Annotated in this window: 38 protein-coding genes, 2 tRNA genes, 3 rRNA genes and 1 riboswitch (1 of these 44 only partly in view); of the genes, 15 read left to right on the top strand and 28 right to left on the bottom strand. The window is 41.2% G+C overall.

Translation table 11 applies throughout. The features are described from left to right. Window positions 1-129: the beginning of a cache domain-containing protein gene (locus FGD67_RS20285; protein ID WP_257172829.1), read on the bottom strand. Its footprint begins 870 nt before the window's first position; only the first 129 of its 999 coding nucleotides appear in the window; it begins with the start codon at window positions 127-129; its stop codon lies off the left edge, out of view. 379 nt (window positions 130-508) lie between these two features. Between FGD67_RS20285 and FGD67_RS20280 the strand changes: the two genes are divergently transcribed. Further along, window positions 509-907: a biopolymer transporter ExbD gene (locus FGD67_RS20280; RefSeq protein ID WP_257172828.1), complete on the top strand. Its 399-nt coding sequence runs from the start codon at window positions 509-511 to the stop codon at window positions 905-907. Between the two features lie 251 nt (window positions 908-1,158). Here the strand turns inward: FGD67_RS20280 and rrf are convergent. From rrf to FGD67_RS20225, 11 genes are all read right to left on the bottom strand, one after another. Continuing rightward, a 5S ribosomal RNA gene (gene rrf, locus FGD67_RS20275) occupies window positions 1,159-1,273 on the bottom strand. A 236-nt stretch (window positions 1,274-1,509) separates the two neighbouring features. Continuing rightward, a 23S ribosomal RNA gene (locus tag FGD67_RS20270) occupies window positions 1,510-4,403 on the bottom strand. A gap of 410 nt (window positions 4,404-4,813) precedes the next feature. Beyond that, a tRNA-Ala gene (locus FGD67_RS20265) sits at window positions 4,814-4,889 on the bottom strand. 119 nt (window positions 4,890-5,008) lie between these two features. Beyond that, window positions 5,009-5,085, bottom strand: a tRNA-Ile gene (locus tag FGD67_RS20260). Window positions 5,086-5,206: 121 nt separating this feature from the next. After that, window positions 5,207-6,752, bottom strand: a 16S ribosomal RNA gene (locus FGD67_RS20255). The 16S, 23S and 5S rRNA genes sit together here with 2 tRNA genes alongside, the layout of an rRNA operon. Window positions 6,753-7,433: 681 nt before the next feature. Next, entirely contained in the window at window positions 7,434-7,982 is a 549-nt protein-coding gene (gmhB, locus tag FGD67_RS20250; protein WP_257172827.1) for a D-glycero-beta-D-manno-heptose 1,7-bisphosphate 7-phosphatase, read from the bottom strand. Between the two features lie 96 nt (window positions 7,983-8,078). Further along, window positions 8,079-8,840 carry an SDR family oxidoreductase gene (locus FGD67_RS20245; RefSeq protein WP_257172826.1) on the bottom strand — a complete coding sequence of 254 codons (762 nt, stop codon included), beginning with the start codon at window positions 8,838-8,840 and terminating at the stop codon, window positions 8,079-8,081. 68 nt (window positions 8,841-8,908) lie between these two features. After that, window positions 8,909-10,036 (bottom strand): enoyl-CoA hydratase/isomerase family protein, encoded by a 1,128-nt coding sequence (locus FGD67_RS20240; RefSeq protein WP_257172825.1) that lies wholly within the window; start codon window positions 10,034-10,036, stop codon window positions 8,909-8,911. Between the two features lie 136 nt (window positions 10,037-10,172). Continuing rightward, on the bottom strand, window positions 10,173-11,186 hold the full coding sequence (locus FGD67_RS20235) for an oxidoreductase (RefSeq protein WP_257172824.1): 1,014 nt from the start codon (window positions 11,184-11,186) through the stop codon (window positions 10,173-10,175). Window positions 11,187-11,405: 219 nt separating this feature from the next. Then, complete coding sequence (locus FGD67_RS20230; protein WP_257172823.1) at window positions 11,406-13,199, bottom strand: acyl-CoA dehydrogenase C-terminal domain-containing protein; 1,794 nt, start codon at window positions 13,197-13,199, stop codon at window positions 11,406-11,408. A gap of 55 nt (window positions 13,200-13,254) precedes the next feature. Then, window positions 13,255-16,650: a methylmalonyl-CoA mutase family protein gene (locus FGD67_RS20225; RefSeq protein WP_257172822.1), complete on the bottom strand. Its 3,396-nt coding sequence runs from the start codon at window positions 16,648-16,650 to the stop codon at window positions 13,255-13,257. Window positions 16,651-16,950: 300 nt separating this feature from the next. On the opposite strand from FGD67_RS20225, the gene FGD67_RS20220 reads away from it, so the two are divergent. The 3 genes from FGD67_RS20220 to recQ all read left to right on the top strand — a co-directional run bounded on the left by FGD67_RS20220 (window position 16,951) and on the right by recQ (window position 20,622). Continuing rightward, entirely contained in the window at window positions 16,951-17,892 is a 942-nt protein-coding gene (locus tag FGD67_RS20220) for an AraC family transcriptional regulator (protein WP_257172821.1), read from the top strand. Window positions 17,893-18,202: 310 nt separating this feature from the next. After that, window positions 18,203-18,499, top strand: coding sequence for a 2OG-Fe(II) oxygenase (locus FGD67_RS20215; protein ID WP_257172820.1), 297 nt, complete (start codon window positions 18,203-18,205; stop codon window positions 18,497-18,499). Window positions 18,500-18,825: 326 nt separating this feature from the next. Next, window positions 18,826-20,622, top strand: a complete 1,797-nt coding sequence (gene recQ, locus FGD67_RS20210) for a DNA helicase RecQ (protein WP_257172819.1) — start codon at window positions 18,826-18,828, stop codon at window positions 20,620-20,622. Between the two features lie 245 nt (window positions 20,623-20,867). On the opposite strand, the gene FGD67_RS20205 is transcribed toward recQ, so the two are convergent. The 4 genes from FGD67_RS20205 to FGD67_RS20190 form a co-directional block, all read right to left on the bottom strand. Beyond that, window positions 20,868-21,701: a sensor histidine kinase gene (locus tag FGD67_RS20205; RefSeq protein WP_257175177.1), complete on the bottom strand. Its 834-nt coding sequence runs from the start codon at window positions 21,699-21,701 to the stop codon at window positions 20,868-20,870. Window positions 21,702-22,039: 338 nt separating this feature from the next. Beyond that, window positions 22,040-22,867: a TIGR04219 family outer membrane beta-barrel protein gene (locus FGD67_RS20200; protein ID WP_257172818.1), complete on the bottom strand. Its 828-nt coding sequence runs from the start codon at window positions 22,865-22,867 to the stop codon at window positions 22,040-22,042. Window positions 22,868-23,148: 281 nt separating this feature from the next. Beyond that, entirely contained in the window at window positions 23,149-23,556 is a 408-nt protein-coding gene (locus FGD67_RS20195; RefSeq protein WP_257172817.1) for a GFA family protein, read from the bottom strand. A 135-nt stretch (window positions 23,557-23,691) separates the two neighbouring features. Next, the gene (locus FGD67_RS20190; RefSeq protein WP_257172816.1) at window positions 23,692-24,876 is read right to left on the bottom strand and encodes an acetyl-CoA C-acyltransferase; all 1,185 of its coding nucleotides are present in this window, start codon (window positions 24,874-24,876) and stop codon (window positions 23,692-23,694) included. A 318-nt stretch (window positions 24,877-25,194) separates the two neighbouring features. On the opposite strand from FGD67_RS20190, the gene FGD67_RS20185 reads away from it, so the two are divergent. The 10 genes from FGD67_RS20185 to FGD67_RS20140 all read left to right on the top strand — a co-directional run bounded on the left by FGD67_RS20185 (window position 25,195) and on the right by FGD67_RS20140 (window position 36,161). After that, window positions 25,195-25,587: a MerR family DNA-binding transcriptional regulator gene (locus FGD67_RS20185; protein ID WP_257172815.1), complete on the top strand. Its 393-nt coding sequence runs from the start codon at window positions 25,195-25,197 to the stop codon at window positions 25,585-25,587. Window positions 25,588-25,664: 77 nt separating this feature from the next. Next, a complete protein-coding gene (locus FGD67_RS20180; protein ID WP_257172813.1) occupies window positions 25,665-26,834 on the top strand; it encodes an isovaleryl-CoA dehydrogenase in 1,170 nt (389 codons plus the stop codon). 270 nt (window positions 26,835-27,104) lie between these two features. Continuing rightward, complete coding sequence (locus FGD67_RS20175; RefSeq protein WP_257172812.1) at window positions 27,105-28,712, top strand: carboxyl transferase domain-containing protein; 1,608 nt, start codon at window positions 27,105-27,107, stop codon at window positions 28,710-28,712. 13 nt (window positions 28,713-28,725) lie between these two features. After that, window positions 28,726-29,592 carry an enoyl-CoA hydratase/isomerase family protein gene (locus FGD67_RS20170; RefSeq protein WP_257172811.1) on the top strand — a complete coding sequence of 289 codons (867 nt, stop codon included), beginning with the start codon at window positions 28,726-28,728 and terminating at the stop codon, window positions 29,590-29,592. Between the two features lie 4 nt (window positions 29,593-29,596). Continuing rightward, window positions 29,597-31,609, top strand: coding sequence for an acetyl/propionyl/methylcrotonyl-CoA carboxylase subunit alpha (locus FGD67_RS20165; RefSeq protein ID WP_257172810.1), 2,013 nt, complete (start codon window positions 29,597-29,599; stop codon window positions 31,607-31,609). Further along, window positions 31,609-32,526 carry a hydroxymethylglutaryl-CoA lyase gene (locus FGD67_RS20160; RefSeq protein WP_257172808.1) on the top strand — a complete coding sequence of 306 codons (918 nt, stop codon included), beginning with the start codon at window positions 31,609-31,611 and terminating at the stop codon, window positions 32,524-32,526. Before FGD67_RS20165 ends, FGD67_RS20160 begins: the two co-directional genes overlap by 1 nt. Window positions 32,527-32,651: 125 nt before the next feature. Next, window positions 32,652-33,356: a CoA transferase subunit A gene (locus FGD67_RS20155; protein ID WP_257172807.1), complete on the top strand. Its 705-nt coding sequence runs from the start codon at window positions 32,652-32,654 to the stop codon at window positions 33,354-33,356. Between the two features lie 16 nt (window positions 33,357-33,372). Beyond that, window positions 33,373-34,029, top strand: coding sequence for a 3-oxoacid CoA-transferase subunit B (locus FGD67_RS20150; protein ID WP_257172806.1), 657 nt, complete (start codon window positions 33,373-33,375; stop codon window positions 34,027-34,029). A 242-nt stretch (window positions 34,030-34,271) separates the two neighbouring features. Beyond that, a riboswitch (cyclic di-GMP riboswitch) is annotated at window positions 34,272-34,370 on the top strand. A gap of 65 nt (window positions 34,371-34,435) precedes the next feature. Beyond that, a complete protein-coding gene (locus tag FGD67_RS20145; protein WP_257172805.1) occupies window positions 34,436-34,795 on the top strand; it encodes a DUF3718 domain-containing protein in 360 nt (119 codons plus the stop codon). A 214-nt stretch (window positions 34,796-35,009) separates the two neighbouring features. Continuing rightward, window positions 35,010-36,161 (top strand): patatin-like phospholipase family protein, encoded by a 1,152-nt coding sequence (locus FGD67_RS20140; RefSeq protein WP_257172804.1) that lies wholly within the window; start codon window positions 35,010-35,012, stop codon window positions 36,159-36,161. 84 nt (window positions 36,162-36,245) lie between these two features. On the opposite strand, the gene FGD67_RS20135 is transcribed toward FGD67_RS20140, so the two are convergent. Beyond that, window positions 36,246-38,213, bottom strand: a complete 1,968-nt coding sequence (locus FGD67_RS20135) for a cation:proton antiporter (protein ID WP_257172803.1) — start codon at window positions 38,211-38,213, stop codon at window positions 36,246-36,248. A 344-nt stretch (window positions 38,214-38,557) separates the two neighbouring features. Between FGD67_RS20135 and FGD67_RS20130 the strand changes: the two genes are divergently transcribed. Then, on the top strand, window positions 38,558-39,460 hold the full coding sequence (locus FGD67_RS20130; protein WP_257172802.1) for a GGDEF domain-containing protein: 903 nt from the start codon (window positions 38,558-38,560) through the stop codon (window positions 39,458-39,460). A 10-nt stretch (window positions 39,461-39,470) separates the two neighbouring features. Here FGD67_RS20130 and FGD67_RS20125 read toward each other — a convergent pair whose 3' ends face one another. The 11 genes from FGD67_RS20125 to FGD67_RS20075 all read right to left on the bottom strand — a co-directional run bounded on the left by FGD67_RS20125 (window position 39,471) and on the right by FGD67_RS20075 (window position 57,472). Continuing rightward, a complete protein-coding gene (locus tag FGD67_RS20125; RefSeq protein ID WP_257172801.1) occupies window positions 39,471-40,109 on the bottom strand; it encodes a hypothetical protein in 639 nt (212 codons plus the stop codon). Between the two features lie 45 nt (window positions 40,110-40,154). Continuing rightward, on the bottom strand, window positions 40,155-41,483 hold the full coding sequence (locus FGD67_RS20120; protein ID WP_257172800.1) for a DEAD/DEAH box helicase: 1,329 nt from the start codon (window positions 41,481-41,483) through the stop codon (window positions 40,155-40,157). 184 nt (window positions 41,484-41,667) lie between these two features. Beyond that, window positions 41,668-43,074: a sodium:alanine symporter family protein gene (locus tag FGD67_RS20115; protein WP_257175176.1), complete on the bottom strand. Its 1,407-nt coding sequence runs from the start codon at window positions 43,072-43,074 to the stop codon at window positions 41,668-41,670. 429 nt (window positions 43,075-43,503) lie between these two features. Then, window positions 43,504-44,907 carry a Re/Si-specific NAD(P)(+) transhydrogenase subunit beta gene (pntB, locus tag FGD67_RS20110; RefSeq protein WP_257172799.1) on the bottom strand — a complete coding sequence of 468 codons (1,404 nt, stop codon included), beginning with the start codon at window positions 44,905-44,907 and terminating at the stop codon, window positions 43,504-43,506. 10 nt (window positions 44,908-44,917) lie between these two features. Further along, complete coding sequence (locus tag FGD67_RS20105; protein WP_257172798.1) at window positions 44,918-46,456, bottom strand: Re/Si-specific NAD(P)(+) transhydrogenase subunit alpha; 1,539 nt, start codon at window positions 46,454-46,456, stop codon at window positions 44,918-44,920. Window positions 46,457-47,297: 841 nt separating this feature from the next. Beyond that, window positions 47,298-49,727, bottom strand: coding sequence for an Ig-like domain-containing protein (locus tag FGD67_RS20100; protein WP_257172797.1), 2,430 nt, complete (start codon window positions 49,725-49,727; stop codon window positions 47,298-47,300). A 516-nt stretch (window positions 49,728-50,243) separates the two neighbouring features. Beyond that, on the bottom strand, window positions 50,244-50,657 hold the full coding sequence (locus FGD67_RS20095) for a response regulator (protein WP_257172796.1): 414 nt from the start codon (window positions 50,655-50,657) through the stop codon (window positions 50,244-50,246). 314 nt (window positions 50,658-50,971) lie between these two features. Next, a complete protein-coding gene (locus FGD67_RS20090; protein ID WP_257172795.1) occupies window positions 50,972-52,429 on the bottom strand; it encodes an ice-binding family protein in 1,458 nt (485 codons plus the stop codon). 280 nt (window positions 52,430-52,709) lie between these two features. Beyond that, entirely contained in the window at window positions 52,710-53,501 is a 792-nt protein-coding gene (locus FGD67_RS20085) for a Crp/Fnr family transcriptional regulator (RefSeq protein WP_257172793.1), read from the bottom strand. Between the two features lie 2 nt (window positions 53,502-53,503). Further along, entirely contained in the window at window positions 53,504-54,415 is a 912-nt protein-coding gene (locus tag FGD67_RS20080; RefSeq protein WP_257172792.1) for a response regulator, read from the bottom strand. A gap of 96 nt (window positions 54,416-54,511) precedes the next feature. Beyond that, on the bottom strand, window positions 54,512-57,472 hold the full coding sequence (locus FGD67_RS20075) for a PAS domain-containing hybrid sensor histidine kinase/response regulator (RefSeq protein ID WP_257172791.1): 2,961 nt from the start codon (window positions 57,470-57,472) through the stop codon (window positions 54,512-54,514). Window positions 57,473-57,671 lie beyond the last annotated feature (199 nt).

Raw genomic sequence — 57,671 nt, 5'->3', positions numbered from 1 at the left:
ATCTTTTACTTGCTCATCACCAAGGGCGCTAAGCTCGAAATGAACTAAAAACATGATTGTTGAGATAGCAAAAACTAACGGCAAAATGCTAAGCAATAAAATTCTATTTTTTATCGTCATTGTTTTCATTGAGTATCCAATTTAATAAAAATAATTCATTAAAAGAGTATTACACGTTATAAAAATACCGCTAAATCAAATACGCTTTTAGTTGTTTTATATCATGTATAGGATAAATTATTTTTAGACTAAATAAGCCAACTGCTACAAAAACCAACAATATACTTGATTAAAAATTAATACAATCGACACTGTTTTGCTCAATAACACTCCTCACCTCATATAGTCACAAAAGCTTAAGCGGCTGATTTAAAGCAACAAAATATAAAGTTTGGGTAGTTAACCCAGCAGAAGTACGAATAAAATCGTAATTAAAACTTGCAACTACGTAGGCCCTCGTACATATTAAATATCAAACAAAAGTTACTTGTCACACTAAGGGAATCGAATGAGCCGAAAAAAGCATATGCATGAAGAACAAGAAGCTGATGTAGATATGACGCCAATGTTAGATATCGTTTTCATCTTATTAATATTTTTCATCGTAACAACATCCTTCATCAAAGAAGAAGGGCTATTAATTAATAGACCAAAAGCGAAAAACAATCCTTCACAGGTAAATAGCCCAACTGTAGTTGTGCAAATAGCTGAGACAGGTCAATTAAAGTTTAATGGTAAATTAGTTGATATCGAGAGGCTATCAGCGCGTATAGAGAGCTTTTTATCGGAAAACCAAACCAACAGTGCAGTGGTCATTGCTGATCCAGAAGCAAGCCATGAAATGGTGGTAAATGTAATTGACCGAATTAAACCATTTCAGCAGCTAACAATATCAATTGGTAAGTAAAATTTAGTACATCACCTTAAAGCAATACAAAATAAGAAAGGCGGCTCAAAATAGCCTTTCTTTAATAAATGTAAAATGTTCATTTGCATAAACGAAATAACTGCTAGTAAAGAATGCCAGATCGAAGCTATCAGGTGTCAGTGGATTATGTCTTAAACTGAAAGCTGAAAGCTTATTACTGATAGCTATCTTTAGTGGATTTCAGACAGCAAAAAGCCCGTTACTTTCGTAACGGGCTCTTCTTAATAGAAGCCTAGCAATGTCCTACTCTCACATGGGAACTCCCACACTACCATCGGCGCTAACACGTTTCACTTCTGAGTTCGGAATGGGATCAGGTGGGGCCATGTCGCTATTGTCGCTAGACAAAAAGGGTACAATCTTGAAAGCTGACGTGCATGGATGCACTAACATCGATAATGTTCATGGATGAACGTTTTTATCGATGCTACAGTAAAACCTAGGCTCTACTTTATATAAATACGTTTCTTTCTCTTATTCACACAATTGTTATGCGTGATGTGTGTATTCCTACACTTATGTCAAACTCACCTACAATTCACTTCATAGTTCACTTCTCAGCAAAACTACTTGGGTGTTGTATGGTTAAGCCTCACGGGTAATTAGTATTGGTTAGCTCAATGCCTCGCAGCACTTCCACACCCAACCTATCAACGTTGTAGTCTCCAACGACCCTTTAGGGAGCTTAAAGCTCCAGTGAGAACTCATCTCAAAGCCTGCTTCCCGCTTAGATGCTTTCAGCGGTTATCAGTTCCGAACGTAGCTACCGGGCAATGCTATTGGCATAACAACCCGAACACCAGCGGTTCGTCCACTCCGGTCCTCTCGTACTAGGAGCAGCCCTCTTCAATTCTCAAACGCCCACGGCAGATAGGGACCGAACTGTCTCACGACGTTCTAAACCCAGCTCGCGTACCACTTTAAATGGCGAACAGCCATACCCTTGGGACCGACTTCAGCCCCAGGATGTGATGAGCCGACATCGAGGTGCCAAACACCGCCGTCGATATGAACTCTTGGGCGGTATCAGCCTGTTATCCCCGGAGTACCTTTTATCCGTTGAGCGATGGCCCTTCCATACAGAACCACCGGATCACTATGACCTACTTTCGTACCTGCTCGACGTGTCTGTCTCGCAGTTAAGCTGGCTTATGCCATTGCACTAACCGTACGATGTCCGACCGTACTTAGCCAACCTTCGTGCTCCTCCGTTACTCTTTGGGAGGAGACCGCCCCAGTCAAACTACCCACCAGACAGTGTCCCCAAGCCCGATAAGGGCCCTAGGTTAGAACATCACGCATACAAGGGTGGTATTTCAAGGTTGGCTCCACCGCATCTAGCGACGCGGTTTCAAAGCCTCCCACCTATCCTACACATGTAGGAGCAATGTTCACTGTCAAGCTATAGTAAAGGTTCACGGGGTCTTTCCGTCTAGCCGCGGGTATACGGCATCTTAACCGCAATTTCAATTTCACTGAGTCTCGGGTGGAGACAGTGTGGCCATGATTACGCCATTCGTGCAGGTCGGAACTTACCCGACAAGGAATTTCGCTACCTTAGGACCGTTATAGTTACGGCCGCCGTTTACCGGGGCTTCGATCATGAGCTTCGCAGAGCTAACCCAATCAATTAACCTTCCGGCACCGGGCAGGCGTCACACCGTATACGTCATCTTTCGATTTTGCACAGTGCTGTGTTTTTAATAAACAGTTCCAGCCACCTGGTTACTTCGACTCTCCGATGCTTACGCCGCAAGGGCTTCACATTAGAGAGCGTACCTTCTCCCGAAGTTACGGTACTATTTTGCCTAGTTCCTTCACCCGAGTTCTCTCAAGCGCCTTAGTATTCTCTACCTAACCACCTGTGTCGGTTTGGGGTACGGTTCCTATATATCTGAAGCTTAGAAGCTTTTCCTGGAAGCATGGCATCAATGACTTCAACTCCGTAGAGTCTCGTCTCGTATCTCAGCGTTTAAATGAAATCCCGGATTTACCTAAGATAACCGCCTACATACTTTCACACGGACTACCAACGCCGTGCTCACCTAGCCTACTCCGTCCCTCCTTCGCAATATATAGAAGTACAGAAATATTAATCTGTTTCCCATCGACTACGCGTTTCCGCCTCGCCTTAGGGGCCGACTTACCCTGCCCTGATTAACATGGGACAGGAAACCTTGGTCTTTCGGCGGGGGAGTTTTTCACTCCCCTTATCGTTACTCATGTCAGCATTCGCACTTCTGATACCTCCAGCAAGCTTTACAACTCACCTTCAACGGCTTACAGAACGCTCCCCTACCACTTGTTCCTAAGAACAAATCCGCAGCTTCGGTGACTAGTTTAGCCCCGTTACATCTTCCGCGCAGACCGACTCGACTAGTGAGCTATTACGCTTTCTTTAAAGGATGGCTGCTTCTAAGCCAACCTCCTAGCTGTCTATGCCTTTCCACATCGTTTCCCACTTAACTAGTACTTTGGGACCTTAGCTGGCGGTCTGGGTTGTTTCCCTCTTCACAACGGACGTTAGCACCCGTAGTGTGTCTCCCGCATATCACTCATTGGTATTCGGAGTTTGCAAAGGGTTGGTAAGTCGGGATGACCCCCTAGCCTTAACAGTGCTCTACCCCCAATGGTGTTCGTGCGAGGCTCTACCTAAATAGATTTCGGGGAGAACCAGCTATCTCCCGGCTTGATTAGCCTTTCACTCCGACCCACAAGTCATCACCGCATTTTTCAACATACGTGTGTTCGGTCCTCCAGTTGATGTTACTCAACCTTCAACCTGCCCATGGGTAGATCGCCGGGTTTCGGGTCTATACCCTGCAACTAAACGCGCAGTTAACACTCGCTTTCGCTACGGCTCCCCTATTCGGTTAACCTTGCTACAGAATATAAGTCGCTGACCCATTATACAAAAGGTACGCAATCACCGGACTAAATCCGGCTCTCACTGCTTGTACGTATGCGGTTTCAGGTTCTATTTCACTCCCCTCACAGGGGGTTCTTTTCGCCTTTCCCTCACGGTACTGGTTCACTATCGGTCAGTTAGGAGTATTTAGCCTTGGAGGATGGTCCCCCCATGTTCAGTCAACGTTTCACGTGTGCCGACCTACTCGATTTCATGATAAGTTTATTTTCGTGTACGGGACTATCACCCTGTATCGTTCTACTTTCCAGTAGATTCCACTAACTTACAAACCACTTAAGGGCTAATTCCCGTTCGCTCGCCGCTACTAAGGAAATCTCGGTTGATTTCTTTTCCTCGGGGTACTTAGATGTTTCAGTTCTCCCGGTTCGCCTCATTAAGCTATGTATTCACTTAATGATACCCGCCTTACGACGGGTGGGTTTCCCCATTCGGATATCTTTGGCTATAACGGTTTTTATCACCTCACCAAAGCTTTTCGCAGATTAACACGTCCTTCATCGCCTCTAACTGCCAAGGCATCCACCACATACGCTTAGTCACTTAACCATACAACCCCAAGTAGTTTCCTATTTGGTACAAGCAGGTGACAAAACCTGCTCAATTGTAAAGTCTGACATTTTCACGCACACAAAGTGTGTCTTGAATAAGAGTGGTAATAAATTTAACTCGTAAAAGTAAACTTACTACCGGGTTGATTAAACACTCGAGGAGAATGCTTAATCACCATAAACCTTCCCGATAAAAGAAGATTTACAGCTTGGTATTTATAATGTTACAAACAACAGCGCGACACCGTGTTCATCATATAAATACCGGTATTTATATCAGCTTTCCAGATTGTTAAAGAACTAAATTCATACACGCATTCGGTATAAATCTTGGTTTAAAAAACCAAACTTAAAAGAGCTTAAAAAAAGCATAACTTAAGTTTGGTCATTCAATTCTTTGTGAAGAAGTGGTGGAGCTAAGCAGGATCGAACTGCTGACCTCCTGCGTGCAAGGCAGGCGCTCTCCCAGCTGAGCTATAGCCCCAAATGGGAAACATCTTTAAGCTAGAACAAAACTCAGATTTACGTTTTTTACAAGGCGGTTTATCGCGAAGTGTAGGTTTTCTACACGAGTGATGAACCAACGCCGTAAAAAGCGTAAATTGGTAGGTCTGGGCAGACTTGAACTGCCGACCTCACCCTTATCAGGGGTGCGCTCTAACCAGCTGAGCTACAGACCTATTTCTTTTTCAAGAATTATGTCCGAAGCTTAGATGTTTGGACTTCTTCTAATTTGTTATCATGTAATTTGTGTGAACACTCGCAGAACCGAGGTTCTCATTAAGCTGTTTTACTTCAAGATAAGGAGGTGATCCAACCCCAGGTTCCCCTAGGGTTACCTTGTTACGACTTCACCCCAGTCATGAATCACAAAGTGGTGACCGTCCTCCCCGAAGGGTTAAACTAGCCACTTCTTTTGCAACCCACTCCCATGGTGTGACGGGCGGTGTGTACAAGGCCCGGGAACGTATTCACCGTAGCATTCTGATCTACGATTACTAGCGATTCCGACTTCATGGAGTCGAGTTGCAGACTCCAATCCGGACTACGACAAGCTTTGTGGGATTCGCTCCACCTCGCGGTATTGCTGCCCTCTGTACTTGCCATTGTAGCACGTGTGTAGCCCATCCCGTAAGGGCCATGATGACTTGACGTCGTCCCCACCTTCCTCCGGTTTATCACCGGCAGTCTCCTTAGAGTTCCCGCCACTACGCGCTGGCAAATAAGGATAGGGGTTGCGCTCGTTGCGGGACTTAACCCAACATTTCACAACACGAGCTGACGACAGCCATGCAGCACCTGTCACAGAGTTCCCGAAGGCACAAGTCTATCTCTAGTCTCTTCTCTGGATGTCAAGGGATGGTAAGGTTCTTCGCGTTGCATCGAATTAAACCACATGCTCCACCGCTTGTGCGGGCCCCCGTCAATTCATTTGAGTTTTAACCTTGCGGCCGTACTCCCCAGGCGGTCAACTTAGCGCGTTAGCTACGCCACCCACGGTTCAAGACCACAGACGGCTAGTTGACATCGTTTACGGCGTGGACTACCAGGGTATCTAATCCTGTTTGCTCCCCCACGCTTTCGTGCCTCAGTGTCAGTCTTTGTCCAGGTAGCCGCCTTCGCCACTGATGTTCCTTCCAATCTCTACGCATTTCACCGCTACACTGGAAATTCCACTACCCTCTACAAAACTCTAGCTTGCCAGTTCAAAATGCAGTTCCCAGGTTGAGCCCAGGGCTTTCACATCTTGCTTAACAAACCACCTACGCACGCTTTACGCCCAGTAATTCCGATTAACGCTTGCACCCCTCGTATTACCGCGGCTGCTGGCACGAAGTTAGCCGGTGCTTCTTCTGCGAGTAACGTCACAGCTAGCAGTTATTAACTACTAACCTTTCCTCCTCGCTGAAAGTGCTTTACAACCCGAAGGCCTTCTTCACACACGCGGCATGGCTGCATCAGGCTTTCGCCCATTGTGCAATATTCCCCACTGCTGCCTCCCGTAGGAGTCTGGGCCGTGTCTCAGTCCCAGTGTGGCTGATCATCCTCTCAAACCAGCTAGAGATCGTCGCCTTGGTAAGCCATTACCTTACCAACTAGCTAATCTCACTTGGGCTAATCAATGAGCGAGAGGTGCCGAAGCGTCCCCCCCTTTGGTCCGTAGACGTTATGCGGTATTAGCAGTCGTTTCCAACTGTTGTCCCCCACTCAAAGGCATATTCCCAAGCATTACTCACCCGTCCGCCGCTCGTCAGCAGATAGCAAGCTATCTCTGTTACCGCTCGACTTGCATGTGTTAAGCCTGCCGCCAGCGTTCAATCTGAGCCATGATCAAACTCTTCAATTAAAAATCGTTTGTGATGCTCATCTTAACTAACCGAAGTTAACCAAGAAAAGACATCTGCTCAATGAATTCTGTCGTGTTACTTTCTATCCGACTAAAGAAGAAAGTAACTACATAAAACGTATTATTTAAATCCGAAGACCTAAATGATACTTATTTTTGTGTGACATCATATTAAGCTGTTTTTTTTGTTATGTTCTTTCCGAAGAAATAGATAACTATGTAAAATCAACGTTAATGTGAGTGTCCACACAAATTGCATGATAACTAATTGTTAAAGATGGGTACACGAAGTACCTATGCCGAACCGTTCATGGATGAACGTTTTGTTCGGTACGAGCCAACAATCTCATTCGTTGTTAGACCGCTTGTTGCTTGAAGCCGGCCAGTAGCCTTGCCTGAAGCGAGATGCGCATTCTACGCAACTCAGTTTTAATGTCAACGTTTTATTTGAATTTATTTTAAAAGTTTTTAAACCTTTCAAAACTAATCTTTAAAACGTTAAGTTAACCAAATCAGCCTAAACTGCGTTAGATAACTTATTAAAACCGCCTCTTCGACTTGTCCCGAAGAAGTGGAGCGCATTCTAGAGATTTCTCGCTTCACGTCAACAGCTAAATGAAATTAAATGGCAGAAACATGACTGTTCGCTTTAAAATTGAACAATGCGCTGATAAATCAAACTTATTCTATGTACTTACTCGCTTGATTTAACGCATCAAGCTTAATAATCTCTGAAAGTTTCACTTCATGTGGCTCATTAGTATAGCGGCTATCAACTAATATTCTAGTTTTAATGCCAGCATTACTTGCCGCTTGCATATCTGATGGCTTATCACCAATAAAAATACTTTCAGCGAGGTTAATAGAAAACTCTTGTTGCGCTTGCATGATCATACCTGGCTCAGGCTTTCGACAATTGCACGGCATAACAAATTCATTTATTCCTTTCGAAGGATGGTGAGGACAATAATACACTTTAGCGATAGTTATTCCCTGCTCAGCAAATACATTAGCCATCCAGGTCGATAATGCCTCGAAGGTTGCTTTGTCGTAATAGCCCCTAGCAATACCCGCTTGGTTAGTGATGACAAAAATTTGATAACCTTTAGATGCGGCTAATCGACATAAATCAAAAATACCGGTAACAAATTCGAAATCTTCAATTCTGTGAACGTAGCCATGGTCAACATTAATAATGCCATCTCTATCTAAAAATAGTGCTTTATTCATTTAACTCTTCTTAGTTCTCGTATCTAGGTATTTATATATAAACAAAAGACGAGATAATCTCGCCTTTTGATGCATTTACTATAAGCATGCTCAAACTTACATACAAAGACCACCATCAATTTCTACTACTCGGCCAGTGAAAAATTCATTTTCAAAAATATAGTTAACGGTATGAGCTATTTCATCCGCTTCACCTAAACGCCCAACCGGCTTCATACTTTCTAAACGTTGACGCATTTCAGGTTTCATGGCATCAGTCATTGCCGTGCGAATAACACCGGGTGCTATAGCACCTACACGAATACCGTGACGACCAAGTTCTCTTGCCCATGTTACTGTCATTGCAACTACACCCGCTTTTGATGCAGCATAATTTGTTTGTCCCATATTACCGCCACGGGCAATTGATGACATATTAATAATAACGCCTTTACGCTTGCCTTCAATCATGTGCACAGCAGCTTCTCGACCACACAAAAATACACCGGTTAAATTGACATCAATGACTGACTGAAATTGATCCAATGACATTTTTTTACTGACAACACCGTCTTTTGCTTTAACAAACATACCATCACGCAAAATACCGGCATTATTGATCAAGCCATCGATACCTGAGAAATCGTCATTAATTTTTGTAAACGTTGCTTCTACTTCACTTTCATTGGTTACATTCGCTAAGTAGTACTTTGCTTGCGAACCTGCTGCTTCAATTAAAGCAACCGTTGCTTGTAGCTGTTCTTCATTGACATCAATCAAGGCTAATTTAGCACCTGACTTTGCGAGGTTTAATGCCATTGCGCGGCCTAAACCTTGACCACCACCAGTAACAACAATCGTTTTATCATTCAAATTCATTTTCTTTCCTTTAATTTTCAATTTTTATGGCGCAATTCAGTTAAGCCGAAATTGCGCTTATGTGTCTATTATGAGGTAAATGGTGTGAAGAACCAATCCACTCTATTTTCTGGAACGCTGTTTATATTTTCATAGCGCCAATTAGGTGTTTTATCTTTATCAACCAGTAACGCACGAACACCTTCTGAGAATTCAGGATATTGACAACAGCGTAAGCTCAAGTTCAATTCACTGGCAAAACATTCCGCTAGCGTAAAATCTTTACTCGACTTTAATTGCTGATAAATCAGTGCTGCAGATAAAGGACTACCATTTTTTAATTTCTTTTGTGCACTTTGTAGCCACTGATCATCAAATTCTTCATTGATTATAGCGTGATGAATATCAGCACAATTATCATAAGAGGATAATGCTGATATAAGCGCTTCGTTGTTTTTAACGTTTGAAACAATTTCAGTTTTACAGTTTGCAGAATACTCAGTTAACACTTCGGATAGTAAAGCAGCATTCTCTGCTTTATTTTGCCAAGGCACTGTTATCAAACGATCTAGGATGGCTTGTTCGTCAACGCTGTTCACTATCACGTCAGCCAAACCTATGTATTGGGCATCAGCGGCATTAAAAATAGCCCCCGTTAACCCCAAAAATAAACCAATATTAGACGGCGTTTTATTAAGAAACCAACTAGCACCAACATCTGGATATAAACCAATGGTAATTTCCGGCATAGCTAATAAGGTTTTTTCAGTGACTACTCGATGACTGGCACCAGAGAATAAGCCAATTCCTCCACCAATAACATAACCATCACCCCAGACCATAACGGGTTTGCTGTATTCATGAATAAATTGGTCTAAATAATATTCTTTAGTAAAAAATTCGTAGGCTAAACTCTCACGGACGGTTGTTTCATCTAGTACGACAAATTCTTCATTTGGCTGTACCGTTTTACGTTGCTCTGTTAACGCATGATATAAACTGACAACATCGCCACCAGCACAAAATGCTTTATCACCAGCGCCTTGCAATATCACCATAACGACATCGTCGTCATCTTGCCAAAGTGTTAATTGCGTGATTAATAACGTCATCATTTCTAAACTTAATGCATTTAGAGACTTTGGCGAATTTAATTCAGCTATCGCTATTTTTTTATCATTGTTAGTAATTAACTCTTTAAATAATACAACAGACATAGTTCACGCTCTTATTAGGTAATGTTTATATGATTACTTGCTTTCGTTTTTATAACCGCTCTTATCGTAACTTTAATGACAACTTTTATGACCATCTTTATGACCATCTTTATAACATCAGATTGATCACATTGCTTTAAGCTAAGCTTGCGTCAATTTCAACAACCGTTCTGCCGGTTACTGTGCCATTAACATAGGCGTCGAATGCATTCGGCAAATCAGAAAATTTGATTGTCGTTGGTGCAATAAGCGCTAACTGACTAGGTTTTAAATCACTCGCTAAACGTTTCCAGCCTTGAGTTCTAACCGACAATGGCATTTCAACCGAGTTAATTCCTAATAAGCTAACACCACGTAAAATGAATGGCATCACTGTCGATTCAAGTTTGAAACCGCCAGCAAGGCCAATCGAAGCAATATTGCCCCACACATTTGTTGTTCGTGTTAACCAAGCTAAGGTATCACCACCAACGTTATCAACTGCCCCGCCCCATTGTGCATTTTCTAGCGGTTTAGTGCCCATTTCAATATCATTGCGATTGATAAGCCTATTTGCGCCCAGCGCTTTTAAGTAAGGTTCTTGTTCAGTTTTCCCCGTATAGGCAATCACTTCATAACCAATATTGGATAGCATATTGATAGCAAAGCTACCAACACCGCCTGTTGCACCAGTCACAACAATAGGACCACGTTCAGGAATTTGGCCGTTATCTTCCATACGCTGTATCGCTAGCGCGGCAGTATAACCCGCCGTACCTAACGCCATCACATCACGTAAACTCATACCGTCAGGTAAATTAACCACAGAATCAGCTTTGACATGGGCGTATTCACTATAGCCACCATCATAAAGCTCAGAGAGTTGCGCACCACAAACGAGGACTTTATCACCAGTATTAAAGCGCGCATCTTCTGAGCTAACCACAACACCTGATAAATCAATACCGCCCACTAGGGGATAAGTTCGTAAAATGCGTCCTTTACCTGTTGCTGCCAGTGCATCTTTATAATTAATGTCTGAATAAGCAACTTTTATCACGACTTCGCCAGCGGTCAAATCATCAAGGCTAATTTGCTCAAAGCCACTGGTAATTGTTTTGTCATTTTTATGAATACGAAAAGCAGTAAATTTTTCGGGAACTGACGGCATAATACAATCCTTTATTACTTATGTAGTGACTAAGAGTAGTGACTAAATGTAGTAGCTAGATACAGTAGCTAGATACAGTAGCTAGATACAGTAGCTAAATATAGTGGCTAAATAACCTGAACTTTTAATACGTAAACTGAACCGATTGCTAATACTATTTTCAGTATTTCTAGAGCAAAGCCATACTTAGCGGTTCAACTCTAGAAATGACTACATTCATTAGTGATTATAATTAAACAGCCCTTCCGGCATGCTCATTAAACTTTTGCTTCCCGCTTCAATGGCAAGAATATGACCATCAATTCTTGGCAATAACCTTTCCATAAAAAATTCACCAACATATAGCTTGGCTTGGTAGAAATCATCATCATTTTGATCTAATGATTTTTCTGCCATTAACGCCCACATGTAGGCATAACTAACTAAGCCAAAAGCCGCTAAATAGTCAGTTGCTGAGGCGCCAACCATACTTTTATCATGAGCTTGTTCAGTGATGATCAACTCAGTAACCGTGCTAAGCTTCTTTAAAGCGTTAGCTAAAGGCTTAACAAAATTATCTAAAGCTTGTTGCTGGGTATTTTTTTCAATGAAGGTGTTGATCTCTGCAACATAAACATCAAGAAACTTAGCTTTATTCGCTGCAACTTTTCGTCCTAATAAATCAAGTGCTTGAATACCATTAGTGCCTTCATAAATTTGCGCAATACGTACATCACGCACTAATTGTTCTTGACCCCATTCACGCACATAGCCGTGACCACCAAAGACCATTTGACCAAGATTACAGCTTTCATAAGCCATGTCAGTCATAAATGCTTTTGCCACTGGCGTTAACAAAGCCACTAACTGCTCAGCTTGTTTTTTTTGGGCTTCATCAGCAGAAAACTTAACAATATCGAGCTGTTTAGCTACATAAGTAGAAAAACAACGGCCGCCTTCGTTAAAAGCACGCATGGTTAACAGCATTTTTCGTACATCAGGATGCACAATAAGTGAATCGGCTTTTTTATCCGCTGATTTTACACCATTAGCACTGCGGCCTTGAATACGTTCAATGGCGTATTCTGCCGCTTGCTGATAAGAGGTTTCTGCTGCACCAACGCCTTGAATGCCCATGCCTAAACGTTCATAGTTCATCATGGTGAACATGTAGTTTAGGCCTTTGTTTTCTTCACCAACTAAAAAGCCTTTAGCGCCATCAAAGTTCATCACACAAGTAGCCGAGCCTTTAATACCCATTTTGTGTTCGATTGAACCACAAGTAACGGTATTTCTAGCGCCTAAGCTGCCATCATCGTTTAATAAAAATTTCGGCACTACAAACATAGAAATACCACGAGGACCTTCTGGCGCGCCCGGTATTTTAGCGAGTACTAAATGAATAATATTCTCAGTTAAATCTTGCTCACCGCCAGTAATAAATATTTTAGTGCCAGATAAAGCAAAACTACCATCAGCTTGCGCTTCTGCTTTTGCCGTCATGATGCCTAAATCACTACCCGCATGAGGTTCAGTTAAGCACATGGTGCCGGCCCACTGACCTGAATACATATTTTCCAGGTAAGTTTGTTTCATTTCGGTTGAAGCATGTGCCGACAGCGCTAAACTAGCGCCAGCAGTTAACATAGGGTACAGCGCAAATGAAATAGAAGCCGATTGTGTCATTTCTTCAACAAACGATTGCAACATTTTTGGCATACCCATGCCGCCATGCTCGGGATCGCCACTTAATGAGCCCCAACCACCTTCACAATACAGTTGATATGCTTTAGCAAAACCATCGGGTGTTGTTACATCGCCGTTAGACCATGTCGCACCTTGTTCATCACTATTACGATTTAAAGGTGCAATAACTTCAGAGGTTAACTTAGCCCCTTCTGACAAAATGGCATCGGCGGTGTCTTTATCAATCAGCTCTGCCACAGCAGGCATGGTTGCCCATAACTGCTCGGCTTTGAAAACTTCATGTAACAGAAATTGCATATCACGCATCGGCGCTTGATAATTACTCATTATTCGTACTCACCTTTTACTTAAATATTTATATCGACTAACAAAAATACAGCGATTACATGTTGCGACGATACTGGCCGCCAGCTTCAAACAATGAACTCACAATTTGACCTAATGAACAAACTTTACAAGCGTCCATCATTAACTCAAAAATGTTTTCATGTTTAATTGCTGCGGTTTGTAAACGCTTAAGTAATACTTCTACTTCTGCTTCATTAGCTTTATTTAAACTGGCTAACATCTCAATTTGATAAGTTTTTTCTTCTTCTGTGGCGCGGATAACTTCTTCAGGTACAACGGTTGGCGAGCCCGTTGAGCTTAAGAAAGTATTTACCCCAATAATTGGGAATTCACCCGAATGCTTTAAGTGCTCATAATGCATACTTTCTTCTTGAATTTTGCCACGTTGGTACATAGTTTCCATCGCACCAAGTACACCGCCACGTTCGTTAATACGATCAAATTCAGTTAACACCGCTTCTTCAACTAAGTCGGTTAACTCTTCAATAATGAAAGCACCTTGAATTGGGTTTTCATTTTTCGACAAACCTAATTCACGGTTAATAATTAATTGAATCGCCATCGCACGTCGAACACTGTCTTCAGTTGGCGTGGTAATCGCTTCGTCATAAGCATTAGTATGCAAAGAGTTACAGTTATCATTTATCGCGTAAAGCGCTTGTAGTGTCGTGCGAATATCATTGAAATCAATTTCTTGTGCATGCAATGAACGACCTGATGTTTGAATGTGGTACTTCAACATTTGTGCACGCGCATTGGCACCGTACTTATTCTTCATTGCTTTTGACCAAATACGACGAGCCACTCGACCAATTACTGCGTACTCAGGGTCAATACCATTTGAGAAGAAAAACGATAAGTTAGGACCAAACTCGTTAATATCCATGCCACGGCTTAAGTAATATTCTACAAAAGTAAAACCGTTCGCTAAAGTTAATGCCAACTGAGTAATTGGGTTAGCGCCGGCTTCAGCAATATGATAACCAGAAATAGACACTGAGTAGAAGTTACGCACGCCTTTGTCGATGAAATACTCTTGTACATCACCCATTAAGCGCAAGGCAAATTCAGTGGAGAAAATACAAGTATTTTGCGCTTGATCTTCTTTTAAGATATCCGCTTGAACTGTGCCACGTACTAAGGTTAAAGTTTTTGCTTTTATCGCTTGATAAACTTCTGGCGGCAATACTTGATCGCCAGTAACACCAATAAGCATTAAGCCTAAACCGTCATTACCTTCAGGTAATTCACCTTGATAACTTGGGCGTGCACAGCCTTTCTTTTTATAAATTTTAGCAATAGTGGCGTTAACTTCTTTTTCTAAGCCATTTTCGACAATAAAGCGTTCACATTGTTGATCAATCGCGGCATTTAAGAAGAAACCCAATAACATCGGCGCCGGACCATTAATGGTCATTGAAACTGAGGTCATAGCATGCGCTAAATCAAAACCCGAGTAGAGTTTCTTCGCATCATCTAAACAACAAATAGACACACCAGCATTACCTATTTTTCCATAAATATCAGGACGAATAGCAGGATCATTACCGTATAAGGTTACAGAGTCGAACGCTGTTGATAAGCGTTTAGCTGGCATACCTTTCGAAACATAATGAAAACGACGGTTTGTACGTTCCGGGCCACCTTCACCCGCGAACATACGTGTTGGGTCTTCACCTTCACGCTTGAATGGGAATAAACCGGCAGTATAAGGAAATTCACCTGGTACATTTTCTTGCAAGTTCCACTTAAGAATGTCACCCCAACCTTGGTACTTAGGCATACTTATTTTTGGAATAGCGCTACCAGACAACGACGTTGAATGCGTTTGGATAGCAAGTTCTTTATCACGTACTTTAAATTTAAATTCAGGGTCTTTATAACGTTGAACTTTAGTGGCCCATTGCTCAAGTAGTAATTTGTTTTTAGGATCTAAGTCTAACTCGACATGGGTATATAATGCTTCAAGTTGAGCAACTAAACCTGAAGACACCTCGGTATCGGTTTCTTTTGCTGTTTCAATGGCTTGATGAATACCATAAAGTTTTTGTGCAACGGTTGTTTGCTTTTCAACCCAAGCATCGTACCCACGGTTACTTTCTGATATTTCAGATAAGTAACGAATACGGTTACCCGGTATCACACTACTCTTGTTTGCTAGTGTGCCTTCAGTAGATAACAGATCTCCAACCGTTAAGCCTGATTTAGTATTTAGCTCAGTGATCACCGCATTATAAAGTTCAGTCATACCACGGTCATTAAATTGTGACGCGATAGTGCCATATACAGGTACTTCATCATCACCGGCTTCAAACATGCCACGGTTACGTTTATATTGTTTTTTCACATCACGTAAAGCATCCAATGCGCCACGCTTATCAAATTTATTCAACGCGATAATGTCAGCAAAATCTAACATATCGATTTTTTCTAACTGTGTTGCTGCGCCGTATTCTGGTGTCATAACGTATAACGACACATCTGAATGCTCTTCAATTTCAGTATCTGACTGGCCAATACCTGAGGTTTCTAAAATAATTAAATCAAAGTCAGTCGCTTTTAAGATATCTAGGGTGTCATGCACATAAACTGACAAAGCTAAATTTGATTGACGCGTTGCTAACGAGCGCATATATACACGGTCGTTATTTACTGCATTCATACGAATACGGTCACCTAGCAAGGCACCACCAGTTTTACGTTTTGACGGGTCAACTGAGACAATCGCTATTTTGCTATCTTCAGTTGCCATTAAAAAGCGGCGAATAAGCTCATCAACTAATGATGATTTACCAGCACCACCGGTACCTGTGATACCCAATACGGGCGTTTTACTTACCGCGGCAATTTTGCGAATTTTTTCAAGGTCGGTTTTGTTTTCTTGTGGTGCGTTTTCTGCTGCAGAAATCAAACGAGCAATCGCTTGCTTTTTATCCTGCAGTGGCACATCTTTCTTTAAATTGGCGACATCATCTTTTTTAACGTTGATGCCAGTTTTAAAATCGCAACGTTCAAGCATATCGTCAATCATGCCAAGCAGACCTAGGGCACGACCATCATCTGGCGAATAAATACGAGTAATGCCGTAATCTTGTAGCATTTTAATTTCATCAGGCAGTATGACACCGCCACCACCGCCAACAATACGAATATGCTCACAACCACGTTCTTTTAACAGGTCATACATATATTTGAAATATTCATTATGACCCCCTTGATAAGATGTCATCGCGATAGCATTGGCATCTTCTTGAATAGCCGTATTTACCACTTCTTCAACACTACGGTCATGACCAAGATGAATAACTTCTGCACCACTTGATTGCAAAATTCTACGCATGATATTAATAGCCGCGTCGTGGCCATCAAATAAAGATGCCGCCGTAACAATACGGATTTTGTTTTTTAACTGATATCTTTCAGTATTCATCTTTTACTCTCTTATTTATCAAAACCGCTTTTTCATAACGCCTATTTAACTTATACGTAATAAGTTCACAGTAATAAATTTACTGAGCGAAACACGACGTTATCGAAGCAATAATTATCTCAGCCCTTACAACTTATGAAGCCTTACAGCCCTAGTTTTAGTCGCAAAAGTTAATAATGGAAACTCAATGATAAAATTAAACCACACTAAAAATGTAATGAACATTGATTTTATTGTTAATTTAATGGACTATATTGTGATTAGACCACTCAATAAAAATATAAAACAACTTAGGATAAAATGTTAAATAGCACATTAAAAAATCCCGCTGATATTCGCTTGTTTATTCCGGTATTTTTATTGAAAAAATTATCAAAACATCGCTTAACCGATGGCTTGTATCCCATATCGCTCGGCATAACGCAAGCCAATAACAATTACAAACTTCAGCAAATGAATAGCCATTGCCACAGCTTGATCTACTGTTTGTCTGGATCGGGTAAATTAGCGTATCAAGGGAAGGAAAGAGTCATAAAACGTGGCGATCTTGTTATTATCAACCCCAACACACCGTTTACTTTTACGTTGAGTAAAACGAAAAAATCCTCGAAGCAACTTAGTCATGGTGAAAAACAATTAAATAGTCGTGACAACAAAAATACAGACAATATTGTTTACTGGATCAACTTCACCGGTACGCTAGCACAAGATTTTGCAGAGCGATTATTAATGAAGATGGATAATGGTGTGGCACATGTGGGGGTGTTAAAAAATATTGTCAGCGATTTCGATCATTTATTGGCGCTAGGCGCACGTGGCTACACGGCAACAAATGTCATCCATGCCGTACATATTTTGCAACAAGCTTTGAGTTTTCTCGCCCTACAGTTACGTTTAACCATGTTTAATAATAGCTCCAGCTTTGATCTAGAAGCGGTAGAAGCTTTAATGCGCAACAGTTTGCATCAAGAATTAAGCTTAGACACGCTAGCCCATTATAGTCAGCTATCAAAATTTCATTTTGCGAAAAAATTCAAAGAGCTAACCGACAGCTCTCCTATTCAACACTTTATCAATATGAAAATTCAACATGCTTGTTCGCAACTTGATAACAGTGACATTGCTATTAAAGATATTGCTAGTGGACTTGGCTACAGCGACCCGTATTATTTTTCTAGGCTATTCAAAAAATTAGTCGGTATATCACCAAAACAATATCGTGATTCTCGTCATAGTTCATAAAGACTTCTATTGCTAGCGACTGACAATGGTTACCGATAAGATTGCAGAGCTTGGTTGTAGAGCTTGCAAATAGACGGATCTATCCCAACATACTAAGCACTGATGCGTGTTACCAATAATTAATGGCTAGTCTTAATTTTTACCGTATTTTATTCAGAGTCGATACCTATATCCAAACCACTTGCTGAATCCCGCATCTTCAAGTGGCTTGGGTATACATCTAACGATTTACCTCTAGTTGTCTTCAGATAATAACTTACAGTTACAACAGACAAAAAATAATGAAAGCGACAATAATGGCAAAAATAAAATGGCAAAAGTAACAAATAAAGCAATTTTTAGTAGTAGAGTTTTCTCTATCAATTATGTCACCTATCCGACTAACCATAGCGTGATGAAGCATAGCGACCCTGTACAACAAGGCCGATATTACAAACTTAATTTTGTCTTAGTACAGCCCAAATCTGGTGGTGTTTTTGAATGCTCGAACTGTATTATAAATTTATTTGATCGGGTTTATTTATTTCGTCCGGATAAGTACGAGCACAGTGTCTCAAAAATTGAATCCGGTAAACGGGTGCTATTGAGTTTTGCCCTGAATATATAGCTAATCTTAACTTTTATTTACTCGCTATTAGTTCTGCACTAACGCTAATTAACTCAGAATCACTAAAATAGTTAATCAAACACTCAATAATGTTATCAATTATTAAGACTTACTTGCTAACATTCTCATCCAGTACTTTATAGTGAAGACAGTACTAGGTAAAATGGCTGATTAGTCTACTCACGTTATATTATAAAGTTATTTAGCTTTAATTTTTAACCGTTCATTTGAGGCTAGAAACTTAATTAACGGCTAGTTTTATTAATGTTACTTAATTTCTGCTCTTGAGTTTCACTGACTTGTCTCTCGCTTAAAAGGAACGCAATTTGGATATCAACACGGCAAAATCAGTTTTACAAAATATTTTTGGTTACGCTGATTTTCGGCATCAACAAGCGAAAATAATTAGTGAATTAATCCAAGGAAATGACGTTTTTACGCTTATGCCAACCGGTGGTGGAAAGTCATTATGCTATCAAATACCGGCGATAGTGCGTGATGGCGTTGGTATTGTAGTGTCACCGCTTATCGCATTAATGAAAGATCAAGTTGATGCTTTGAACTTACAAGGTGTAAAAGCAGAGTTTTTAAACTCATCACAAGACCATGAAGAACAAAATCGTGTAGAACAGCTCATAAAATCAGGTAACGTCGATTTATTGTACGTAGCGCCAGAAAGATTATTAAGTGATTATTTTCTTAGTCTTATTGATAATATCACTATTGCACTATTTGCCTTTGATGAAGCGCACTGTGTTTCACAATGGGGTCACGATTTTAGGCCTGAATATCAACAACTTTCTATTATCAGTCATCGATATCCCCACACACCTAAAATTGCCTTAACAGCAACCGCAGATATGAGAACCCGAGACGAAATTGTTCAGGTATTAAATTTAAATGCTGCTAAAATTTTCGTCCATAGTTTTGACAGACCTAATATTCAATATCGTATTAGTGAACAAAAGAATAGCAAAGAACAGCTATTAAAGTTTATCAATGCCGAGCATAACAACGACGCAGGTATCGTTTATTGTCTTTCAAGAAAGTCAGTTGAAACCACCGCACAATGGCTATCTGAACACGGAAAAGTAGCTTTGCCTTATCATGCGGGTTTAGCTAACCATGTTAAAGATAACAACCAACAACGCTTCCTCAGAGAAGACGGCATTATCATTGTTGCTACCATAGCCTTTGGTATGGGTATTGATAAGCCCGATGTTAGGTTTGTCGCGCATTTAAACTTACCTAAAAGTATCGAAGCCTACTATCAAGAGACCGGGCGTGCAGGCCGTGATGGCATGCCAGCAAATACTTGGTTAGCTTATGGTATGCAAGATGTCATTAAACTTAAGCAAATGAACAGTCAAAGCAATGGCAATGAACAGTTCAAGTTTATTACTCAACGAAAAATAGATGCTCTGCTAGGTTATTGCGAAGTGAGTGATTGTCGTCGACAAGTGCTACTACACTATTTCGGTGAAACGTTAGCACAGCCTTGTGGAAATTGTGATAATTGCTTGAATCCGCCAGTGACCTGGGATGGCACAGCTGCCGCTAGAAAAGCACTTTCTACCGTTTACAGAACAGGTCAAAGGTTTGGTGTTGGCCATCAAATTGATGTACTGCTCGGTAAAACAACCGCTAAAATTACTAACTTAAATCACCAGCTACTTTCTACTTTTGGTATTGGTAATGAGCATACAGCCGCTGAATGGCAAACGGTTTTCAGACAACTCATTTCAATGGGTTATTTAGCGGTTGAAATGGACTATGGCGCTTTAAAATTAACGGAAAAATCTCGACCGTTATTAAAAGGTGAATGTGCTATACAGCTTAAGGTACAAAAATATAGTAAAGCAAAACCGACGCGAAAATCGAAACAAGCTAACGATAGTCATTTATCTGCACAAGAAGAAGCCATATTTGAACAGCTTAAACAGCAGCGGGCATTATGGGCAAAAGAAAGAAATGTCCCATCATTTGTTGTTTTTCATGATGCTACCTTGATGGATATCGCCAAATTAAATCCCAAAAATGCAGAGCAGCTGTTAGACATTAATGGTATTGGTAAAACAAAGCTTGAGCTTTATGGGACAAAGATTATGGCGTTATTAAACTAGCCCAAATAGCACTATTATTGATATGGGAGCTGAGTTTTTAATTTAGTGTTTGGGTGCGTTACTTAAGTCAATGTTTAGCAGCATTGATCTAACATTACTAATGAAAGCTTACATTTAAGATAAGCGTTCATAATGTCGATACCTATGTTACTAGCTACTGCTGTTTTGTTGTATACCCAAAACACTTGGGTATATAAGCTCATACTTACTTAGCGATGTTGCCAACTTTAGTATGATTAAAACAGTTATGCTCGGGCTGAAAAAGCAATGACTTTAGGCAGTATTATCCTAAACTTACTTCCTTGTTCAAGCACACTAGTCATATCAATTGAGCCTTGCAGACTTTCTGTCATAATATTGCGGCTAATACTTAAGCCAAGCCCCGTATTACCTTCACTTCGATTAGTTGTAAAAAATGGGTCAAAAAGAGCCTCTATATTTTTTTGCTCGACCCCGACACCGTTGTCTTGAATAAAAACATGCACGTTATCATTTGCTTCATTAATTTTTACCGTGATGAGCTTATTATCATTAACAACATCTTTAGGAAAAGCATGAATTGAAGCATTAGTGATCAAATTAGATAACACTTGAGCTAATTTACTCGTGCATGTGGTGATAATAATGGGCTGCTCAGGTAGTTCTAACTTCACTGAAATTGATTTTTTATTTAACATCGGCATCAAACTATTGATCAATTCATGAATCCATGTCGAGAGCATAAACTCTCGAATATCATCAGTACTTCTATCGACCGCTACCTCTTTAAAACTGTGTACCAACTCAGCAGCCCGATGTAAATTAAAATTCATCGCTTTAACTGAAGATAAAATTGTCGTGAAACCAGCGCTTAAATCCTCTTTAAATAGGGTGCTATTATTTAATTTTTCATGCAACTTATAGGAAGTTTCTTCAACCACTGAAGCTCCCAAAATAGCAACGCCCAATGGCGAGTTAATTTCATGCGCCACTCCAGCAACGAGTAAACCCAATGCAGCCATTTTTTCTTTAGCAATAATTTCTTTTTGTGTTAGCTCTAACTGTTTCAGAGCTGTACTTAAAGAAGAAGTACGCTTCATCAGCTTCAAGAACAATATCCCATTTATCGTTAGCTGTGCTCGTGATAGCTTTAGTGAAACCCTGTAAGCCTGTGACCAAGAATTACGCATGACTCATATTAAATATACTCGCAATTTGCGTTAAAATACCTTTAAAAATTAACAAGGACAGTCACTCTAAATATTTAGAGTGACTGTCCTTTTTGCGTGGTTTATGGGTACTATTGCTTGCACTTCTTAAAAGGCTAAAGGGGAATAAAAAGGGTCAGAGCCGTTTTAAGTCTTAAAAAAAAGAATTACAAGACCCCAACTTTAAAAATTTCATTAGTTTTTATAGCGCTATGAAAAATAATTAATCTTTAGAAGTGTGCAATCATGCTGATAAAAACACCTTTAATTTCAGAGTCGCTAAATAAATCCTCTGAACTTTTAAATTCCATTTTCACGGTTCTATACCCGAAGGTCACGTTAAAATCTATCATCTGGCTGTCAATTAAATCGTACATTAAGCCAACTTGATAGTCAGAAATTGTACGGTCACCTTTCAATAAAAAATCACCTTGGGCAAATACACTGAGCCCGGTTAGCGGCAAGCCAATATTGGAGGCAATATAGAGCATAGGCTCAATATCGTTAGTTTTTATTTCATTTGTAAAAATATCGTTACGTGTAAATGTATAAGGGTTACCAAATATATCACTCCAATCATTAACCGTCGTAATATCCTCAGTAACCGTGATAGCACCATCAAAATTCCTGGCAGTTAAACCTAAGTCTAATGAAAAGGAACGATTATCTAATAATTGATAATATAACGTGTAATCGACATAACCGACATTGAAACGGGTCTCAACATCGCTATCAATACGAGTTTCATGAACGATTTGAGACGTACCTTCAGTGAAGCTGAACTCTTTCGTTGAATTAGTTTGGCTGCTGGTATCAAAATTAGTATACGAAATGCGTAAATTTGGTAGCAAAGGAAAAGGGTGCTCAACGGCAACAAAGAAACTACTTTGTTGTTCATTTTTATAGTTAAAATCAATTAGTGCACTTTCTTTACCAAACCCTCCAGTGAATTCACTTTGCCAGATTTGGCCGCCTAGATATAAACCTACAGTATCTGCTTGTACGCTAGCCGTAAAAAGTGCAGCAAGCGTTGCTACAAAAGCATTTTTAAACATCATACTATCATCCTTGTTTACGCATTGTGACTATATAAATGGGTTAGTATACGGTAAGCCAAATTAAGAAAATCTAGCACCTAAATAACAACTTTAAAATCAAATTATTATGGATCGACTGGTACAAATAAACTTCAGATTTTAATAATGAAGTAAAAAGAGAACCACCTATATTTTAGACGATCTTAACCAATATTAACTAAACACCTACCCTTTAATAAAAAATTTATAGATTAAAATCAATAAGATAAAAAACAAAATTTTTGTATTTCTTGGCTAGATGATTACTTCCGATTAGGCTCAAATAAATCATACTTTGGTAACTTAGCATCTAATTCTTCCCAGTTTGCTTTTGACGAAACAAAGTTATGAGAAATAGGTCGTTCAATAATATCAGAATCTAAAATTCCCAGTCTTATCCGGTAACGAGAGGGATCTTGTTCATTAGAACTATAAACAGGTGAACCGCAGCGAGCACAAAAGTGTCGATTTCTACCCGGTTTGAAAGAGAATTGACTTAAATTATCTTTACCTAATGTAATTTCAAAATCAGTCACATTGATGAATCCATTAGTTGCAAAGGCAGTTCCACTATTTTTTCTACATAAAGAACAATGGCAGTGAATAATATCGCTGATTTCACCTGTGATTTTTATTTCGATTTCACCACACAAACATTTTCCAATATACATAGTTCAATATTACTCCGGTTCTCTAATACTCTAAATAAGCATAAATTGAGCGTTGATATAACAAGCACAATACCCCTTTAAACGCTTGGATCAAAAAAGCCCACATCATTGTGGGCTTCAACTTAAATGATTGTCTTACATCATTTCAATTGCGATCGCCGTCGCTTCACCACCACCAATACATAACGATGCTAGGCCTTTACTTAAGCCTCTATTCTTCAAGGCGTGAATTAATGTCACCATAATACGTGCGCCACTAGCACCTAACGGATGACCTAGTGCACAAGCACCACCGTTAACATTCACTTTTTCAACATCTAAGTCTAATGCTTTAATACCTAACATAGTTACCATGGCAAAGGCTTCGTTGATTTCAAATAAATCAACGTCTGCTGCTGTCCAGTTAGCTTTCGCTAAAACTTTTTGCATAGCGCCTACTGGGGCGACGGTAAATTCTGCAGGTTTTTGCGAATTAGTTGCATGTGCAACAATTTTACAGAGTGGTGTTAAACCACGTTTTTTTGCTTCTGATAACTTCATCATAACTAATGCCGCGGCGCCATCAGAGATTGAGCTTGAGTTAGCGGCAGTAATAGTACCGTCTTTTTTAAAGGCTGGACGCAAGCTAGGAATTTTATCCGGACGTGCATTACCTGGCTGCTCATCAATATCGAAAACCGAATCACCACGACGAGATTTAATCGTTACTGGCGCTATCTCATTAACGAATGCACCACTAGCTATCGCGGCATTGGCACGTTCTAAAGAACGAATCGCGTAAGCATCCATATCTTCACGGCTAAATGCTGACTGATCAGCAGTTTCTTGTGCGAAACAACCCATGGCAACACCGTCATAAGCATTTTCAAGACCATCTGTCATCATATGATCAAGTACTTGACCGTGCCCCATTTTAATACCTGAACGCCCTTTAGGTAATAAATGCGGCGCATTGGTCATACTTTCCATGCCACCAGCAATAGCGATATCAATTGAACCTGCTAATAATGCATCATGTGCTTGCATTGCCGCTTTCATACCTGAGCCACAAACTTTATTAATTGTGGTACAAGCCGTAGAAAGATCTAAGTCGGCTTCTAATGCAGCTTGGCGTGCAGGTGCTTGCTTTAAGCCAGCAGGCAATACACAACCCATGATCACTTCATCTACTTGATCATTGGATAAATTTGCCGCTTGCATAGCACCACGAATAGCCGTGGCCCCTAAAGTGGTAGCACTAACTGCTGATAAACCGCCCATAAAACCACCCATAGGGGTACGTTTAGCAGCAACAATAACGATAGGATCTTGAGTTGACATAAGGCTCTCCGACAATGTGTTGTTCGACATAACTCGATATTTGTTAGATAAATGAAGACAAACATCGATAAGAATTGCGCAACAGATTACCCCATATTTTGCTTTACGCCAACGTAAACTTTATGGTTCTTTAGTCTTACAAGATAAATTTTTCGCTAAATTGACCACCATTCTTTACAGCAGCATAAGCAATTAACTCTTCACGTATGACTCAGTTATTTGAAAATGACATAACCTCGCACTGGCACTTTACGTTAACGTAAACTTATTGTAAGGTATCCAATAGATGAAAAAGCGAGTTAACTGTGAGTGATAACAATGAGCAATAAGAATCCAGTCACCTACTCTATTGGCGAATTAGCCCGAGAATTTGACATTACTACCCGCAGTATACGTTTTTATGAAGATCAAGGCTTGATACTGCCAACTCGTAAAGGTCAAACAAGAATTTATAACCAAAGAGACAGAGTTCGACTAAAGTTAATTCTGCGTGGTAAACGCTTAGGGTTTTCATTAGCAGAAACCGGTCGTTTGTTTGAACTTTATGATGCTGACAAATCAAGTGCGACACAATTGAAAACCATTATGGATTTAATTTCTACTAAGAAAAATGATTTAAATCAGCAACTAGAAGATATACAAGCGGTATTGATTGAGTTGACGGGCTTAGAAAAGAACTGTCAAAACGCATTGGCGTCTATCGATACATAAACAATGAATAAAAAATTAACAGCTAACGCATTGAAGTAAACGCGTTAACACGACCAATAATTATTAAAGGTACTACTATGATTTCTACTTTCTCATCAATGAATTTTAACTTAGGCGAAACGGTTGACATGATCCGCGATACCGTCAACGCATTTGCTCGTGACGAAATTGCGCCGCGTGCAGCACAAATAGATATTGATAATGAATTTCCTAACGACTTATGGCGCAAGTTTGGCGACTTAGGTTTATTAGGTATGACAGTAGATGAACAATATGGTGGTTCTGGTTTAGGTTACTTAGAGCATATGGTTGCTATGCAAGAAATTTCACGTGCATCTGCCTCTGTAGGCTTAAGTTACGGTGCTATGTCTAACCTATGTTTAAACCAGTTAAACAAAAATGGTAGCCATGAACAAAAAGCTAAATACTTACCAAAGCTTTGTACGGGCGAACATATTGGTGCATTGGCGATGTCTGAGCCAAATGCCGGTTCTGATGTTGTTAGCATGAAGCTTTCGGCTAAAAAACAGGGCGACAAATACATTCTTAATGGCAACAAAATGTGGATCACCAATGGTCCTGACGCCAACGTATTTATTATCTATGCCAAAACCGATACCAGTGCTGGCTCTAAAGGTATTACTGCCTTTATCGTTGAACGCGATTACCCTGGTTTTTCTCGTCATCAAAAACTCGACAAATTAGGGATGCGTGGCTCTAATACTTGTGAATTAGTTTTCCAAGATTGTGAAGTACCTGCCGCAAATATTTTAGGTGAAGAAGGCAAAGGTGTTCGCGTATTAATGTCTGGTTTAGATTACGAACGTTTAGTGCTAACCGGCGGTCCGTTAGGCATTATGGATGCCTGTATGGATTTAGTTGTGCCCTACATTCACGACAGAAAGCAATTTGGTCAAGCTATTGGCGAATTTCAATTAATTCAAGGTAAAGTTGCTGATATGTACACGCAAATGAATGCAGCAAAATCTTATGCTTATTTATGTGCCATGGCAGCCGATCGCGGTGAAACCACGCGTAAAGATGCCGCCGGTGTTATTTTATATTCAGCAGAACTTGCAACAAAAATGGCACTAGATGCGATTCAGTTACTTGGCGGTAACGGTTATATCAACGAATTTCCTGCGGGCCGTTTATTACGTGATGCTAAGTTATATGAAATTGGTGCCGGTACCTCAGAAATTCGTCGTATGCTGATAGGTCGTGAACTATTTAACGAATCAGTTTAATTTAACTTTCTCTCATTGCCAATGAGCGCGATTTCTTCGTCATAAATACACATAGGCAACTATGCTTAGTATTTTTTCCTTGAACGCGCGCCATTGGCTTCGAGAAAAGTCGAATGATTCAAAGGTAACGATCATAAAGATTACCCCCAGTGACTATTACTATTGAAAACGATTAACAACACGTAAGTAGTGCAATCGAACAATATCAATGTGCATTGTTAACTCAAAGACGCTAACGAAGTAAAAGTACAACAAACAGAAGGTTATACCGTGGCTAAGATAATATCGAAAATTAATCCCCGCAGCCCTGAGTTCATCGAAAATGCTGCTCATATGCAACTGCAAGTTGATGACTTAAAAGTTAAACTCGAAGAAATAAAGCTTGGTGGCGGTGAGCGCAGTCGCGAACGTCACTTATCGCGCGGCAAGTTACTGCCAAGAGATCGTGTTTATGCCCTACTCGACTCTGGCTCTGCATTTCTAGAGTTATCACAATTAGCCGCTTATGAGGTATATGACGATAACGTTCCTGCCGCCGGTATTATCACCGGTATTGGCCGCGTAGGTGGCCAAGAATGTATTATTGTTGCTAACGATGCGACCGTTAAAGGTGGTACTTATTATCCACTTACCGTTAAAAAGCATTTACGTGCCCAAACCATCGCGCAAGAAAACAACTTACCTTGTATCTACTTAGTTGATTCAGGCGGTGCCAATCTTCCGAATCAAGACGATGTTTTTCCTGATAGAGAACATTTTGGTCGTATTTTTTTCAATCAAGCCAATATGTCAGCGCAAAGCATTCCGCAAATAGCGGTTGTTATGGGCTCATGTACCGCAGGTGGCGCTTACGTTCCTGCCATGGCCGATGAATCAATTATTGTTAAAGAACAAGGCACTATCTTCCTTGCAGGCCCGCCATTAGTTAAAGCCGCGACCGGTGAAGTGGTGAGTGCTGAAGATTTAGGCGGCGCAGACGTACATTGTCGCACCTCTGGTGTGGCTGATCACATGGCACAAAATGATCACCATGCATTAGAAATTGCGCGTAGTGCGATTGGTAATTTAAATCGTCTTAAGCCAGTGCAAATGGCCATTAAAGCAGTGGCTGAGCCTACATATGCCACAGAAGAAGTTTACGGTATCGTACCAAAAGACGCTCGTCAGCCTTTCGATGTGCGTGAAATTATCGCTCGCGTGGTTGATGGCAGTGAATTCGACGAATTTAAAGCCTTATACGGCACAACTTTAGTCTGTGGTTTTGCACATATCTACGGTTACCCTGTCGGTATTGTTGCTAACAATGGGATATTATTCGGTGAATCAGCGCAAAAAGGCGCTCATTTTATCGAACTTTGTGCACAACGAAAAATTCCACTGGTATTTTTACAAAACATCACCGGTTTTATGGTCGGTCAACAATATGAAGCCGGTGGTATCGCAAAACACGGCGCTAAAATGGTCACTGCGGTTGCCACCGCACAAGTACCAAAATTCACTATTTTAATTGGTGGTAGCTTTGGTGCCGGTAACTACGGCATGTGTGGTCGAGCTTATGATCCTCGCTTCTTATTTATGTGGCCAAATTCACGTATCTCTGTGATGGGTGGCGAACAAGCCGCCGGCGTATTAGCACAAGTAAAACGTGACCAAAAAGAAAAACGTGGTGAGCAATGGAGCGAGCAAGAAGAAGCTGACTTTAAACAACCGATTATTGATGACTACGAACATCAAGGTCACCCTTATTATGCTTCAGCCCGTTTATGGGATGATGGCGTAATTGACCCCGCAGATACACGTCAAGTGCTTGGCTTAGCTATTTCGGCATCATTAAACAAACCGATTGAAGAGACCAAGTTTGGTCTGTTTAGAATGTAGAGGTAAGTTGACGATGTTTACACCCAGACATATAAAAAGTCCAAGCGAAAAAGTCTTGTTTGATGTTGATAGTAACGGCGTAGCAACCGTTACCATGAACAACCCTGATAAGCATAATGCCTTTGATGACACGATTATTGCTGCCTTAAGTCAGCTATTTAATGATATTGCTCAATGTGATGACATCAAGGTGATGGTGCTTGCGTCAACCGGAAAAAGCTTCTCTGCTGGTGCTGATTTAGGCTGGATGAAGCGTATGGCCTCTTATTCTTATCAAGAGAATTTATCTGATGCAAACGCGCTCGCCCAAATGTTAAAAAATCTTAACTTTTTACCACAACCTACCATAGCCAAAGTACAAGGTGCAGCGTTTGGTGGTGCAGTCGGTTTAGCCAGTTGTTGTGACATTGTATTGGCCAGCGAAAAAGCTAGCTTTTGTTTAAGTGAAGTTAAATTAGGGTTAATTCCAGCCACCATTAGCCCGTATGTAGTGAATGCCATTGGTCAAAAAGCCAGTCGACGTTATTTCCAAACTGCTGAGCGATTCTTTGCTGATAAAGCCCAACAGTTAGGGTTAGTTGACGAAATACTACCAGTGGCAGACTTGGACGCTGCAGTGGAGAAAATGACACAAACATTACTCGCAAATGGCCCGTTAGCGGTGCGCCAAGCTAAGCAATTAGCACTTGATGTCGCTTATCAAGATATCGATGAAACACTGATTGATATGACCAGTGAACGTATTGCGGCAATCCGCGTATCAAGCGAAGGTCAAGAAGGCTTAACGGCATTTTTCGAGAAACGCCAACCTACTTGGCAAGCTGCATTAACGCCACAAAACGTTTCACAAAAAAAATTATTAAATAAAGGCGAAGGATAAACTCATGTTTACTAAAATACTAATTGCCAACCGCGGCGAAATTGCTTGTCGTGTTATTAAAACGGCTCGTAAAATGGGCATTTTAACTGTCGCTGTTTATTCTGATGCTGATGCTGACGCTTTACATGTCAATATGGCTGATGAAGCTATTCATATTGGCGGCTCGCCTTCTCGTGAAAGTTACTTGTTATCTGAAAAAGTCATCGAAGCGGCTAAACGTACAGGCGCACAGGCTATTCATCCAGGTTACGGTTTTCTTTCAGAAAATGCCGGTTTCTGTCGCATGTGTGCGGCTGAAGGTATTACCTTTATTGGTCCTCCAGTTGCCGCAATTGAAGCCATGGGCTCAAAATCTGCTGCTAAGAACATAATGGAAGCTGCTCAAGTACCCCTTGTGCCTGGCTACCACGGTGATGACCAATCAGAAGCCGTTATTAAAAAAGCTGCTGACGATATGGGTTACCCAGTTTTACTAAAAGCGACCGCTGGTGGCGGTGGTAAAGGTATGCGTCAAGTATGGAGTGAGGATGAATTTTCGGAAGGCTTCGCTGCGGCTAAACGTGAAGCTAAATCTTCATTCGGCGACGATACTATGTTGGTTGAAAAGTACTTAACACAACCACGCCATGTTGAAATTCAAGTATTTTGCGATAATCACCAAAATGCCGTTTACCTTTTTGAGCGCGATTGTTCTGTACAACGCCGTCATCAAAAGGTAATTGAAGAAGCTCCAGCCTTTAGCATGAGTGAAGAACTTCGCGCTAAAATGGGTGAGTCCGCGATAAAATCTGCTCAAGCCATTGGTTATCAAGGTGCAGGTACGGTTGAATTTTTACTTGATATTGACGGCTCATTTTACTTTATGGAAATGAACACCCGTCTACAAGTAGAACACCCTGTTACTGAATTAATTACTGGCCAAGACTTGGTTGAATGGCAACTACGCGTAGCTGCTGGTGAAGTTTTACCTAAAGCACAACATGAACTAAAAATTACTGGTCATGCGTTTGAAGCTCGCATTTATGCTGAAGACCCAAATAATGACTTTTTACCTGCAACCGGTACCTTAGATTTCTTACAACCGCCGGTAGAAAGTGAGTTTGTTCGTGTTGATACTGGTGTTCGCCAAGGCGACGAAGTGAGCGTGTTTTACGATCCGATGATTGCTAAGTTAATTGTTTGGGATGAAAACCGTGAAAAAGCTTTGCAGCGCATGGCAAAAGCGTTATCTGAATATCGTATCAGTGGTGTTACCACCAACATTGATTTTCTCTACAACTTGGCGACCTCGGCGCCGTTTGTTAACGCCGATATCGACACCGGTTTTATTGAGAAAAACCAAGCGATTATTTTCCATGAAAGTGAACAAGTGTTAGCTGGCGAGTTACCAATGGCAGCATTATATTTAGTATTGTCGCAAGCACATCAAGCACAGCTTAACGCGGCGAAAAATAATGACCCGTTTTCACCTTGGAACATGACTAATGCTTGGCGCTTAAACGAGGCCAGCATTCATCATATGGTATTGGCGCATAATGGCAGCGAATATCCAATTATTGTCGAGCAAAAGCGTCAAGGTAGCGGCAGTTACTATTTGATCACTGTTGATGGACAAACGGTAGATTGCCAAGGTCGCATCGATAAAGATACCTTATATGTCAGCATTGACGGTTACCGCAGTCATGCAACCATCGCAAAAAATGGCACACAAATTAGCCTTTATCATCAAAATGGTGTTTTTAACTTCACGCATATTTTACCTGATTGTGGTGACAACAGTAGCGATGATAATCATGGCGGTTTAGTCGCACCAATGAACGGCACTATGGTCGCGGTATTAGTCAAGGCAGGCGATACCGTCACTGCAGATCAACCGCTGATGATCATGGAAGCGATGAAAATGGAGCACACTATTCGTGCGCCAAGTAATGGCGTTGTCGATACAATTTACTATAACGAAGGTGATATGGTTGACGGTGGTGCTGAATTAATTGCCTTTAGTGCCGAGGAAGCATAATGACTAACCTAGCAAACTCTTTATTGCCTACTCAGGTAAAAATTGTTGAAGTAGGACCACGGGATGGCCTGCAAAACGAGAAAGTACAGATTAGTGCTGAAGACAAAATAGCTTTAATTGAGCAGCTGGCTGATGCTGGTGTCAACTATATTGAAAGCGGTAGCTTTGTTTCACCTAAATGGGTGCCACAAATGGCTACGTCTAGCGATGTTTTCAATGGTATTAAACGCAAAGAAGGTGTTACGTACGCAGCATTAACTCCTAATATGAAAGGCTTTGAGGCGGCAATGGCAGTTAATGTCAATGAAGTTGCAATTTTTGGCGCCGCATCCGAAGCTTTCAGTCAGAAAAATATTAATTGTTCAATCGAAGAAAGCTTACAACGCTTTGAACCGATAATGCAGGCAGCAAAAGCAGCAAACATTCGGGTACGCGGTTATGTTTCATGCGTTGTTGGTTGTCCATATGATGGTTTTATTGAACCTGAGCAAGTGGCTATGGTTGCAGAGAAACTCTACAACATGGGCTGTTACGAAATATCGTTAGGTGACACGATTGGTGTTGGCACTCCGACGAGCGTAGCTAAAATGATCCAAGCGGTAAACACACGTGTGCCGATGAATAAATTAGCGGTACACTTTCACGATACGTATGGCCAAGCGTTAACAAACATTTACACGGCATTACAAGCCGGTGTTATGGTGGTCGATAGTGCTATTGCAGGTTTAGGTGGATGCCCATATGCTAAAGGTGCATCAGGTAATGTTGCCACCGAAGACGTTTTATATCTGCTTAATGGTTTAGGTATAGATACCGGTATTGATTTTGACAAGCTATTGGCCGCAGGTTGGTTTATTAGTGACAAATTGGGTAAAGCGCCAGTATCGAAAGTGTCAACGGCATACCGTGCTAAATAGATTAAATTAAAAACGGAGCTTAGCGATATCGCTAAGCTCTGATATAAAAACATAAGTAAAAATAAAAGTAGCTATTAAAGTAGCGCTAAAAGTAACAATAAAAACTTATCAATGAGGAATAAACAATGGCAGGATTTGACAAGGTAGTGTCAAGCTATGAAGAAGCGATGGCGGGTCTTGAAGACAATATGACGGTAATTGCTGGTGGTTTTGGATTATGTGGCATTCCAGAAAACTTAATTAGTGAAATTAAACGTAAAGGCACTAAAGGCTTAACTGTAGTTTCAAATAACTGTGGCGTTGATGATTTCGGCCTAGGTATTCTACTTCCTGATCGTCAAATCAAAAAAATCATTGCCTCGTATGTTGGCGAAAATGCAGAATTCGAACGTCAAATGATGAACGGTGAACTTGAAGTTGAATTAACCCCTCAAGGTACATTAGCCGAAAAAATGCGTGCTGGTGGTGCTGGAATTCCTGCTTTCTATACTGCCACAGGTTACGGCACCCCCGTTGCTGAAGGTAAAGAAGAGCGTGAATTCGATGGTAGACATTACATTTTAGAGCCAGCAATTAAAGGCGACTTTGCCATTGTCAAAGCATGGAAAGCCGACCGTTACGGTAATTTAGTGTTTAGAAAAACGGCGCGTAACTTTAACCCGTTAGCTGCAACGGCCGGTAAAATTACCGTGGTAGAAGTCGAAGAAATTGTTGAGCCAGGTGAGTTAGACCCTGATCACATTCATACCCCGGGTATTTATGTAAACCGCTTAATTTTAGGCACATTTGAAAAACGCATTGAGCAGCGCACTGTTCGCAGCGACGCATAGGCAAAAGGAGTAATTTATGGCTTTATCAAGAGAACAACTAGCACAACGCGTTGCACAAGAACTGCAAGATGGTTACTACGTTAATTTAGGTATCGGTATTCCAACCTTAGTAGCGAATTACGTGCCTAAAGGTATGGAAGTGATGTTGCAATCAGAAAATGGCCTGCTCGGCATGGGACAATTCCCTACTGAAGCTGAAATTGATGCTGACTTAATCAACGCTGGCAAACAAACCGTTACAATGGCAACTGGCGCGTCAATTTTTGACTCAGCTGAGTCTTTTGCCATGATCCGTGGCGGTCATGTTGATTTAACGGTATTAGGTGCTTTTGAAGTCGATGTTAACGGTAACATTGCATCATATATGATCCCGGGTAAGCTCATTAAAGGCATGGGCGGAGCCATGGATTTAGTGGCCGGTGCTGATAATATTATCGTGACCATGACCCATGCATCTAAACACGGTGTCTCTAAGTTACTCAGTGATTGCACTTTACCTTTAACTGGCAAAGGCTGCATTAAAAAAGTATTAACTGATTTGGCCTTTATCGAAATCAAAAACGGTAAATTTTACTTACTCGAACGTGCTCCAGGTGTATCGGTAGAAGAAATTATAGCATTAACAGAAGGTGAATTAGTTATTGAAGGTGAAATACCAGAAATGACCTTCTAAATTTTTCCAAGTTTTTAAGTGATATAATTAACTTAAGGGGCCCAGCCCCTTTTTGTCATTTATATTTTACATCCCTGCCACTATCACCTTTTAAATGACTTATGGGCACCCCAAACAAAACCGGTAACACATCAATCAAACCATTGTTTTTTAATGCTTTTATTTACAGTTCTTGTCTCTGTATTTTACGTTTAATCACAAATGGGTTGCAATTTACCACAGTTTTGGTAATACTGGAATTGACAAAGAAAAGGCAAGACACGCGAAAACGTGTTACGCAAAACCACCGGTCTAAGGGTTTATATACTACTATATTTATCTATGACAGCGGAGTTACCGTGTTATTAGGTACATCCTGTGGTTTTTTCTTTTACTAACTCTAATTGCATTATAAAAGGTTATTAAAATGAAAAAATTATTACTAGTTACTACCATTACTGCTTTAACTATGACGTCTATTGTAACCGCGCCGAAAGCGCAAGCCGCTGACATTGCACAAAGTGTATGTGAGTATGTTGCCGCTGACGACAAGAAGCGTATGCGTTCATTCTTAAAGTCGAATAAATTAAAAATTCGTAATATCTTTGATGGTATTCAGTGTAATGGGCAAAACTTGTTAGAATTTGCTGCTACTAGAGGTTCAATTGAAACCGGCTCTTTGATGATTAGTAAATTACCAAAGAAAACCGTTTCAGCTAACTTGGCACTTATTCAAAATGGATCGCAACCATTAATCGACGCTGCAAACGAACGCGTTAGCAGCTAGAACTTTATTTTCCAGTAGGCGTTTATACTTAGTGTAAGTTCAATGTTTTACTAGTTAATAATTCTTATGTCATTAAAAAGGCCAGCATTAGCTGGCCTTTTTTTCTCACTATTTACTATAACAACCAAAATTTTTTCATTTCAACTAGCTACCCTATCGAAAACTGATTAAAATCACGCCCAACAACAAAAATTTAATCCACTTGGTTCACTTAATGACAAATAAACGCAGCTATATTAACAGTAATAATGCCCTCGTATTAACTGGTGGTGGCGCGCGCGCAGCCTATCAGGTCGGGGTTTTATCTGCGATAGCTAAGTTTATGCCACGTAACCACGGTGTGCCTTTTCCCATTATTTGTGGTACTTCAGCTGGCGCTATCAACTCAACCGCACTAGCTTGTTATGCTTCATGTTTTCAATTGGCGGTTAAAAAATTAGAATGGGTATGGAAAAACCTCGACCCTGGCCGTATTTATCACAGTGATGCCATACGTGTATCTAGCCATTTGATTGCGGGCTTACTCGGCGGTTTTCAAGCCGATTATGCGAATAAGAGTGCGAGAAGTTTATTAAACAATGCGCCACTTAAACAACTATTAGAGACTGTAGTCGATTTTAATCGCATCGATACCAATATTCGGCGCGGCTACCTATCCGCAGTATCCGTAACAGCTTCAAGCTATACCAGTGGCGACTCTATTAGTTTCTTTCAATCTGAGGAGTCTATTTCCCCTTGGTTTAGATCTAAGCGTCGTGGTGAGCCAACACAGCTAAATAGTCAACATCTAATGGCATCAGCGGCTATTCCGTTAGTGTTTCCGTCGGTAAAAATAAGACGTAACCACTTAGGTGATGGCTCTGTTCATCAGTTATCTCCTTTAAGTCCTGCGATTCATTTAGGAGCGGAAAAAATATTTATTGTCGGTGTTGAGCAACCTAAAGATCCTATTCATGCAGTAGAAAACAATCCTCATCCCCCGACAACAGCCTCCATTGCTGGCCATTTACTGGATTCGGTTTTCTCTGATACCTTACAAAGTGATATTGAACGTATGGAGCGAGTTAATCATACCTTATCGTTAATTCCTGATGAGAATAAAAAAAATACCACAGGTTTAAAAAATATCGATTCTTATTTGCTCAACCCCAGTCACAACTTTAATAGCATTGCCGTTAAGTATTATGACAGATTACCACTGCCAATCCGATTACTTCTCCGTGGTATTGGTATTAGTAATGATGCCGAATCGAGTTTACTGAGCTATTTACTGTTTGAAAAAAATTACTGTAAAGAATTGATAAACCTTGGCTTCAATGATGCACTTGAGCAAGAAAATAAAATCCGTCAATTTCTCGATATCTGAGTTACATCAGGAAAAGGTCAATTAGCGCGCTGATTACCTCTTCGACCTGATAATATAAAAAATACTGTTCTGATTGTATAGATATTAATGGCCTTCTTGCACAAAACGCTCTGCGCGCTCTACTCGTCTTGGCTTACCACGTACAATCAAGGTGTCTTGTGGTTTTAGGATAGTACTACTGTCAGGCTCTTCAGTTTCAATATCATCTCGTCTTAATGCGACAACAACGACTCGGCGTTCATCAAGTTTTAATGAGCCAATTGAATAACCATTAGCAAAAGATTGCTCTGATAAAATAATAGCATGAGCAAATTCAATACGGTCAATAGCTTCAGGACTCATATCGGTATGTTCACCTTGAAAAAAGCCATGTAAATGATTGTAGTGATTTTTTCGCTCTTTTTGCACACGGCGAACTATTCTCGAAAAAGGCACCCCGGTTAACGACAATACTTGCGATACAAGCATTAAACTCCCTTCTAAGCTCTCAGGCACTACTTCATTGGCACCTGCAGCATGCAACTCGTCTAACTGATCATCATTACGCGTCCTAACTAAAATAGGCACATCTGGGGATAAAGAGCGTACCTTCTGAATAACATCAAGTGACTGCTTATCTTCGCCGAAAGCAATGACCACGAGTTTCGCTTGTGATAAATGCGCTGCATGAAGCAACTCTGCTTGCCGTGATGAGCCAAAAAGTACATTTTCACCGGCTTCGCGTGCTTTAGTTGTTCGTAATGGGTCGATATCGATAGCGACAAAATCGATTGACTCTTGTTTTAAAAATCGACTGACAGTTTGGCCAATCCGGCCAAAACCACAAATAATAACGTGATCACTTAATGATGTGCTGTTCGGTAACTGATCGAGACCTTGGGTATCGATAATTTCTTCTCGGCTAAGCCACAAGCCCCAGCTGCGGGCATGACTAATCATATAAGGCGTTATCGCCATACTCAGTACGCCAGTTCCCAACAGGATTGACGCCGTAGTCTCAGGTAAAATTTCAACTTGGCTAGCTAAAGCAATAAGTACAAAACCAAACTCACCCATTTGCGCTAACATAATACCTGCAGCCCAAGCATCTTTGGGTGACTCTCCGGCTCGCTTCGCCAACAACGTGATAACCAATACTTTCACGACCATAAAACATACTAGTAAAGAAATAATTATCAAAGGCGATGAAAACACCACTCCAATATTAAGCTTCATACCAACAGTAACAAAAAACAAACCCAATAAAATATCTCGATAGGGCCTAATATCGGCTTCAAGCTGATGCTTATACTGGCTTTCACCCAACATCATACCGGCTAAAAAGGCACCTAATGCCATCGAAAGGCCAAACCATTGTGTTAACGCTGACGCCACTAAAGTTACTAATAATGTTGTTAAAACAAATAGTTCATCAGTTCTCACTTGTGCCACTAAGTTAAATAACCTAGGTAATAGCCATTTACCTGCCAGTAGTAAAAGTGAAACAACAAACACCCCTTTCACCAAAGCAAAGAGCAGCGCTAAAATAAAAGATGAATCTCCGCCTTGGGCAAGTAAAGGGATAACGATTAATAGTGGTACTACCGCAACATCTTGAAATAACAAGACCGCAACAGAGAGCTGGCCGGATTTTTTCTTCATGCCGCCACTTTCACTGAGTTGCCGTATAACAATGGCGGTAGAAGAAAGTGCCAAAATGCCACCAATAGTTATTGCTGCAGCAAAGCTCTGCCCTAATAACATCGCAACGAGCATAAAAAGCACGAGGGAAATACCGACTTGTAAACTGCCGACGGTAACCACTAAATGCCGCATTGCCACAAGCTTAGGCAATGAAAATTCAAGTCCGAGGGTGAAAAGTAAAAAAACAATACCCAGTTCAGCAAAATGATCATAATCCACATGCTCTTGAGCTAAAGCTAAGCCATGCTCGCCCACTAACACTCCTGCCACTAAATAAGCCAATATCGCTGGCAATTGCAAACGACGGAAAAGCCAAACAATTAAAACGGCACTGGACAATATAGCGAGTAATTCAAGATGACTTGTCACATGTGTTCCTTACAAGATGGTAAAACGGGTAATTACAGACGATGATTAGCTAATACGCTTATTAAGAAATAAACGGAGTCACTTTAAGTGTAGCCTTGCAGTAGCCGTCTTGTCTAAATTATTTTCCTTAACTAGTAGAAAAACATACTTAAAAACGGTTACTTAACAAATATCTACTTACGGCTTATGTAACTAAAAAAACAACGTAACGAGACGAATATTAGTCGAAAAATAACTTTTTATTAAAATCATCCATAAAAACCTTATTAATTAGTCGACTAGGTATGCTTTTTGCTTTAGGTAAACCAAGAAAGCTTTAACGTCAAAATAGCTAGGAAAAAATCATGCGAACTGTCAATGTTGTTAACCATCCTAACTCCAAATTCAATGCCTTTACATTATTTCAACATAATGAGCAGCAAAGCCAGCGTAATCTAGCCTTGCTCGAACAATTACAAACAACATTAGAGGTAAAAAAACTGATCGATATTTTTGCAATTGAAGTAGCAAAGTATCTTGATTTTACTGGTATTTATTTTAAACATACCGATGTAAGCGCTACGGCTCGCGGTAGTCGACAGGCAAAAGCTGAACGTCAATTTGAATTAAAACTTAATGGACATTTTTTTGGCATGCTCACCTATGCTGTCAATATGCCGATAAGTATTACTAACTATGAAATACTCAATGAACTGCATCAACTACTGATTAACCCGCTAAACAATGCGGTTAAGTATCATCAAGCGATGCAACTAGCCATGCAAGACGGCTTAACACAGTTAGGTAACCGTCGAAGTTTTGACGAACAAATTAAACGCACTATGGCTCAAGCAGCGCGTCGACATTCGCGTGTTGGCTTAATTCTTTGCGATTTGAATAAGTTTAAAGCCATTAACGATTCTTTTGGTCACATTATCGGCGATAACGTTCTAGTACATTTTGCCCAGGCATTACGTCAAAGTGTCCGAGACACTGACTGTATTTTTCGCTTTGGTGGCGATGAGTTCGCTATTATTATTGCCGATGCTTCTCAACAATCATTAACGGTAATAGAGCAGCGAATTTATCAAGCAATGGCACATGATGCATTATTAGCAAAATATAACGTTACCAGTAGCTTAGGCTTAGCATTTATGAATAAAGCTGACAATGCGATAAGTTTTTTTGAACGTGCAGACACGGCACTATATTCACAAAAAATGAACATTCCACGCAAGTTGAGCGTCGTTTCACAACACTCCAGTTAAAGTGCTGACTTTAGAAGTCACGTAACGCTCGTGATTTCTCAGCAGGTGTAGCGGCAATGTACAAGCGGCAAACTCTTACCGCTTGGGCAAATTTTTCTTGACCAATTTTTGCCAATATTTGACGTAAAAACATTGCATCTAGGCGAAAGTTCTCACTGTAAGATTCAATAGCCTCTTCAATACTCGGGTAAGCAACACCGTCAAAAGTGAAACTATCACTGATATTGTCTTTTTCGATCTCAATACCGTCTAATACCAGTGGCCAACCACAGAAATTCACCCGCCCTTTTGCCACTTCGTACATAAACCAAGCACTTTTTTGAAAGCCTGAGAAACTGCCGCCCTCAAAACCCGAGTTAGCGAGTTCTTCGCGTGTCCAATTTAAGCCAATCGCTAAATCTTTTTTGTATTTTTTCATCAGATATTTTTTGACATGTTGCTCTACTTGCCAAATATTTCTAACTTTAGCTTTAAGCGCAGCATCAGAGCATTCGCTACAGCTTGGTACTGTTAACTTTTGGTGTGGGCAATCAAAAATGAGATGTTCTTGGTGTGGAAAGGTGAAATGACTCGCTGCTGGCTCAGCACAGAACCAGCATTGATGCCTATTTCCAAAAGGTACTTCTATAAAACTATCGTATTCAGACATTATGAATTATTTTTTTGAACTTAATAGCACTAGAGTCAAACGTAATTAACGTCTTTTTCCAACACTGTTATTTTTTTGCTTTTGAGACTTAGCTCGACGTTTTGCCGCTGGCGTTGCGCTTTCTTTTTTACGCGCTAACAGTTGGTTTTTCTCTTGCGTCGCTTTATAGCGACTTTTCTTCAATGGCGCATCTTCTTTCGCGTCATATTGTCCAGGCAAGGCTCGGTCTAATTCATAACCAGGGACAATAATGCGCTCAAATTTACGCTCAATCAGTGCTTCTATATTATCAAGGAATTGCTCATCTTTCGGGCTTACCAATGATATAGCCGTGCCTGACTTACCCGCACGACCCGTACGACCAATACGGTGAACATAATCTTCTGCCAGAAAGGGTAAATGAAAGTTAACTACATAAGGTAAGTTGGCAATATCAAGTCCACGGGCAGCAACATCGGTAGCAACTAAAACTCGAACACTACCATCAACAAATTGCTCTAGCGCTTTATTACGCGCACCTTGAGTTTTATCACCATGACATAAAGCGGTTTTTATACCATCAAGCTTTAATTCTTTTGCTAAAATATTAGCGCTTTCTTTAGTGCCGGCAAAAACTAATACTTGTTGCCAATTATTAACACCGATCAGCTCAGACAATAATTCTGCCTTACGCGTTTCAGACACCCAATATACGGATTGTTTTACTTTACCCGATGTCGAGTTTTGACGTGCTACCTCGATTGTTTTTGGCGTTTTAAGTATTTTTTTAGCTAAGGTTTTAACTTTATTGGAGAATGTTGCCGAGAACATTAAGGTTTGATGCTTCGCCTTGATCATGGCAACAACACGCTCAATATCGTTATAAAATCCCATATCAAGCATACGATCGGCTTCATCTAGCACCAAATACTGTACTTGCGATAAATCTAAATTACGTTGTTCAAGATGCTCAATTAAACGTCCTGGTGTTGCTACTAAAACATCAACTCCAGCTTTCAGCATTTTTGTTTGTGGTGGCATATTAACACCGCCAAAAACAACTCCAGAGCGCAAAGGTAAAAACTCACTATAAGTTTTTACATTCTCAGCAACTTGCGCTGCTAGCTCACGTGTTGGCGTTAAAATTAATGCTTTAACCGTCGTGGTAGTATCAAAACCATCGGCATTAGGTTTAACTTTTTTAGCTAAACCATCAAGGATCGGTAAAGTAAATGCCGCAGTTTTACCCGTACCGGTTTGTGCACTTGCTAAAACATCGACGCCGGTACGAATAACTGGAATGGCTTGTTGTTGAATCGGCGTTAAATTTTTATAACCGCATGCTTTTACCGCTTTTAGTAAACTAGCCGATAAACCTATTGCATCCACACTCATCACATCACCATTTCTGTATTATCGTAAACAACGCATTAAGCCAAATAGCTGAGCGCCAAAATATTAAGGCGCGGATTATAGCAGCTTTGTTGTCAGTTGTTGCTATTAAATATTAGCCTAATAATTCAATACGCTGTTTAGTATCAATTCATAGACTGACCAGGATGTGTGCTAAATCACCAAGCTATTTTTTCTGCCAAATCCCTTTGGTCAAATTAAACGCTTGCTGCTCTTTTTCATCAGGTTGATAGGTAGGTAACAAACCTTTATCTTGCTGCTGATGGTAGTCTTTAGTTATTTTTACCACCACACCAGAAAGCATGAATAATGCACTGACATTAACAATCGTCATTAAGCCTGTCGATAAATCAGCTAACGCAATCACTTCCGGTAAAGTCGCTACCGAACCAAATACCAACATTAATAAAAAGCCAATACGCAGAAACCATCGCCCTTGCATATTATCCAATTTTAAATACTTTAAATTGTTATCTGCATAAGCATAATTCGCCACGATTGAGGTAAAAGCGAATAACAATATCGCCAGAGTAATAAAATCACTGCCCCAAGCCCCAACTTGATAAGCCAGTGCTTGTTGCGTTAATTGAATACCTTGTGCTTGGCTGCCGGTATCTTTAAAGAGTAAGATCAAAATAGCTGTACAAGAACAAATAACAATAGTATCAAAAAATACCGCTAACATTTGAATGTAACCCTGAGATACCGGGTGCGGAGGAAAAGGCTCAGCGGCGGCAGCGGCATTGGGAGAACTGCCCATTCCCGCTTCGTTAGAATATAATCCACGTTTAATGCCTTGCACAATGGCCGCACCAACTAAACCACTACCCGCTTCTTTTAAGCCAAATGCCGAGGCAAATATATCATTAATTACCATAGGTACTTTTTCAATATTGAGCCAAATAACCACTAAACAAACAACGATGTAAAGTAGCCCCATAAAAGGAACTGTTAGCTCAGCAAAACGGGCAATATTTTTTAGCCCACCTAAAACAATAAAAGCCGCAGCAATCGTAATAACAATGCCAGTATAAAAGGGCTCAAAACCATACGAGCCATTAAATGCACTGGTAATCGAATTCGCTTGTACCGCACTAAAAACAAAGCCATAACCAAAAAACAAGCATAATGAAAATGTCACGGCGAGTTTTTTGTTTTTCAAACCTTTGCTCATATAGTAAGCCGGACCACCACGGAAGTTGCCATTACTATCACGCTCTTTATAAAGTTGCCCTAAAGCACTTTCGGCAAAGGCTGTTGCCATGCCGACTAAGGCAATTAGCCACATCCAAAAAACCGCCCCCGCACCACCTAACGAGATAGCAACCGCCACCCCCATTAAATTACCGGTACCAACACGCGCCGCCAACGACGTACACAAGGCTTGAAAAGAAGAGATACCATGAGTCGAACTTTTTCGGCTGGACTTTAAAATGGTAAACATGTGAAAGAAGCGTCTAATTTGCAGCCCTTTCAAGCGAATAGTAAACCATATACCACAAGCAGTAAGCAGGTAAATTAAAATACTGCCCCATAAATAACCGTTAATAGTGCCAACCCATAACTCTATAATACTGGGCTCAATTACACTGGCTTCTACCACATTTTTCTCCGAATGATTAATTGTTAGTTATAACTCAGCTCGTTTTTCAAATAACTTAAACTACACCAAACTTAACGCCTAGCAAAATCACCCTTGTGATTAATAAAATAGTCGTATTGAATATGGACGTAAGTTAAACAGCTATATGTGCTTTATAAACACTGACCAAATAAATAACGTCTCAAGTTAAAATAACTTATGACGCAACTGAGGTTAACTAAATAATTTTGATGTTGAACAGCTTAACAAAATTGGTGAGCAGATAAATAACTTTATCTGCTGCCAAAGAAAATAAAATTGCTAGTAAGTTAACTCACAATAAAAAATCAGAAAAAATCATATTTCGAACAAAAAAAATGCCGATAATCATTATCGGCATTTTAAGTTTAGGCTAGCCTACTAGAGCGCTTTAAATATCTCTTCAACAGAATCTTTAGCATCACCGAATAACATTTGCGTGTTATCTTTGAAAAACAATGGGTTTTGCACACCAGCATACCCTGTTGCCATCGAGCGTTTAAACACCACAACATTTTTTGCCTTCCATACTTCTAATACCGGCATACCCGCAATTGGGCTAGTGGGATCTTCAGCCGCCGCAGGGTTAACCGTATCATTCGCACCAATGACCAATACCACATCAGTTTCAGGAAAGTCATCGTTGATTTCTTCCATGCCTAAAACAATATCATAAGGCACTTTTGCCTCCGCTAATAGCACGTTCATGTGACCTGGTAATCGACCCGCAACAGGATGAATAGCAAAACGTACATCTACACCTTTATCTTTTAAGGTTTGTGTCAATTTATAAACGGGGTACTGAGCTTGTGCTACGGCCATGCCGTAACCCGGCGTAATAATCACTGATTTGGCGCCATTTAACATATCAGCCACGGCTTCTGCGTTAATTTCAACGTGATCACCATAATCTGTATCTGTATCGATCACCACGTCAGTACCGAAACCACCAGCAATGACGCTAATAAACGAGCGGTTCATCGCCTTACACATAATGTAGGAAAGAATCGCTCCTGATGAGCCAACTAATGCACCGGTAACAATTAATAAGTCATTATTTAGCATAAAGCCTGCAGCAGCTGCAGCCCAGCCCGAGTAGGAATTGAGCATAGAAACAACCACCGGCATATCAGCACCGCCAATTGATGCCACTAAGTGCCAGCCAAAAACAAAGGCAATTAAGGCCATTAAATAAAGCAGACTATCTCCGCCACCTTGCTGCACAAACAGCACCATCAAGACGAATGATATAACACCGGCGGCTAAATTTAGTTTATGGCGATGAGGAAGCATTAACGCGGCTGAATTAATAATGCCCCGTAACTTACCAAAGGCAACAATCGAGCCGGTAAAGGTTACCGCACCAATAAACACGCCAAGAAACACTTCCACTAAATGGATATTAGTCGCCATTTGTTGACTGTCGGTAAAGTTAGCCATCGCTGAATGATCCATCTCAAAATAGCTATTAAACCCCACCAATACCGCAGCTAAACCAACAAAACTGTGCAAAATAGCCACTAATTCTGGCATTTGTGTCATTTCAACTTTTTTCGCCAATTGTAGGCCAATAGCTGCACCAATGAGCATAGTCACTAAAATTATCCAAACATTGTCGACACGCGGATCAGCAATGGTGGCAATAAGCGCGATAGTCATACCGACAATACCGTACCAATTACCGGTTTCTGCTGTTTGCTGCTTGCTCAAGCCCGACAAACTAAAAATAAACAATAACGCGGCTAAAATATAAGCTGCACTGATTAAACCTTGAGAAAATTCCATTACATCGCCCTTATTTTCTAAACATTTTTAACATACGTTTAGTGACCACAAAGCCACCAACAATATTGATTGTCGCGATAAGTATCGCGACACCGGCGAGCACTTGAATTAACGGGTTACTATTGCCAACTTGCAAAACGGCACCAACCACGATAATGCCAGATATAGCGTTGGTAACGCTCATCAACGGGGTATGCAGTGAGTGACTAACATTCCACACCACGTTGTAACCAATAACACAGGCTAAAACAAAAACCGTGAAGTGTGAAAGAAAATCAGCCGGCGCCACACTAGCAACCCACGCAAAAAGCAAAGCACCTGCAGCCATAAATGCGTGTTTTTTCCTCTGATTCATCGGCTGGTCTTTTTTCACCTCGACAGTTTTCGCTGGTTCAGCTTTAGGTTTAACTGGCGCCGCACTAACCTGAATAGGCGGTGGCGGAAAGGTAATTTCGTTGTCTTTAACAACCGTCATATTACGGATAACCACATCTTCAAAATCAATATTGAAGGTGCCGTTTTTTTCTTTACACAGTAGTTTTGCCAAACTGACTAAGTTATTGGCATATAACTGCGACGATTGATTAGGAAGTCGAGAAACTAGATCGGTATAGCCAATAATTTTGACACCATTAGCATTAACAACTTTGCCAGCCTCAGTTAACTCGCAGTTGCCGCCGCCTGCCGCCGCTAAATCGACCACAATACTGCCGGTTTTCATTGATTCAACCATGGCAGTGGTAATAAGCTTAGGTGCAGGTTTGCCGGGGATCATCGCAGTGGTAATAATAATATCAACGTCTTTTGCTTGTTCAGCAAACAAGGCCATTTCTGCGTCGATAAAGGCTTTGCTCATTTCTTTTGCATAACCATCACCTGAGCCAGTATCTTCAGGCTCTTCATAATCAAGCTCAAGAAACTCAGCGCCCATACTTTCAATTTGTTCTTTCACTTCAGGGCGAGTATCAAAGGCACGAACAATAGCGCCCAAACTACTGGCTGTGCCGATAGCGGCAAGACCTGCAACACCAGCACCGATAATCATCACTTTAGCTGGCGGCATTTTACCCGCTGCAGTTATTTGGCCGGTTAAAAATCGACCAAAATGATGTGTAGCTTCAATAACCGCACGATAACCTGCGATGTTCGCCATCGAACTTAGCGCATCCATTGATTGGCTGCGAGTCATTCTTGGTACCATCTCCATCGCTAAGGTGGTAATACCTTTATCTTTCAGTGCCGCTAAAATATCGTCATTTTGTGCTGGAGCAATAAAACTGATCAGGTTAGCTCCGGCTTTCATTAAATCTATTTCTTCGATACTCGGAGGATTTACTTTAAAAATAATATCAGACTGCCAAACATTTTTTTTAGTAACAACACTGGCACCGGCCTCAATAAACTCTTGATCGGTAAAGCTTGCTTTAATACCACAGCCTTTTTGTACTTGCACCTCAAAACCCAGCTTGAGCAAAGCAACTACCGCGGTTGGCGCGCTAGCGACTCGGTTTTCACCTGACAATGTTTCTTTCGGTATACCAATAATCATAAATCACCTTTATTTCATCATAAAAATACCGGTTCACAAGTGAAGTAAATAGTTTGTTTTCTTGTTTTTACTTGTGAGGCACTTCATTCAACTGAATGTTAAAATTATAATTAATTAGATTAATTAGCCTAATGTTTTACCACTATTAGTTTGATTTTCATACATCAAGCTTATTTATTTTCGCTATAAGCTAGCCGATATAGCTTTATCGCTTATAGCCCAAAGGTCTAGTTTGCTCTGTAGCGAGAAGAAAATAATATATTGAAATATATGCTAATAAGGATAAAAAAAATGATTTATCAACTTGCAGACCTAGCGCCAAGTTTAACTGACAGTAATGTTATCGTCCCCAATGCCAAACTTATTGGAGACGTTGTTTTAAGTGAAGATGTCAGTGTTTGATTTAATGTCGCTATCCGCGCCGAATGGCAACCGTCAGATTGGCGAAAACAATAACATCACCGAGCAGATAAGCCATTAATTATTATTTGTTAAACATAATAAAGTAACAACAAAAACGGCGATAAAGCGTTAACTTTTCATTATTATATATAGTCTGGATAATTTCAGCTTCAATGACGGGATACTTTTTGACTTATCTATTTTTAAATAAATTGGCTGTATTGGCTGTATTTATTTGCTTGGTTTGAGCTAAATTGAGACATTCCCCTACCCAGATACATCATCGCTCCTTACCATACATGAAACCACAACCCTACAGGCTATTAATAAAAAAGACCCCGTAGGGTCTTTAAGTTAAATCGCTAAATTTCTGGGCTTCTCTTGAGATGAACGCTGTTCAAATATTTTGTTGTGAGTAAAGCCACTACGCATAAAACGTTTATTCCGTTGGTTGCGATACAGCGTTTTGATCTAACGTTACCGCGGTATGAGCTAATAATCGACCACTAACTGTAGCGCCAGTATTCACTACAATTGCCTTTTCCGCCAAAATCACACCTTCAAAATGGGCTGTGGTTCCAATTGTTACACCAGCACCACCAGCAACCTGCCAGAAAATATTCTTAGCCTGAGCGCCACCTGAAAGAATAATTCTACTCGCATCAGCCTGGGTAATATCACCCGATACTTGGAATATCCAGACATCATTTGCGCCACCTGTTAGGGTGACATCAGTTGAAATTAATACGCCTGTGCCCCACTTGTATAAACCTGGAATTAAGGTTCGACCACTGATATCGCCGGCATATAATTCAGTAAAGTCAGGTGATGTTCTACCCGCTGCGTCGTTATAAGCGGTACCCATATCTAATACCGCATTAGCCACTAAGGTATTATCGGGTGCAGCACCGGCAAAACAACTGACATCACCACTGCCTGTATAAGCAGCGTTTGAACCGTAAATGGTGCCGGTTATTTCAGTACAAAAAACATTGTCCATCGCCGCAGCGGTGATTGGACTTGCGCCCATGTTGCCAGTGATAGCAGAAGAGTGCACATTGGTCGTGCCTGTTTTAGTCAGAATAACAAAATCACCTGCGGTTCTAAGCTCGACTGGCTCTGGGCCTTGAGCAGCGGCGGCACTAGTAGTAAAACTCCAAATATAATCACTCGCTAATGGATTAGCAGGGGTTGCAAGGTCAGTAATAGCGGTAGTCAACGTTGCGGTATAAAGTGTGTTCGCGGCTAAATCATCGGTCGGATTAAACGTTACCGAAGTGCCTGCATAAACCAAACTTCCGGCCACAAACGTTACTCCGTCCGTGATTGTAAAACTTGTGCTGTTAACACTTGACGGCTCTAGCGCTTCACTAAATTCAACCACCAGATTTCGGTTAAGTGCAAAATTAATTGCGTTATCAAGTGGATCGGTTGCGGTAACTGTCGGCGCAGTAACATCTGGTGCCGACACGGTAGTAAAACTCCAATTATAATCACTTAACAATGGCATGCCCGTTGAACTCATCGCCGCAGTAGTAATAGTAGCGCTATAAAGAGTATTCGCGTTAAAATCACTGTTTGGCTGAAAAATTGCGGTGTTACTTTCCGCTTCTAAGCTTATCGTACCTGCAATAGCAACAGGACCTGGCGCTGATAGGGTAAAGCTTAAAGTATCAATGCTTGAAGCATCCATAGACTCACTAAAAGTAGCGATCAAGCTGTGGTTGATGGCAACATCGGTTTCAGTATCAAGCGGATTGGTAAGCGTGATAGTTGGTGTAGTCCGTCCGCTTGTGAAACTCCAGACATAGTCGTTTGCCAAGGCATTAGGCGAAATGGCAAGATCATTAATCGCGGTGGTCAAGGTAGCCGTATAAAGGGTATTGGCGGCCAGCTCGTCATTAGGTGTAAAAGTAGCAGTAGACCCTGAACTCGTCACCACACCGGCAACTGGTGTTGTCCCATTTTTCACGGTGAAGCTGGTGGTGTTAACGCTGCTTGAATCAAGTGCTTCACTGAAGTTGGCGCTGATCTTAGTGTCAAGAACAATATCCGTTGCCGAATCAATCGGATCGGTTGAACTGACTGTTGGCGCGGTAGTGTCGATAATCGCGGCGGTAGTAAAAGACCATACGTAGTTGCTAGCAAGTGAGTTTGCCGGCACAGCTAGATCGGTAATAGCCGTCGTCAGCGTTGCAGTATAAAGTGTTGCAGGCGACATTTCCTCAGCAGGAACAAATGTCACCATTAGCCCCTCTTGAGTAATAGTACCAGTAATCACTGTTGTTCCGTCACTTACGGTAAAACTCGTGGTATTGATTGTACTCACAGCAAGTGCTTCACTAGCGTTAACGCTAATACTGCTGTTTAATGCGACATCAACGGCTTCGTTTAGTGGAAGGTTAGAAGTGATTGTTGGCGCGGTAGTGTCTGCGACTATATCGGTAGTGAAACTCCAGACAAAATCATCTGCCAGTGCCTGACCTGCGACGCTTGTGGCAGCTGAAGTAACGGTCACTTTGTAGGTTGTGCTTGCGCTTAAAGCCACGGTTGGTGTAAAAGTTGCGGTATTACTAGCCGCATCTACAATCACCGAACCGGCTACCGCCTGTGTTTCAGCACTTAGCACAAAACTTTCATCATTAATTGTTGAAGTGTCCATCGCTTCACTGAATGTTGCACTAACAGACGTGCCAATCTGCACTGCTGTTGATGTATCCATGGGGGTTACTGAAGTCACTGTTGGGGTAGTCACTACCGGCGGCAGCGATGTAGGATCATCATCATTCTGACAACCTAGCAGTAAAGTACTCATCAATAGTGTCGTCAACCATAAACTTCGATTGATTGTTGTCTGGGTGGTTTTCATTAGTTTTATCCTGTAATTGTTAGTGATCATGTTATTAAGCGCGTTATTGCACGCCACTCAATTAAACACTGCGATCACTGGCCAGCAGAAATATTCGGACTTAATTATTTATATCAATTTTATTGTTGGACGCAGTCAGGCTTAAGTTTCGTCTTTAGCAAATCAACGAACATTGTGTCTAGATCTGCTTGCCTTCCGTGTACAAGTCTATTTATACACTTTCTTGATTGGCTTCACTGTGAGCTAACATACATAAACCATTATTATCATTGCCCTACCTATTGATGGGTAGCTTGTTGATAAAATAATCATGTCACTGCTTTTTAAAAGGCGCTGCTGATAATGTCGGCTCTAGTTGTGTTTGGTGTTTGGTCTTTTGCTGTCGCGGTCTCAAAAGGCTGCGCCTGAAATTTAGTGACTGAATATAATCGACGTCGGATTTACGCTTGGTTTTTAAATCCGGTTGTTATAAAAGTGTCTTGCAAGCTAGCCTGTGGTCTATTCACTTGTATGAACCTACATTTTATGCTGTTTTATTAAGCTATTTTCTATCAGTAAATTGCGAATACATGTGTCTATTTCAACAATATTAAATGGTTTACCGATAAAACCCTTGGCGCCAGCAGCCAATGACCGCCATTTTTGTTCAATTTGTGCTGTGATCACCAAAATTGAAAGGTAGTTGTTATCGGGTTCTAATTTAAGATCTTCCATTAGCTGAAAACCGTCCCTGCCGGGCATTTGCAGATCGAGTAGAATTAAGTCGTAATGGTTAGCCCGATGCAATTCAACCACCGTAAAAGGATCCATCGTTGAGGTGACCTGCTGATAGCCACTTTCGCTTAGCATTTGCTCAAGTAACAGCACATTGGTGTCAATATCATCAACAACTAAAATGTTAGCGTCAAAAATATCTTGTCCATCAATCATATTTATCTCCTCGTCACGGTATTCGCTCTACCGTTTCACATTGGCGTAGCAATATATTTTCACAGGCTACTGCCACTCTTAATAGCTTCAGTCATAGACTTGGTATAACCACCTTTTTATATTCCACGGTGTAATATGGCGCACAAAGTAATTAATTTAACTCTAACTATATGATTTAAGCTATCTAGTTTAAACTAAGTGGGGCTGGCTTATTTTATTGTCCTATATTGTCTGGTGCGGTTAAAGCGTATAAATAAGAAAAGCCCCTAAGGGCCTTTAATATTTCAAGTCTTATTTCACCTCAATTCACAGGTTTACTGAGCAGGTTGAGTAACTGCATTTTGATCTAGAGTCACCGCTGTTTGTGCTAATAATCTCCCGTTAATCAATGCGCCAGTATTGACGGTAATACCTTTCTCAGCAAGAATGATACCTTCGAAGTGAGCAGTAGTACCAATGATCGCACCGGTACCGCCGCCAACTTGCCAAAATACATTTTTAGCCATTGCACCGCCAGTTAAGAAGATACTACTGCCATCAGCAACATTTACATCACCCGCTATCTGGAAAATCCAGACATCATTTGCCCCACCTTCAAGAGTCACATTTGTTGAAATTAAAACATCCGTTCCCCATTTATAAAGACCCGGCTGTAATGTCTGACCACTAAGATCACCGGCATAGAGCTCCGTAAAGTCCGGGGTGGTTCTACCCGCTGCATCAGCGTAAGCGCTACCCATATCGAGTACTGCATTAGCAACTAAGGTTGTATCTGACGCTGTGCCCGCGAAGCAGCTCACATCACCATTGCCAGTATAAGCGGCATCAGAGCCATAGATGGTTCCACTGATCTCATTACACGTAATGTTATCCATCGAAGCTGCCGTAATTGGACTGGCACCTATGTTACCGGTAATGCTCGATGTCGGTACGTTGGTGATACCTGCCTTTGCAAGAATGACCATATCACCAGCAGTTCTCAAATTAACCAAAGCGGGACCTTCGGCAATGTCTGTGCCGGTAGTAAAACTCCAGACATAATTAGTAAGCAATGAATTAGCTGGTATCGCAAGATCGGTTAAAGCCGTGGTTAACGTTACCGTATAAAGCGTACTGGCGGCTAAATCACTTTCAGGATCGAAAGTCACGGTTGTCCCCGTGTAGTTTATCGTACCAGTAATCGCCGTCGCGCCATCGCTCAGCGTAAAACTAGTTGTGTTAACGGTTGCGGGATCCAACGGTTCACTTATTTCAGCGGTTATATTTCGGTTACGCGCAAAATTAATCGCGCTATTTAACGGATACGTTGAACTTACTGTTGGGCTAGTGGTATCGGGCGCAGCTGCTGTGGTAAATGACCAAACAGTATCACTGGCTAATGGGATACCTAACGCGCTTTTCACCGCACTAGTAATCGTTGTCGTATATAAAGTACCTGCGCTAAAATCACTTGTTGGCGTAAGAATTGCGGTATTACTAGCGTTATCAAGGCTTACTGTCGCTGCTATTGCCGTTTCGTTGCCAGCGGCAACCGTAAAACTCAAGGTATTAAGCGTGGTTGAGTCCATCGCTTCACTGAACGTAGCGGTAATTTGTGCGTTAATTGCCACGTCAACCGCCATATCGGCAACGTTACTGGAAATAATGATAGGCGTACTTTCATTTTCAAGTGGCACCTCATTATTATCATTGTTACAACCTGCCATCAGGATAGTCAGCAGAAGCGTCGACATTAAAGAAATTCGACTGTCAATTATCTGGTTCATTTTCATCAAGTGTATCCTTGTTGTGATTGAGTGCTAATAAAAAATTTAAAAGATCTTTCTATAAGATCTCTTTATCAACAGTCTATTTATACTCGCCTCACAACAGGTTGACTGTATTATGTCATACATAAGCCGCTATTTTTTAATTAGCCTTTTAAATTAAACTCCTTGATGACCATTAAAATGAGCAAGATACAATGGATCCATCGCCACTGAACGTAGGGATTGTTACCGGCAATAAATAAGTCTTTCGAGCATAGTGATATTGTAATTTTTATTTTGAAATTTAAGGTTTTTCGAAAATGTTGTTCACTTGTGATTGACACTTAGCGAATTTTTCATCTGCAAGTAAGCCATCAGACAGTAGTCGTTTTAGCTCAGTTCTCACTACCGCGTAACATTCACACGTTTTGCCTTCCAGCTTAGCGCGATCCAGCACGCTAATGTGGCCGCGTCGATAACTAATCACCCCCGCCTGTTGCAATTTACCTGCGGCAATGCTGATCCCCTCACGATAGACACCTAGCATACTGGCGACTAATTGATGGGTCATCACCAGCTCATTCGACGGTAAGCGATCTAGGGTTAACAATAACCAGCGGCAAAATTGCTGCTCTAAAGAATGATGACGATTACAAACGGCGGTCTGTGACATTTGGGTCATCAATGCCTGAATATAACGCAGTAGTACTCGCTGAAATAAACCAGAGCGGTTAAATTCCCGCAGCAGAATTTTTTTATCCAAACGATATGCGTAACCTGCCGTTTGTATCACCGCCGAGCTAGCCGTAGTATTGCCGCCCATAAATAACGAAATCCCTACTATCCCTTCATTACCTACTCCGGCAGTTTCGGCTGTCGCCCCTGACTCCAACACATAATGCAGTGAAACAATGCAAGTCGTAGGGAAATAGGCGTGCTGTAACTCTACACCCGGCTCGTAAAGAAACTCACCCAGAGGCATGGGGACTAATTCCAAATGAGTACTGAAGGACTCAAACTCAACTGTTGGCAGCGCCGACAGTATATGATTTTGCAAAGGACTGTTGGTTATATTAGCTTGTTTGATACTCACCATGGTTAGTGTCCCAATTCATTGATGATAGAACGTGTCGTGAGCTCCACTCCAAAACCACGATAACCGATAAAGCGTGAGTACTGATTGAACATTGGCTCGCCACTGACCTGATAGTGTTGCTGCGAGCCATCGTCATTAACTCGACTGAACACAAAATCTAAAAACGGTTGCCGAGCATTGATCATAGCTTGTAACTCTCTGCGCTGTACTTCATTCCAACCGGTCAGTTTCATCTCATTATTGACCGTTAAGTGCTCATCGCTAGCGGAGTGATTTTCATTCGCCAAGAGCTCATCATTAGCTGAAGGTGCCTTACTCACCGCAGACTCATTCTCGAAACCCAACATCTGCTGGACCGGCCCAAATAAGTGGGTGAACTTGCCTTTTGCATCTTGCTCCCAATACCAATCAGAGGCGAGTTCAACCAGACTACGATACCGCGCTTCACTGTCTTGTAATGCGGCAGTTCGCTGCAATACGGTTTTTTCTAATTGCTGATTGTAATTCTCGAGTTTTTTATACAAAAGGCGAACTTCTAACATATTACGAATACGGGTATTAACTTCCATTATATCAAAGGGTTTTGCGATAAAATCTTTGGCTCCGGCAGTCAGCGCCCGCAATTTGTGATCCGGTTGAGCGGTGATGACAAGTATTGGCAGGTAATCACTGCCTTCTATTAGTTTGAGTTCTTTCATCACCTCAAAGCCATCCATCACCGGCATTTGCAGATCGAGCAGGATCAAATCGTAACAATTGGCGCGATGTAACTCGACCACAGTAAGGGGATCCATCGTTGAATCAATACGTTGGTAGCCACTTTCTGTTAACATACCTTCCAACAATAGTACATTGGTCTCTAGGTCATCAACAATCAAAATGTGTGCGTTGAGAATGTCTTGTTCATTAATCATAAATCATATCCTGTTTACTACATTAACCATGGGATCCAAGGTGAAAGCACCACACTTGTTTTTATTATTAGCTTAGGGACCATCGGTCAGTGCTCGTCATGTACCGTCGCTTAACTGGTTATTTTCCAAAGCATAATCCAACGCTTCAATAAATTCTGAAATTTTAATCGGTTTGGTCAGATAACGTAAAAACCCTGCCTGCAGCCCTTTTTTAATATCACGTGGCATAGCATTAGCGCTAATCGCTAAAACCGGGATATGCGCCGTTTTGGTATCATTTTTGAGAATAGCCAGCGCTTCGATGCCGCTGATACCGGGTAAATTAATATCCATCAGGATCACGTCGGGTCGCTGAGTGCGCGCCAACTCGATGCCTTGATGACCGTCACTCGCGCTTAACATACGGACATTGGGCTGATCATTGATGATTTGTTGGACCAACATCAGGTTGGCCGGATTATCCTCAACATAAAGTAAACTGCAAGTGCCAGCTGCCCCCGATACCTGGGGTATCAGCTCTGTCGACAGAACATTATTATCGAGCAGTGTCGGGGCAACGTCTCGCTTGAGTTCTATCCAGAAGTCACAACCTACACCCTCCGTACTCTTTACCCCGATAGACCCGCCCATCAATTCAACCAGCTGTTTAGTTACAACCAAACCAATGCCAGTGCCTTCCTCAGCGCCCTCTTCCTGACCAAGACGATTAAAAGGTTGAAATAGTTGTTTTAATTTTTCTACAGACAAACCATTACCGGTATCTTTAATATTTATTCGAATACGTTCGGTCGACGTTTTATTGTTTTTTATCTCGCTACATTGCACGGTAATAGTGCCATGCTGACGATTATATTTAATTGCATTGGTGAGCAAGTTGATCAACACCTGTTTCAAGCGCGTGTGATCAGCATTCGTATGCCAGCTATTATCAAAGGGTAAAAAAATGAGCTTTATGTCACGTTTAAGTGCCTGTGGCTCTACCAAAGCCCGACTTTCATTGATAACTTCAATTAACAAAACCGACTCGCGCGACAACGCAAGCCGGCCGGACTCAATCACAGCAAGATCGAGAATTTCGTTGATCAACTCAAGTAGATACCAGCCAGCGTTAATTATCTGGCGCAATCTTACCAATTGTGCGTCTGTTGGTAGTGGCTGACCTTTTTCCAACAATTGAGCGAAACCAAGAATAGCATTAAGCGGTGTCCGTAGTTCGTGACTCATACTGGACAGGAATTCTGATTTAGCCCTATTAGCCTTTTCAGCTATTGCTTTAGACGACTCTAACTCAGCATTTTTTTCTTGTAGTGTCGCTGTAAGTCGCTTTCTTTCTTCCTCCACCTGAATACGCGCGGTATTATCGGTACCTATCAATAAATAACCAATAATAGTATTTTGCGCATCGCGCAAGGCGGTAACAGATACCACCGCAGGAAATCGACTACCATCCTTACGAATATAGGTGAGCTGGTATATGTCCTCAATACCACGAGATGCCTTAAATACCAGTGCTTCAAAGCCAGGAGCTATCGGCGTTTTAAGCTCTTCGCTCAGCTCTTCAGCTCGCGCGATTACTTCCTGTGGGTCGGAAATATCGGCCGGCGTCAGCTTATCCACCATATCAATGGCGGTGTAACCAAGCATGCGCTCAGCACCGACATTAAAAATCTGGATAACACCTTTCGCGTCAGTGGCGATACTGGAGAAATTAGCGCTATTAAAAATAGCACTCTGCAAAGCGCCCGCCTTGACTAGCGCCTCTTCCGCTTTTTTACGTGCGGTGATGTCACGTGCGGCGGCAAATACGCCCAGCACCTTGCCCTGCTCATTCCGATAAACCGACGCATTATAAAGCACATCAATAAGACGACCATTACAGTGGCGCATGGTAAGTGGATAATCGGTAACCGAACCTTTAGAGAAAGCTTCTTGGTAGCCTTTCCTAGCCTCTTCGGGATCGGTGAAGTAGTTGGAAAAGTCAGTACCGATCAACTTATCCCTTGCCACACCAGTTGCCTTGATAGACGCTTCATTAACGTCGGTGATCTTGCCATAGACGTTGATAGTAACTAAAGGGTCTAAGCTGGCTTCAAGCAAACTACGTGCGTATTGCGAGGCTTGCCATAACTTGTTATCAGCTTCTTGGCGGGCACTGTTGTCCGTGCCAATCAGCAAATAACCGATAATAGTACCTTGCGCATCACGCAGCGCGGTCACCGAGACAATAGCAGGGAAACGACATCCATCCTTGCGAATATAGGTCAACTCATAGATATCTTCGATGCCACGGGACGCCTTAAACACCATGGCTTCAAAACCTGGTTGAATGCTAGTACCGAGCTCCTCGCTCAATTCTTTCGCTCGAGCGATCACTTCTTGCCGATCGGAAATATCGGCTGGGGTTAATTTATTAATAACATCAAGAGCGGCGAAGCCCAACATGCGCTCAGCACCAATATTAAAAATTTGGATGACTCCCTTGGCATCAGTGGCAATACTGGAAAAATTAGCACTATTAAGGATGGCACTCTGCAGCGCATCTGCCTTGAGCAAAGCCTCTTCAGCGTCTTTACGTGCACTATTATCTGTACCGATCAGCAGGTAACCCGTGATAATGTCAACGTCTTGCGTGTCATACAAGGCAACAACAGACACCATAGCGGACAAGCGGCTGCCATTTTTACAGATATAGGTCAGCTGATTGATGTCGTCAATACTACGGGTGGCTTTGAATAACAATGCATCAACATCTGGCTTGACAATGACCTGGAATTCTTCTGTCAGAGCTTTAGCACGGTTGATCATAACTTCAGGATCGCATAAGTCAGCAGCTGTGCGCTTATTCACCACATCATCTGTGTTATAACCCAACATTTGTTGAGCACCAAGATTAAAAAACTGAATTACCCCCTGAGCGTCAGTCGCGATGCTGATAAAATTATTGCTATTAAAAATAACCTTTTGAAAGTTTTGGTGAGTTAACTGACCTTGGTCTAGCTCGAAATTTTTGGCCTTTGGTATGCCAGAGACCTGCTTTAGGGGGTTGAGTTTTTTCATAAAAACCTTATTAATAAGCACAGTCAATAAACTAATTGCTCAGCTATTAGTTCATCATGAGATCGACAATCAATGTATCCGTTAGCAACGACCCCCTAATTCAAGGTCACCAAAAGTAGTTTGAAATATATTATTATTCAATCCGTACTCCGGAAAAATTCAAACAGATCCTAAAGAAAATAAGAATACTGGAGATGTG

The organism is Colwellia sp. M166 (genome assembly GCF_024585285.1).
Classification (GTDB): domain Bacteria; phylum Pseudomonadota; class Gammaproteobacteria; order Enterobacterales; family Alteromonadaceae; genus Cognaticolwellia.
Note: the sequence above shows the minus strand (reverse complement) of the source record. Positions and strands in the feature narration are given on the sequence as shown.

What these genes read in the sequence shown, in the direction of transcription:
- pntB (WP_257172799.1), bottom strand. Translation starts at nt 44,907, where the DNA reads ATGGAATTTTCTCAAGGTTTAATCAGTGCAGCTTATATTTTAGCCGCG.
- FGD67_RS20120 (WP_257172800.1), bottom strand. Translation starts at nt 41,483, where the DNA reads ATGAGTGTGGATGCAATAGGTTTATCGGCTAGTTTACTAAAAGCGGTA.
- FGD67_RS20205 (WP_257175177.1), bottom strand. Translation starts at nt 21,701, where the DNA reads ATGAAGCGTACTTCTTCTTTAAGTACAGCTCTGAAACAGTTAGAGCTA.
- FGD67_RS20215 (WP_257172820.1), top strand. Translation starts at nt 18,203, where the DNA reads ATGGCAAAAGTAACAAATAAAGCAATTTTTAGTAGTAGAGTTTTCTCT.
- FGD67_RS20245 (WP_257172826.1), bottom strand. Translation starts at nt 8,840, where the DNA reads ATGAATTTGAATGATAAAACGATTGTTGTTACTGGTGGTGGTCAAGGT.
- gmhB (WP_257172827.1), bottom strand. Translation starts at nt 7,982, where the DNA reads ATGAATAAAGCACTATTTTTAGATAGAGATGGCATTATTAATGTTGAC.
- FGD67_RS20190 (WP_257172816.1), bottom strand. Translation starts at nt 24,876, where the DNA reads ATGTCAACTCAAGATCCTATCGTTATTGTTGCTGCTAAACGTACCCCT.
- FGD67_RS20105 (WP_257172798.1), bottom strand. Translation starts at nt 46,456, where the DNA reads ATGATTATTGGTATACCGAAAGAAACATTGTCAGGTGAAAACCGAGTC.
- FGD67_RS20100 (WP_257172797.1), bottom strand. Translation starts at nt 49,727, where the DNA reads ATGAAAACCACCCAGACAACAATCAATCGAAGTTTATGGTTGACGACA.
- FGD67_RS20075 (WP_257172791.1), bottom strand. Translation starts at nt 57,472, where the DNA reads ATGAAAAAACTCAACCCCCTAAAGCAGGTCTCTGGCATACCAAAGGCC.
- FGD67_RS20225 (WP_257172822.1), bottom strand. Translation starts at nt 16,650, where the DNA reads ATGAATACTGAAAGATATCAGTTAAAAAACAAAATCCGTATTGTTACG.
- FGD67_RS20095 (WP_257172796.1), bottom strand. Translation starts at nt 50,657, where the DNA reads ATGATTGATGGACAAGATATTTTTGACGCTAACATTTTAGTTGTTGAT.
- FGD67_RS20235 (WP_257172824.1), bottom strand. Translation starts at nt 11,186, where the DNA reads ATGCCGTCAGTTCCCGAAAAATTTACTGCTTTTCGTATTCATAAAAAT.
- FGD67_RS20180 (WP_257172813.1), top strand. Translation starts at nt 25,665, where the DNA reads ATGATTTCTACTTTCTCATCAATGAATTTTAACTTAGGCGAAACGGTT.
- FGD67_RS20220 (WP_257172821.1), top strand. Translation starts at nt 16,951, where the DNA reads ATGTTAAATAGCACATTAAAAAATCCCGCTGATATTCGCTTGTTTATT.
- FGD67_RS20230 (WP_257172823.1), bottom strand. Translation starts at nt 13,199, where the DNA reads ATGAGTAATTATCAAGCGCCGATGCGTGATATGCAATTTCTGTTACAT.
- FGD67_RS20085 (WP_257172793.1), bottom strand. Translation starts at nt 53,501, where the DNA reads ATGGTGAGTATCAAACAAGCTAATATAACCAACAGTCCTTTGCAAAAT.
- FGD67_RS20240 (WP_257172825.1), bottom strand. Translation starts at nt 10,036, where the DNA reads ATGTCTGTTGTATTATTTAAAGAGTTAATTACTAACAATGATAAAAAA.
- FGD67_RS20200 (WP_257172818.1), bottom strand. Translation starts at nt 22,867, where the DNA reads ATGATGTTTAAAAATGCTTTTGTAGCAACGCTTGCTGCACTTTTTACG.
- FGD67_RS20145 (WP_257172805.1), top strand. Translation starts at nt 34,436, where the DNA reads ATGAAAAAATTATTACTAGTTACTACCATTACTGCTTTAACTATGACG.
- FGD67_RS20185 (WP_257172815.1), top strand. Translation starts at nt 25,195, where the DNA reads ATGAGCAATAAGAATCCAGTCACCTACTCTATTGGCGAATTAGCCCGA.
- FGD67_RS20080 (WP_257172792.1), bottom strand. Translation starts at nt 54,415, where the DNA reads ATGATTAATGAACAAGACATTCTCAACGCACACATTTTGATTGTTGAT.
- FGD67_RS20280 (WP_257172828.1), top strand. Translation starts at nt 509, where the DNA reads ATGAGCCGAAAAAAGCATATGCATGAAGAACAAGAAGCTGATGTAGAT.
- FGD67_RS20150 (WP_257172806.1), top strand. Translation starts at nt 33,373, where the DNA reads ATGGCTTTATCAAGAGAACAACTAGCACAACGCGTTGCACAAGAACTG.
- FGD67_RS20155 (WP_257172807.1), top strand. Translation starts at nt 32,652, where the DNA reads ATGGCAGGATTTGACAAGGTAGTGTCAAGCTATGAAGAAGCGATGGCG.
- FGD67_RS20130 (WP_257172802.1), top strand. Translation starts at nt 38,558, where the DNA reads ATGCGAACTGTCAATGTTGTTAACCATCCTAACTCCAAATTCAATGCC.
- FGD67_RS20165 (WP_257172810.1), top strand. Translation starts at nt 29,597, where the DNA reads ATGTTTACTAAAATACTAATTGCCAACCGCGGCGAAATTGCTTGTCGT.
- FGD67_RS20170 (WP_257172811.1), top strand. Translation starts at nt 28,726, where the DNA reads ATGTTTACACCCAGACATATAAAAAGTCCAAGCGAAAAAGTCTTGTTT.
- FGD67_RS20140 (WP_257172804.1), top strand. Translation starts at nt 35,010, where the DNA reads ATGACAAATAAACGCAGCTATATTAACAGTAATAATGCCCTCGTATTA.
- FGD67_RS20090 (WP_257172795.1), bottom strand. Translation starts at nt 52,429, where the DNA reads ATGAAAATGAACCAGATAATTGACAGTCGAATTTCTTTAATGTCGACG.
- FGD67_RS20195 (WP_257172817.1), bottom strand. Translation starts at nt 23,556, where the DNA reads ATGTATATTGGAAAATGTTTGTGTGGTGAAATCGAAATAAAAATCACA.
- FGD67_RS20160 (WP_257172808.1), top strand. Translation starts at nt 31,609, where the DNA reads ATGACTAACCTAGCAAACTCTTTATTGCCTACTCAGGTAAAAATTGTT.
- FGD67_RS20125 (WP_257172801.1), bottom strand. Translation starts at nt 40,109, where the DNA reads ATGTCTGAATACGATAGTTTTATAGAAGTACCTTTTGGAAATAGGCAT.